Source organism: uncultured Haliea sp., from assembly GCF_963973825.1.
GTDB lineage: Bacteria > Pseudomonadota > Gammaproteobacteria > Pseudomonadales > Halieaceae > Haliea.
In genome coordinates, this window is record NZ_CAXBAE010000001.1 from 1 (window position 1) to 57671 (window position 57671).

Sequence of the window (57671 nt, forward strand, 5' to 3'; positions counted from 1 at the left end):
GGGTCATGCTGACATCCTGTGGTTGGGGCATGGCGTATTATCGCAAAATTCCAGATTTATTCAGAGTATCCTTAAACGAACCAGCGACGTGAATCCAGTCAACGGCGTTAAATCTGCGGTGGTAGTGTTGTATAGATGGAGTTCTCTCAGGTTTGAACCAGGCGTATCAGCGAAAACCTCCAGCCCCTCCAGCGACGCAACCTCACCCTCGAAACACTCGATTACTTGGACTTCATCGACGTATATCCATTCATTTTCGATTGCCGCTTCAACAACACAACTCCGAAGTGCCTGGTCAGCGAACTCAATATCCGAAATCAACAGTCGCCCATCATGGGCGCCATGCTCACTCTCTGAACTGCTTCCATCGCTACACGCTGTCACGAACAGAGCGAAGGCAGCTGCGACCAGCGCGGGATGAATACGTGCGCATTCCATGCCTATACCGAGTCCTCTCATGTGGATGTCCGTTGTCTCCCAGGTCGTATAGGTTGACGACTACAGCAAAGCATATATTCCCATTCAGTTAGACCTCTGAGAATCGGACTGCACTCCACCGGGAACAGAACGGCTGGCAAAGACACTCACATCCTGGCTTGAGCCGATCGTCATGATGTGGCGATTCAGCAAGAGCAACGGGCCCACTGAGGGGTTCCACACCAAGATGGAGATGATGACTCGACGAGCCTACGGGTTCAGAAACTTTGAGAACTATCGACTGAGGGTCTTAACCCACTGTGGATGGGCGGTGCGGCGTTCCGATGGCATCATCAATCGAGTGTAGTGAGAACCGGTCTATCCCCCGTTAATTGGGGAGAGCCGAAAAATGGCGGTGAGGGAGAGATTCGAACTCTCGAACGGTTGCCCGTTACACACTTTCCAGGCGTGCGCCTTCGACCACTCGGCCACCTCACCGTGAGGGCGCGGATCATACCACAACCGCCGCGGCTTGCCAGCGTTTTACCGGGAGTTTTCGCCCGGGTTAACGCCAGCCGCCCAATATGGCGCCCATGGCGGTCAGCGCAACCACCCAGTACCCGCCGTTCACCAGCAAATAGGACCAGGGCCGCTGCTCGAACAGCGTGATGACGCCGGTGGCAAAAAACAGCCAGCCGAAACCGGTCAGGAAGCCGTACAGCGAGCCCGTGGCCAGCGTCACCTCCGGGGCCGCGAGAAAGCGCTCCAGGCACAGCGCCATGACCAGCAGGAACAGAAAGGAAAGTCCAAAGATTTTGGCCTTGTTGCCCGCGTTGACCTGGGCTTCGGTAAGGCCGGCGGCGCGCATCCAGGCGCTGCCAAACAGCAGGGGCGAATACCACAATCCGCCAATGATAAACGCCACAAGCGTGGCCGCGAGCACGGCGAGTACATGAATCGGTATGTCAGCCATAAAGACCTCCGCAGCATTGTTATCGTTCTTGCACCACTTTTGCGGAGCCCGCAGTGGTTGTCAAGGCAGGCGCAATGCGCTACTGACGCGCGAGACGTAACCATGGCGGTTCACCACCGCCACTGCTGCGAAACGGGTTGATATCCAGGCCCCCGCGACGGGTGTAAAACGCCTGAAGGTGCAGGAACTCCGGTTGGCAGGCCTGCTGGAGATCGCGGTAGATGCGCTCCACACACTGTTCGTGAAATTCCTGATGCTCCCGGTAGGCGAGGATATAGCTGAGCAGTGCCGCGTGGTCCAGAGCCGGGCCGCGATAGTGCAACCACAGCGTTGCCCAGTCCGGCTGCCCGGTCACCGGGCACAGGGAGCGCAGGAGGTGGCTGTAGAGCTGCTCCTCGACCACTCTCGCACGGGCACACTGCAGCATTTCGGCCTCGGGCTCCCGCCGCGGCCAGCGCCCGGCAGCCGTGTCAATGCACTGCCCGCTGGGTTGCGCGCCGGCCAGTGACGGATCGTCGGGGGCAAATACCGCCAGCGCCACATCGCCGCCGGCCGCCGCACTGATGTCTCGCACGATACAGGCAAGTGCCGCCGCCTCGTCATCGAACACCGTGTTGTTCAGGGAGTTCAGGTACAGCTTGAAGGACTTGGACTCCACCAGGTGCGGCGTCGTCGCGGGAATGGTGAAGCGCCCTATTCTGGCTTGCGCCTTGTCGGAGCTATCCAGCCAGGACAGTTCGTAGGCGTGCCAGATATCCACACCCTCGAAGGGCACTTCGCCCCCGTAACCCAGCGCATCGCGCGCCTCGCGTCGAGGAATGGGAAACAGCAGCTCCGGAGCGTAACGGGTGGCTGCGGGCACCTGCTTGCCCAGCAGCAATGACTCAGAATCAATCGCCATGGCTTACTGGCGCAAGCGTTTGCCGGTGTTCAAGAGATGCATGCTGTAGCACCAGGCGGCAACCGTGAACACGGCAATCATGCCAAAGGCCACCGTCAGGCTGACATCGGAGACCCCGAGCACCCCATACCGGAACGCATTGACCACGTACACCAGCGGATTGAGCTTGGACACCGTGGCCCAGAAATCCGGCAGCAGGTCCATGGAGTAGAACACGCCGCCCAGGTAAATCAGCGGTGTGAGCACGAAGGTGGGGATGATTGAGATGTCGTCGAAGTTATTCGCATACACGGCATTTATGAAGCCGGCCAGGGCAAACAGGATGGACGTCATCAACACGATCACGACCACCACCGTAAAGCTGTGGATATGCAGATCCGTAAAGAACAGCGACACCAGGGTGACGATCACGGCGACCAACAGGCCGCGGCTTACGCCGCCAATGACATAACCGAGCAGGATGATGTAATTCGGTGTGGGCGATACCAGAAGTTCCTCGACGCTGTGGTTGAATTTGGAGCCGAAGAAAGAGGACACCACGTTGGAGTAGGAGTTGGTCACAATCGCCATCATGATCAGGCCCGGCACCACAAACTGCATGTAGGTGAACCCGCCCATATCGCCGATGCGCGAGCCGATCAGGGACCCGAAAATCACGAAATACAATGACATGGTGATCGCCGACGGCAGCAAGGTCTGGGTCCAGATGCGCAGATAGCGCTTGACCTCCTTGCGCAGAATGGTCACCAGAGCCACCCACTGTTCCTGCAAACTCATTTCGCGCCCTCCACCAGCCGCACAAACATCTCTTCAAGCCGGTTTGCACGATTCCGCATGCTGCTGATGCGAATCCCGGACTGGCTGAGGGCTGCGAAAACCTCGTTGATATGCTGGCCTTTCTCCACCTCGACCTCCAGCGTGCGCTCATCGATGCGACGCACCCCAAACTCCGGGATGGCCACCGCGTCAGGCAGATCGTCCACGGCATCGAAGATGAACACCTCCCGGTGCAGGCGGCGCAGTAAATCGCGCATGGAACTGTTCTCGACAATTTCACCGTGGTTGATGATGGCTATGTTGCGGCACAGGGCCTCGGCCTCTTCGAGATAGTGTGTTGTCAGGATAATCGTTGTGCCTTCGCGATTGAGTTTCTGCAGAAAATCCCACATGGAGCGGCGCATCTCGATATCGACCCCCGCGGTGGGCTCGTCGAGAATCAGCAGGCGCGGGTTGTGCACCAGGGCACGGGCAATCATCAGACGGCGCTTCATACCGCCGGAGAGCATGCGCGATGGCACGTGGCGCTTCTCCCACAGGCCGAGCTCACGCAGGTACTGCTCGGCCCGCTGGCTGGCCAGTGCCTTAGGCATACCGTAGTAACCGGCCTGGTTGACCACAATGTCGAAGGGCTGCTCGAACATGTTGAAGTTGAATTCCTGCGGCACGATGCCGATGTTTTTCTTGGCGCCAGCGAAATCCTCATCAATATCGGTGCCGTAGACAGCCACCTTGCCCGACGTTTTCGACACCAGTGAGCAGATAACCCCGATGGTGGTCGATTTGCCGGCGCCGTTGGGGCCCAGGAGTGCAAAAAAATCGCCGTGCTGCACCTCGAGACTGATGCCTTTCAGGGCCTGGAAGCCCCCGGCATATTGCTTGGTGAGATTTTCGATCGTCAGTGCTGGTATCATGCCGCCTCAGTAAAACCACCGGAGAATTCAAGCGCTGCATTGTACCCGCAATCGGCGCACCGAACGAGCCAATGGACGATACGCAATATTTACAGTACTGCCGCAGCCTCTGGCGCGAGTTCGCCAGTACGCTTGGCAAACGCACTGCCGGGCTGGACGAGGAAAACCCGCTGCGCGAACTGGCCGATGCCTGCAATCGCCTGCCCGATGACGATTTGTACGCCGTGGGCCCCGAGCTGGCCATGCGCCTGTTCAGCCACCAACCCGAATTTGCCCCCACATTTCCCCGCAGCCTGCTGTGGTTTCTCGGCGGCGACTGCCTGCACGTTCTGACCGACCAGGAGATCGCAACCTTCCAGGCGCTGGACGAGGAGCGCCTGGAAGCCGCCGAGCGTGGCGAGCTGTACGATTATCGGGCGCAGGCCACCGCGCGCCTGCAACTCACCTGATGGCGCCACCGGGGCTACAGGACGGCAAAAAGTGCCTACCGAGGTCTTGACGTCCTCCGGCTCTCTACCTACAATGCGCGCCTCTTGACCGAGAGGCTCTGCGTCCCCTTCGTCTAGTGGCCTAGGACACTGCCCTTTCACGGCGGTAACAGGGGTTCGAACCCCCTAGGGGACGCCACTCTCTCTTTTAAGTGCCGCGGGAATAGCTCAGTTGGTAGAGCGCAACCTTGCCAAGGTTGAGGTCGCCGGTTCGAACCCGGTTTCCCGCTCCATCCCCTGCCCGCTACTGCACGTCCCCACCCAACGCCGTTATCCACCTGCGCTGTTCTGCGTTGCCGGCCTGTACGCGGCTGCCCGCCAGTTCACGTCGCATGGGGTAGCCCCTGCGCAGCTCATCGAAGGCCCTGCGGGCTCGATCCGCATCGACCTCAAGGACCGCCTCGCGCAGGGCGCGGTCATCTGCCCGGATGTCGTAGCGCGCCCCACACAGCCAGCGCAGCACAGCAACGCCGCGCAACCCCGCAGGGAGCACCAGGGGATCGGCCACGGCCGCCGTAGCGATGGCATGTTGCACAAGGCCGAAAGCGCTCTGCACCGCCTGTGCCAGCTGCCGCGTGGCGGCCAGTTTGGCATCATGGCTATAGCCGGCGATGTGCGCCGTGCCAAGACTCACCCGCCGCAACAACGCGGCCGAGACCTCGGGCTCGAACTCCCAGACGTCCAGCACGCACTTTGGCGGGTCCGGCGCCTGCAGCCGCGCCAGCAATGCAGCCTGATCCACAACCGCTCCGCGACTCGCGTTTATCAGCAGGTTCTGCGGCCCCAGCCTGGCGAGCTGCGGAGCGCCCAGCAGGTGAAAACTGGGCCAGGGAGCGTCGTGAGTCAGCGACGTGTGCACCGACACCACCTCGCAGGCCAGCGCCGCGTCCAGGGAGGCGGGCTCCGGCACCCGGCCTGGCGCCAGCCACGGGTCATACTGCAGGCTGGCAATCCCCAGGGCCGTCAGGCGCTGCCGCAGCAAGCGTCCGACGTGACCGTAGCCAATAATGCCGACGCGTCCGCCATCAAGCAGCCGCTCCAGCATGTCCGGCTGTGCGGCGATAGCGGCCAGCACGTACTCGACCACCGCATTGGCATTGGCACCGGGCGCTGCGGCAAACCCGACACCCGCTGCTCCAAGCCCGTTGATGTCCACATGGTCCAGCCCTGCCGTCGCGCTCCCCACAAAACGCACCCGGCTGCCCTGAAGCAGGGCGGTATCCACGCGCGTCACCGAGCGCACCAGCAGCACATCGACATCCCGCAGGTCGCGAGCCGCAATGTCCCGTCCTTCCATCACACGCACCTCGCCGAGGTCGTGGAAGTATGCGTCCAGGCCGGGAATATTCTGGTCGGCGAGAATGCGCATCAATCGGGTTGGGCTGCCGTCGCCCTGATCAGGGCCGGCGTGAGTGGTCCACTTCTGCCGAACTCCAACTGCAGGGCCCGGTAAAACACCGCCGCGCGGCGCGGCAGGGGGGCACCAGACAGGCGCAGCGCTTCGCGACGTACAGCAGCACGGAACGCACTGTGGTCGGCGGCGACGCCGCCCTCCGCCGCAAGGTTGTCGGTGCTGACACGAAACGGGTAACCGCAGGCAACGGAAAAACACCACTCCAGAGCCTGCGGGCGAACCTCCACCGCCTCAAAGGCCGCCTGTGCCTCGGGATCGCGCCCTTCAGGCGCGTACCAATAGCCGAAATCTACCTGCTGCCGACGCGCGCTGCCGGCGATACACCAATGCGCGGTCTCGTGCAGCGCACTGGCGAAGAAGTCCTCGCGAAACCAGAGCCGATGCGGCTCACCTGGATGCACGGCAGGCGCGTACAGCGGTTCTTCCGCGCCGCCACAGAGCACGGTATTTTCGCTGTGAAGAAAGCACTCGGCAAAAACGCGCTCTACGCGGCGGGCACAGAACACCGACTCGTGAAATGGCATCGGCTCTCCGGCAGCGGGCATTCAGCTACCTTTACGCAACAGGAAGAGAAACTCTCCGCCCTCCTCCGTTTCGGTAAGCAGCTCGTGGCCAAGAAAGGCGCAGAATTTGGGGATATCGCGCTGCGTGGTCGGGTCCGTGGCCACTACGCACACGGTCTCTCCTACCTGCATATCGCGAATGCGATTGTGCAGCAGCATGACCGGTTCCGGGCAATACAAACCGGTCACATCCAGCGTGTGGTCACTGGCTGGCCGCGTCACGACAGGACGCCACCTGACAGCAACAGGCTCGCACTGTCGCGCGGCAGCAAATCCCAGGTTTCACTGTCACCGTCATACAGCAGCACCAGCGCGCCAGAGTCGAGCTGAGCCCGAAGCTGCTGCACCTTGGCGGCGAGACTGAGCTCCCGGTCACCGTAGTCGGTACCATCCCGGCTGGCAAACTCCTCCAGCAGGGCCGCCAGCACCTCAGCAGAGAGGCGGGCTGGCGGTATTTCCAGCAGGTCTGCCAAGGCTTACGCCGGCTTCACGAAACGCAGCGTCATGCGGTCGCTTTCGCCAATGGCCTCGAACCTGGCGCGGTCCTCATCACCGCCGCGCAGGGCAGGCGGCAACGACCAGACTCCGTTGGCGTGATCCGCGGTATCGCGGGGGTTGGCATTGATCTCGCTGCGCGCATCCAGCTTGAAGCCGGCTTTCTCCGCTGCAGCAATGACATAGGCTTCGGTCACGTAGCCGCTGCGCGCCATTTCGGCAGGATCATCGCCGGAGGGTGCGCGATGTTGCACGATGCCCAGCACGCCACCGGGCTTGAGCGCAGTAAACGCAGCCGCCAGCGTCGCATCGAGGCTGCCCATGCGCATCCAGCTATGGATATTGCGAAACGCCACGATGAGGTCGGCGGAGCCCGCCGGTGCAACCGTGACTTCGTCCGGCGGTGCCAGCTGGGTGACTTTCACCGGGCCGTACAGATCATTGTTGCTGGCAAGCTTCTGCAGGAACCCGCCGAGTGCATTGCGAAAGTAGGCGTTGGAGGACAGGTTCATGCCGAAGTGCGCCGCGTAGAGCTGCCCGTTCGGCGCCACCAGTGGGGCCAGCACCTCGGTATACCAGCCACCGCCGGGCGACAGCTCGACGACCGTCATGCCTTCTTCGATGCCGAAAAACTCCAGTGTCTGCCGAGGGTGGCGTGAGCTGTCACGCGCCTTGTTTTCGGCGCTGCGCTGATCGCCATTCAGTGCGGTCTCCCAGTCGAGGGCCGCCTGTGCCGGAGCCAGTGCCACGGCCAATAACAATGCCAGTACATATTTCATGGTTGCTTCCTTCTGCCACATGGGGTTGCGGGTTAATATACGGGCTGTCGCAGTGAATGTGGAGCCTGATCGTGCAATCTTCTTTTATCGTAACCTTCATTGGCGACGACCGTCCCGGCCTCGTCGAACAATTGTCCAGCGCGATCGAACGCTGTGGCGGCAACTGGCAGGAAAGCCGTCTCTCCCAACTGGGCGGCAAATTTGCCGGGCTGGTACTCGTCTCGCTGCCGGAAGACGCCGGTGACACCCTGGAGCACACACTGAAGGGTCTCGCCAGCAGCGGCATCAGTGTGCGTGTCACCCCGGCCACCACCGGTACCGTACCCGCCGCCGGGCAGCGCATTACACTCGCGGTACTCGGACCGGACCGGCCCGGCATCGTCCGCGAGATTTCCCGGGCACTCGCCGCGGAGCAGGTGAACGTCATCGATATGGAGAGTGAGGTCAGCAGCGCGCCGATGAGCGGTGAACTGCTGTTCCGTGCCGATATTCTTGCTGAAATCCCGCAGGGTGCGTCACGTGAAGCCCTGACCGATGCCCTCGACGGCATTGCGGAGCAGATGACGCTGGAGATCGACCTCGGTGACAGCTCAGTCGCGCGCTGAGAGGCGCCGAACACCTATCCACAGGGCGGCCGTCGCGGCCGCGGCAAGCACCAGTGCGACAACGACCACCAGGGTCATCAGGAACATGTCCCAGATACGCTCGAGCGGAATGTCAAAGCTGTCGACTGCGCCCCAGACCAGCGCCGCCATGGCCAGCAGCCCCAGAATGAGGGTGCGCAGGTAACGCCGCCGGGAGCGCGCCACGGGAAGCGCTAGCGCGCCGGCGCCGACGCCGGCAGTACCGGCGTCGCGCAGGTGACGTCCATGTTCTGCCCGCGGTGGCGCAGCACGTGGTCCATCAGCACGATCGCCAGCATGGCCTCGGCAATGGGGGTGGCCCGAATGCCGACACAGGGGTCGTGGCGGCCGTGGGTGGCCATTTCCATAGCCGCCCCCGAGGTATCGATCGTGGCACCCGGCTGGCGGATGCTGGAGGTCGGCTTCAACGCCAGGCTGACCGTGATGTCCTGCCCGCTGGAGATCCCCCCCAGAACGCCGCCGGCATTGTTGCCGACAAAACCCTCCGGCGTAAGCAGGTCGCGATGTTCACTGCCCTGCTGTTCGACGACCGCGAAGCCAGCACCGATTTCCACGCCCTTCACCGCGTTGATACCCATCATGGCGTGGGCAATATCCGCGTCCAGGCGATCAAACACTGGTTCGCCCAGGCCCGGCATGACACCGCTCGCAACGACGTTGATCCGCGCGCCAATGGAATCACCGCGTTTATTGAGCGCCGCCATATACGCTTCCATGTCAGCCACCTTCGACGGATCCGGGCAGAAAAACGGATTGCTGTCGATACTGTCCCACTGCACGGTGTCGGCGCGGATCGGACCCAGCTGTGCCAGATAGCCGCGAATGAGAATGCCGTAGCGCTCCTGCAGAAACTTGCGGGCAATCGCCCCCGCCGCCACGCGCATCGCGGTTTCCCGGGCTGACGAGCGGCCGCCGCCCCGATAGTCGCGAAACCCGTACTTCTGCTGATAGGTATAATCCGCGTGCGCCGGGCGGAAGGTGTTGGCAATATTCGAGTAGTCTTTCGAGCGCTGATCCGTGTTCGCAATCAACAGGCCGATTGAGGTACCGGTGGTGCGGCCTTCGAACACGCCGGACAGGATCTGTACTTCGTCCGCCTCGCGCCGCTGTGTGGTATATCGGGAGGTACCGGGCTTGCGTCGATCCAGGTCGCGCTGCAGGTCCGCCGTGCTCAGGCTGAGCCCGGGCGGGCAGCCGTCGACGATACAGCCCAGGGCAGGGCCGTGGCTTTCACCGAAGCTGGTCACCGTGAACAGCTTGCCGAGAGTATTGCCAGACATGGTTAAGGGGTCTCCGCCAGAAACGTGCAAGTATACGCTATAAGCCCGCAGCTGGCCGACTTTCACGCAGCTCCGCAGCGGTCAGGACACAGACACCGTGACCGCCGTGAGCAAACTCCACCCAGGTAAAAGGCAGCTGCGGAAACGCCTCCTCCAGCGCCTCCCAGCTGTTGCCCACTTCCAGCACCAGCAGTCCGTGGGGCTGCAGGTGCCCCGCCGCCTGCGCAAGGATCCGTCGCGTCAGATCCAAGCCATCCGCACCGGAGCCGAGTGCCAGTGCCGGCTCATGGGCGTACTCCGCCGGCATGGCTGCCAGGTCTGTCACATCGACATAGGGCGGATTGGTGACGATGATGTCGTAGCGCTCGCCCTGCACTGCCGTAAACAGATCGGACTGTAGAATACGCACGCGGCCCTCCACGCCCAGCTCCCGCGCATTTACTGCCGCCAGCGCAAGGGCATCCGCGTCCAGGTCAATCAGGTCAACCTCGGCATCCGGCAGATACCACGCCGTCGCGAGGCCGATACAACCACCGCCGCAGCAGAGGTCCAGCACCCGCGCAGGCCCGGGTCCCTGATACCAGGGCTGGTAGCCGGCACGCAGCAGCTCTGCAATTGGGGATCGCGGAATAATGGCGCGCGTATCACACCGCCAGCGAAGCCCGGCAAACCACGCCTCGCCGGTCAGGTATGGCAAGGGAACGCGGTCCTGAATCCGTCGCTGCAGCAGCTCGGCAGCCCTGGCCGACTGGGCTGCGGTCAGCGGCAAGCCCAGCACGCGGTCGTCACTGTCAGCGGGCAGCCCGGCACACCACAGCACCAGTTGCACCGCCTCGTCCCAGGGGTTATCCGTGCCGTGGCCAAAATACACGGGGGACGCCTCCAGCGCGGCATTGACCCGCTCCAGCGCTTCGCCGATGGTGGTCGCGGCGGCGACCGAGGTTATGTGTTTGCTTCGCATGCGGCGAGTGTAATGGATCCGCTGCGGCGGCAGTAGCCTCGATCTGCCGGTCGCGCGGAGCCCGGCCAGGTCGCTACAGGTTTGCCTTCATCCGGGGCGGTTGCTACTATCCTCGGCCCGCCACCGGGGTGGTCACCAGGGGAACAATTCATGGAACAAGAGTGGGCGAAAATCATTGCGGCGATCGGCGAGGACCTGTCCCGGCCGGGCCTCGCTGACACGCCGAAGCGCGCCGCGAAGGCTTTCGAATTCCTCACGCGTGGCTACCATCAGTCGGTGGAGGATGTAGTCAACAATGCGCTGTTCCCCTCCGACTCCAGTGAAATGGTGCTGGTGCAGAATGTTGAGCTGTATTCGCTGTGCGAGCATCACGTACTGCCCTTTATCGGCAAATGCCACGTGGCCTACATTCCCACCGGCAAGGTGCTGGGCCTGTCAAAGGTCGCCCGCATCGTCGATGTTTTCGCGCGGCGCCTGCAAATACAGGAATCCCTGACCACGCAGATCGCGCAAACCATTATGGACGTCACCGACGCTGAGGGCGTCGGCGTTATCATCGAGGCACAGCACATGTGCATGATGATGCGCGGCGTGGAGAAGCAGAACTCGGTGATGAAGACCTCGGCAATGCTTGGCTCGTTCCGCACCGAGCAGAAGACGCGCGACGAGTTCCTGTCGCTGCTGCAATTGGGCCGCTAAAGCCGGCCTTCATCGACCTCGGGGTTGACCTCGAGGATATCCAGATGCAGATACTGGCGGTCGGAGGAGCGGGCGCCGCTGTAGAGCAAAACGCGATATTCCGCCCCTGTAGTCTGCACGGCATAAACGCGGTAACTCTGGTCGTCGGCACGGCCGTACAGCAGTCGCTGTCCAAACACCCTGTTGGCCCATTGTGAGCCCGAACCACAGGCCCGGCCATCGCAGCCGAACAGGCGCGTTGCTGACTCCTGCCTCGAGAGGCTCTGCTCCAGTCGCCGCAGCACCTCGCGCGAGGTAAAACCGTCGACAATCTGCCAGGTCAGGCGCTGCAGTTCACCATCCATACGCACGCTATCGCGAAATACCCAGGCGCCCATGGATTTCTGAATGGGTCCAAGACCTATTTCGTGATCCCGCACCACCTCCTGCTTGCGCGCAATCGACAGCGCGTGGGGAAACGCCTCGAGTTCGTCCACCAGCACCTGCGGACTGTAGCCAGACGGGCTTGCGGCACCCGCGCCGGATACGACAGCCCAGGCCAGCAATAAAAACGCTGTCCGGCAATGTTGTACGGAAACCTTCAACCCTCTCTCCTTGCGCTGTGTGTCGGGTGAAAATCACCCACCGCAAACTCCACATCATGCGCCTGCTCGCGAGACATCATATCACTGAAGATCTCCGTGACCGGACGCTGCTCGTACAGAATTCCGTACAAACCATTGACTAGTGGCATGTGCACACCTCGCCGATCCGCCTCCGCTTTCAGCAGCGCCAGCGTGTTGATGCCTTCGGCGACCTGATCCATCGCGTCGAGCACCGCGTCCAGCGGCTCGCCCTTGCCCACTGCAAAACCGATGCGGTAGTTCCGCGACAGCGGCGACGAACAGGTCACAAAGAGATCTCCCACGCCCGCAAGGCCGAGAAAAGTGAGCGGGTTCGCCCCCAGGCGCACCGCAAAACGTGACATTTCCGCCAGGGCACGCGTCAGCAGCATGCCGACGGTATTTTCGCCGAAGGACAAGGCGGCACAGAGACCAGCGAGTATGGCGTAGACATTCTTCAACGCACCGCCCAGTTCCACGCCGAACAGATCCCGTGATGCGTAGACCAGGAAGCGTTCACTGTGCAGCAGGTCGTGCAGTGACCGGTTCAGTGCATCGCTGTCACTGGCGACCACCGAGCCGGTAACCTGCCCCGCCGCGATCTCACTCGCCAGATTGGGCCCACTGAGCACAGCACGCGGGTTGGCTGGCAGCTCTTCCCGCAGGATCTCGCTCATCAGGCGAAAGCCACCGGGCTCTATCCCCTTGGTCAGGCTCACCAGGCAGGTCTGCGGGGCCACCAGGGGGGCCACGTCGCGCACGATCTGGCGGAAGGATGCGCTGGGCACCGCGACAAAGACGATATCGGTGTCGCTGACAGCGTCGGCCAGTGACGTGGTGGCGCGCAAACCGTCGTCCAGCCGATAGCCGGGCAGATACTCCCTGTTTTCACGCAGGGTGTTGATGAGGTCGACACGCTCGGCATTGCGCCCCCAGAGGGCCACGCGATGGCCATTCACCGCGATCAGATTGGCGATAACGGTGCCGAAACTGCCCCCGCCGAGAACGGCGACCCGGTGCGAACGAGGCATGGCGTGCTCCCTGTTGCTGTGACCTGAGCCTGATGGCGCCGTAAAGCGTTCTGCCATCGCGGACGCGTTGCAGCTTGGCACCGTGCTGCGGGCGTGGCAAGCACCAGGCCCGCAGGGCAGAGCTCAGCGCTTGCTCATTTGCAGCAGCAGGCTGTTGAGACGGCTGACAAAAGTAGCCGGATCTTCCAACTGCCCTCCCTCAGCCAGCGTGGCCTGGTCAAGCACCACATGCGCAAGGTCACTGAAGCGCGCCTCATCCTGTTCCGCGTCCAGCATCTGCAGCAGCGGGTGCACGGGATTGATTTCAAGTATGGGTTTGCTGTCCGGCACCGGCTGACCCGCTGCTTCGAGAATACGCTTCATCTGCGCACCCATGTCGAATTCACCCACCACCAGACAGGCTGGTGATTCAGTGAGCCGGGATGAGGCGCGCACTTCGGCCACCGCATCACCCAGTGCGCCGCTGAGGCGTTCCACCAGTGCTTCGCTGTTCTGCTTGAGTTTCTCCTTTTCGGCTTTCGCTTCCTCGGAGTCCTCTTCGAGGTCCAGTGCACCGCGCGCCACGTCCTGGAATTTCTTGCCGTCGAACTCCTGCAGCTGGTTCATCAACCAGTCGTCGACACGGTCACTGAGCAGCAAGACCTCGATACCTTTCTTGCGGAACACTTCAAGGTGCGGGCTCTTGCGTGCCGTGTTGAAGTTCTCGGCCACCACGTAGTAGATCTTGTCCTGCCCGTCCTGCATGCGCCCAACATAGTCTGCCAGCGACTGGTCCTGAGCCGGCTGGTCAGTGTGGGTGGTACTGAAGCGCAGCAGGCCGGCAATTTTCTCCCGGTTGCCAAAGTCTTCGGCTGGCGCCTCTTTCAGCACCTGGCCAAATTCTTTCCAGAAAGTCGCATAGTCATCGCCTTCCTTTTTCGCCAGTTTGCCCAGCATGTCGAGGACACGCTTGGTCAGCGCGCTGCGCATGGCGTCAACAGCGCTGTCCTGCTGCAGAATTTCCCGCGACACGTTCAGGGGCAGATCATTGGAATCGACCACCCCTTTGACAAAGCGCAGGTACAGGGGCAGGAACTGTTCGGCGTCGTCCATGATAAACGTGCGCTGCACGTACAGCTTGAGACCGCGATTCATGTCCCTGTTCCACAGGTCGAAGGGAGCGCGGCGAGGGATGTAGAGCAGGCTGGTATATTCCTGCTTGCCCTCAACCTTGTTGTGACTCCAGCTGAGTGGCTCCTCAAAATCGTGCGACACATGGCGATAGAAGGCCGAGTACTCCTCGTCGCTGATGTCGGTACGCGCACGTGTCCACAGCGCCGTCGCCTCATTGACCGGCTTGTACTGTGGCGCCTCAGCTTCTTCCGCAGCGTCGTCGTCATCTCTGCTGGCAGTTGCCGCTTCCAGCATCATCACCGGTACGGAAATGTGGTCGGAGTACTTCTTGATCACGCTGCGCACCCGCCAGTCATCGGCGAATTCACTGCAGGCGGGCTTCAGGAAAAGCGTGATCGTGGTGCCACGGGTGTCTTTTTCGCGGGGCTCAATGGTGAATTCCGCCTCACCGTGGGACTCCCAGAGCACACCGCTTTGCGCATCGGCACCTGCCTTGCGCGTGTGCACCTCCACACGATCGGCCACGATAAACGCCGAGTAGAAGCCCACACCGAACTGGCCAATCAGTTGCGAATCCTTTTTCTGGTCGCCACTCAGGCTCTCCAGAAAGGCCGCCGTGCCCGATTTGGCGATGGTGCCGAGGTTCTCGACCACCTCATCCCGGTTCATGCCAATGCCGTTGTCGCTGATCGTGATGGTGTTGGCGTCCTTGTCGACGTCGACACGGATCGCGTAATCGCCCTGCCCTTCCAGCAGGCTGTCGTCGGCAAGCGCCGCAAACCGGAGCTTGTCGATTGCGTCCGAGGCATTGGAAATCAGCTCACGCAGGAAAATCTCCTTGTTGCTGTACAGAGAATGAATCATCAGGTGCAGCAGCTGGCGGGCCTCGGTTTGAAAACCAAGCGTTTCTTTTTTCACATCCGCAGTCATGGGTCCCTCGCGAGTAGTGACAGGTGAATAAGTGTATTGCCGTGGGCAACTGCAGAGGTGGGGGCTAACTGCTGGTATTTCAAGGCAGGCTAATGCATATTAGCCTCATAACACTCCGGAGACAGCGCATGAACATGATCACCCACCTTTGGCCGCTTGCACTCGGGCTTTCTATTGTCCTTCTCACCGGCTGCAGCGATGGCAGCGATGGTGTGCCCGCGCCGCCGGAGCCGCCGCCACCCGTAGAACCCGACTACCTGCCCATTGCACAGCCTGAAGTCGCCGACCCGCCGGACGAGGGGGATCTGTTCCTGCTCTCCACGACATTTGACCTCGCCGATGTCGGCTACCGCCAGCGTGAGTATTTCCTCTCTGGCGAGGCAAGCGCCTTCAGCAACCTGAACGAACTCGGCAGTGATGGCGCCTGGGAGGCGGAACCCGCGGGCACCGCCAATTACCGCACACGCGTTGTGGTCTACCGCCCTATCGACGACGGTGACTTCAGTGGGACGGTGCTCGTGGAGTGGCTGAACGTGACCGCCGGCTTCGACACCGGCCCATCCTATGGCTCAGGCCATGTGGAAATGCTGCGCCAGGGTCATGTGTGGGTGGGTGTCTCGGCACAGCGCGTGGGCATCGAAGGCTCCGGAACACCGGTGGCACCGTTGCACCTGAAAGCGGTGAACCCGGCCCGCTACGGCAGCCTGGAGCACCCGGGCGACAGCTACTCCTACGACATGTTCTCGCAGGCGGCACAGGCACTGCGTGAACCTGCAGACGTCGACCTGCTCGAGGGCCTGCAGGTGGAGCAGATGATTGCCCTCGGCGAGTCACAGTCGGCCGGGCGCCTGGCGACCTATATCAACGCCATTCATCCGCTGTACAACACCTTCGATGGTTATATGGTGCACAGCAGGGGCGATGGCAGCTCACCCCTGTCACAGGAGCCTGAAACCGAGATACCGACACCGGAAAGTGTCCTCTTTCGCGAGGATCTGAACGTGCCCGTGTTCAACTTCCAGACGGAAACCGATGTTCTGCTCCTGGGCTCCATCAACGACCGCCAGCCGGACAGCGACCGCTTCCGTCTCTGGGAGGTTGCGGGAACCGCGCACGGCGACTACTACTCCTTCATCATCGGCCGTCAGGACACCGGGGTCGACCCGCGCTTTCTGCTGGTAGAGGAAGCCAATGGCATACCCGGCTTTCTGAACTGCGCGCGGCCCGTGAACGCCGGACCCATGGCCTGGGTCTTCGGCGCAGCCCTGCGCGCGCTGGACACCTGGGTGCGCGACGGCACCGCACCCCCGACGGGAGAACTGCTGAGCGTGGACGATAGCGGCACCGCGTTCCTGAAGGACGCCCAGGGCAATGTGCTGGGTGGTGTGCGCACGCCCTGGGTGGATGCGCCCGTAGCCGTTCTCTCCGGAGAGGGCCAGGAAGGGGACCGTCTCTGCTTCCTGTTCGGCACCACGGTACTGTTCGACGCCGCGCAAATGGCGTCCCTGTACGTGGACCAGGCCGGTTACGAAGCCGCTGTCGCGGACGCATTGGACCGCGCGCTGGAGGGAGGCTTCCTGCTGCCAGAGGATGCGGAGCGCATCCGCGCCGTCGCTCCCCTGCAGTGGCAATCACAGGTGCCCGGCGAATAGGCCGGCAGGTATTCAGCCACAAAAAAAGCCCGCATCAAGCGGGCTTTTTTTGTGGCGGGAACAGGCAGCACGTGCACTGCCTGCCGCGACCCTGACTGCTTACTTCCAGCCAGTGACTTCCGCCAGCGCCTTGCCGATGTCAGCGAGGCTGCGCACGGTTTTCACACCGGCATCTTCCAGCGCAGCAAACTTCTCGTCCGCCGTGCCTTTACCGCCGGAGATGATGGCACCGGCGTGACCCATCCGCTTGCCCTTCGGCGCAGTCACACCGGCGATGTAGGAGACCACGGGCTTGGTGACGTTGGCCTTGATAAAGGCCGCAGCCTCTTCTTCGGCCGTGCCACCAATCTCACCGATCATGACAATGGCTTCGGTCGCCGGATCTTTTTCAAACATCGCCAGGATGTCGATAAAGTTGGACCCCGGAATCGGGTCGCCGCCGATGCCAACACAGGTAGACTGGCCAAAGCCGGCGTCTGTGGTCTGCTTGACCGCTTCGTAGGTCAGGGTACCGGAGCGCGAAACAATACCGACCTTGCCGGGCAGGTGAATATGGCCCGGCATAATGCCGATCTTGCACTCACCGGGCGTGATCACGCCAGGGCAGTTGGGGCCAATCAGACGCACACCGAGCTCATCACACTTGACCTTGCAGTCCAGCATGTCGAGGGTCGGAATACCCTCGGTGATGCAGACGATGAGCTTTACGCCACCGTTGGCCGCTTCGAGGATGGAGTCCTTGCAGAACGGCGCAGGCACGTAGATCACTGACGCATCCGCGCCGGTAGCCGCTACGGCTTCGGCCACAGTATTGAACACGGGCAGGCCAAGATGGGTCTGACCGCCCTTGCCGGGCGTTACGCCACCCACCATCTGGGTGCCATAGGCAATCGCCTGTTCGGAGTGGAAGGTGCCCTGGGAGCCGGTGAAGCCCTGGCAGATCACCTTGGTGTTCTTGTCAATCAAAATACTCATTTCAGGCGGCTCCTTCAGCTGCTTTGACTGCCTGCTGGGCAGCATCGGTGAGGCTGGTTGCGGCAATGATGTTCAGGCCACTGTCGGCCAGGACCTGACGGCCCAGCTCCGCGTTGTTGCCTTCGAGACGCACAACAACCGGCACCTGTACGCCGATTTCCTGCACAGCGCCGATCACGCCTTCTGCAATGAGGTCGCAGCGCACGATACCGCCGAAGATGTTGATCAGCACCGCCTTGACCTTATCGTCGGAGAGGATGATCTTGAACGCTTCGGATACACGCTCCTTGGTCGCGCCGCCGCCGACGTCGAGGAAGTTTGCCGGCGCACCGCCGTGCAGCTTGACGATATCCATGGTGCCCATGGCCAGACCAGCGCCATTGACCATGCAGCCGATATTGCCGTCCAGGGCCACGTAGTTCAGCTCCCACTTGGCGGCGTGCGCCTCACGGGCATCTTCCTGGGAGGGGTCGTGCATCTCACGCAGGGCCGGCTGGCGATACAGCGCGTTACCATCCACACCCAGCTTGGCATCCAGGCAGTGCAGGTTACCCTGGTCGGTAATCACCAGCGGGTTGACTTCAATCAGTGCCAGGTCCTTTTCCTTGAACAGCTGCGCCAGCCCCATGAAGATTTTCACGAACTGCTTGATCTGGTCGCCTTCCAGACCCAGCTGGAACGCCAGCTCACGGCCCTGGTAAGGCTGTGCACCGACCAGCGGGTCGATGACCGCGCGCAGGATTTTCTCCGGGGTTTCCTCGGCGACCTTCTCGATTTCCACACCGCCCTCGGTAGAGGCCATGAAAACAATGCGGCGGGTTGCGCGGTCAACCACGGCGCCGAGGTAAAGCTCCTCGGCGATATCGGTGCAGGTCTCGACCAGAATCTTGCTGACCGGCTGGCCATTTTCGTCGGTCTGGTAGGTCACCAGGTTCTGGCCCAGCCACTTGGCAGCGAAATCGCGTACTTCGTCGGTGGTTTTCACCAGCTTGACGCCACCCGCTTTACCGCGTCCGCCCGCGTGCACCTGAGCCTTGACGACCCACATGTCACCACCGATGGTCTCCGCTGCCTTGACCGCCTCTTCCGGCGAGTCGACAGCATAGCCCTTGGATACGGGCAAGCCGTACTCAGCAAACAGCTGTTTGCCCTGATACTCGTGAAGGTTCATGCTTTGTCCTGTGTGTTGCGTAGTGTCCTGGAATGCGCCCTAACGGCCCATACCCCCCAGTGCCTCGTCTGCGCCAGAATAGGTTTTATGCGCGCGCGACCGGGCAAAGTTCATTTCCGAGGCTTGCGATTGGCAATGTGAATGGCATGGCCATGCACCGCCAGAGCGGCCTCGTGTACTGCTTCCGACAGGGTCGGGTGTCCAAAAACGGTCAGTGCCAGATCTTCCGAGCTGGAACCGAACTCCATTGCGATCACCACCTGCTGCACAAGATCCGCAGCAGACGGGCCCACAATATGACAGCCGAGCACGCGATCGGTCTCCGCGTCGGCAATAATCTTGACCATGCCATCGGTATCGTTCGCCGCCAGAGCGCGGCCGCTGGCCGCGAACGGGAATACGCCCACCTTGTAGTCCACGCCGTCGGACTTCAACTCCTGCTCCGTGCGACCGACCGCAGCAACTTCGGGGTGGGTATAGATCACCGAGGGAATGCAGTCGTAATTCAGCTGCACCTTCTTGCCGGCAATGCGTTCGGCGACCATCACGCCCTCTTCCGAACCCTTGTGCGCGAGCATCGGGCCCCGCACCACGTCACCCACGGCAAAAACATGTGGCGCCTCGGTGGCACAGTGGTCGTTGACGTAGATGAAGCCGCGCTCGTCGAGGTTGACGCCGCAATCGGTGGCCAGCAGGTCCTCGGTGCGTGGGCGTCGCCCCACCGAAACAATCAGCTTGTCAAAGACTTCACGGTGTTCGCCGTCGGCATTGGTGAAGGTCACCTCCACTTTGCCATCCTTCACCACGGCGCCGGTCACCCGGGTACTGAGGCGGATATCCAGGCCCTGCTTGCGGAAAATCTTGCCGGCTTCCTTGGCGATCTGCGTATCCATCATCGGCAGCAGTTCATCCAGCGCCTCCAGCATCACCACCTCGGCGCCCAGACGCGCCCAGACACTGCCGAGTTCCAGGCCGATGACGCCTGCGCCGATGACGCCGAGTCGCTGCGGCACCTCACTGAACTCCAGGGCACCGGTGGAATCGACGATGTATTCGTTGTCTACCGGCGCGGGCGGGATGGCGATGGGGCTGGAGCCTGCGGCAATAATGATGTTGCCGGCTTCGATGACGCTGACCTTGCCATCTTTGTCAGTGACCTCGACCTTGCAGCCCGCCAACACCTTGCCCCGACCCTGGATGCTGGTCACGCCATTGTGCTTGAACAGCCCGGTGATGCCACCGGTCAGCTGGTCGACGATCTTGTTCTTGCGGGCCATCATCGCCGCAATATCCATGCGAGGCGTGTCGATGGCGATGCCGTGCAGGCTGAAGTGGTCTCTCGCCTCGACAAATTTCTGGCTGCTGTCGAGCAGCGCCTTGGACGGGATGCACCCCACGTTGAGGCAGGTACCCCCGAGGCGCGTTTTGCCCTCGGCATCCACCCATTGCTCCACACAGGCCGTGGACAACCCCAGCTGGGCCGCCTTGATCGCAGCCACGTAACCACCGGGGCCCGCGCCAATCACCACTACATCGTATTTGTCAGCCATTGTCTTCCCTATTCCCGTCGAGTGCTTACAACTGCAGCAAGATGCGCGCCGGATCTTCGATCAGGTCTTTTACTGCCACCAGGAACTGCACCGCGGTCTTGCCATCGATAAGGCGGTGATCATAGGACAGCGCAAGGTACATCATGGGCAGGATGACCACTTCGCCATCGACCGCCATGGGGCGTTCCTGGATCTTGTGCATACCGAGGATGCCGGTCTGTGGCGGGTTGAGGATCGGTGTGGACATCAGCGACCCGAAGACGCCGCCGTTAGTCACCGTGAAGGTGCCGCCGGTCATGTCGTCGATAGTCAGCTTGCTGTCGCGTGCGCGCAGGCTGAGATCGCGTATCGCTGCTTCCACATCCGCGAGGCTCATGAAATCGGCGTCGCGCAGCACCGGCACCACCAGGCCACCGGGGGCGGACACGGCAACGCCGATGTCCTGGTAACCGTGATAGACCACATCAGTGCCGTCGATGGAGGCGTTCACCTCGGGGAAGCGCTTCAGCGCCTCGCAGCAGGCTTTGACAAAAAAGCCCATGAAGCCGAGGCGGGTGCCGTTGTGCACCTTCTCGAACTGCTCCTTGTACTTCTCGCGCAGCGCCATCACCGGCGCCATATTGACCTCGTTGAAGGTCGTCAACATGGCCGTGCCATGGGTGGCCTCGAGCAGGCGCTCGGCGATCCGTGCGCGCATACGTGTCATCGGGACCCGTTTTTCAATGCGCTCGCCGGTGGGGCCGGCAGGCACCTGGGGCATCGTGTCTTCGCTGGCGCCGGGCTTGGCCGGGGCCGCCGGAGCGGCAGCAGGTGCTGCCGCGGGCTTGTTCTTGAGGTGTGCGAGCACATCTTCCTTGGTGATACGACCACCCTTGCCGGTCCCGCTGATGCTCGCGGCGTCCAGCTTGTGCTCCTCGACCAGCTGCCGCGCCGCAGGCCCCATGAGGCCTTCCGCATCGTCGGCGTCTTTCCCGCCTGCCGTATCAGCACCCTTGGCAGGTGCCGGCTCGGACGCCGGTTGCGCACTGGCGGCAGCACCGGGCTCGAGCAGCGCGAGCAGTTGCTCGCTCTGGATGGTTTCGCCCTCGGCAGCATGGATCTTGCTGATCACCCCATCCTCGGGCGCTACCACTTCCATTACCACCTTGTCGGTCTCGATTTCAACGATGAGCTCATCGCGAGAGACTGACTCCCCCTCCTGCTTGTGCCAGGTCGCGATTTCCCCGTCGGCAACGGACTCGGGAAAAGATGGGGCCTTGATTTCGATAGCCATTTCGGTTCCTTTGGAAAGTGCTAGTTCTGGCCGAGCCAAGTCGGTTCCAGGGCATCGTTGATAAACGCCTCCAGCTGCGCCAGATGCAGGGCCATGTAGCCCGCGGCAGGCGCGGCAGAAGGTTCCCGACCAGCGTATCGCAGATACACGTCAGGGTTGTGGGCATACATTACGCGCCGCATGTGATGCTGGCTGGAGTACCAGGCGCCCTGGTTCTGGGGCTCCTCCTGACACCAGGCGGCATCGGTGACGTTCGGGTAATTGCCCAGGACCTGCAACAGTTCCGCTTCGGGGAAGGGATACAGCTGTTCGAGGCGGATCAGGGCCACGTTGTTCAGACCGCGCTCACGACGCGCCGCCAGCAGGTCGTAGTATACCTTGCCGCTGCAGAGGATAAGGCGTGTCACCGCCGCTTTATCGAGGTCGTCAGAATCATCCAGCACATTGTGGAAATGCCCATTGGCGAGATCTTCCAGCGATGACACCGCTTCCTTGTGGCGCAGCAGGCTCTTCGGCGACATGACCACCAGCGGCTTGCGCAGGGGGCGGATTGCCTGACGTCGCAGCATGTGGAACACCTGGGCAGGCGTCGTCGGCACGCACACCTGGATGTTGTGCTCTGCACAGAGTTGCAGGAAGCGCTCAAGGCGTGCCGACGAGTGCTCGGGGCCCTGCCCCTCATACCCGTGGGGCAGCAGCATGGTCAGGCCACAGAGCCGCGACCATTTGTGTTCGCCGCTGGTGATGAACTGATCGATAACGACCTGGGCACCGTTGGCGAAATCGCCGAACTGCGCCTCCCAGATCACCAGGCCCGTGGGCGAGGTGGTGGCGTAGCCGTACTCAAAGGCCAGCACCGCCTCTTCCGAGAGCAGGGAATCGTAAATGGCGAAGGGAGCCTGCTCCTCATCGATGTGCTGCAGAGGTATGTAGCGGGAGCCGTCTTTCTGGTTGTGCAACACGGCGTGGCGGTGCGAGAACGTGCCGCGCCCCACATCCTGGCCAGTCAGACGCACCGGATAGCCGGCCTCCAGCAGACTCGCGTAGGCCAGTGTTTCCGCCGCCCCCCAGTTCAGCGGCATGGCCCCGGCTGCCATCTTGCGACGGTCCTCGAGAATCTTGCTGACCTGACGCTGCAGCGGGAAGCTCGGCGGCGGCGTGTTGGTCACCTGCGCGAGATGCTGCAGCGCCTGCATGTCGATACGGGTGTCGCAGTGCAGTGTCCACTCGTGCCCGAGGTAGGGCGTCCAGTCGACGAACAGGCTGGCGTTGGGCTCGGAGACCAGGCCGCTGACCAGTGGCTCGCCGCGGTCGAGGGACTCGCGATACTCATTGACCAGAAACTCGTCTTCCTCTGCGGTCAGAACACCCTGCTCCACCAGCTTTGCCGCGTACAGGTCGCGCGTTGTGGGCTGCTTGCGAATGCGCTCGTACATGCGGGGCTGGGTTACCGAAGGCTCATCGGCTTCGTTGTGGCCGCGACGCCGGTAGCAGACGAGGTCAACAACCACGTCACGCTTGAACGTGTTGCGGAAGTCTACCGCCAGCTGGGTGACAAAGTGCACCGCCTCGGGATCGTCCGCATTGACGTGGAAGATGGGCGCCTGCACCATTTTGGCCACATCGGTGCAGTATTCCGTCGAGCGCGCGTCTTCGCGGTCGCTGGTGGTGAAACCCACCTGGTTGTTCAGCACGATATGCAGCGTACCGCCCGTCTTGTAGGCCCGCGTCTGGGACATCTGGAATGTCTCCATCACAACGCCCTGCCCGGCGAAGGCGGCATCGCCATGAATGACCACCGGCACGACCGTATCCCCGGACGTGTCCTTGCGACGATCCTGCCGCGCGCGCACGGAGCCCTCGACCACCGGTGAAACAATTTCCAGGTGTGAGGGGTTGAACGCCAACGCCAGATGCACCTCGCCCCCTGAGGTCATCAGGTTGGAGGAAAAGCCCTGGTGATACTTCACGTCGCCGGATTTGTCATACACCACCCGGCCTTCGAACTCCGCAAACAGGTCCGAGGGTTTCTTGCCGAAAATGTTGATCAGCACGTTGAGCCGGCCGCGGTGCGCCATGCCGATGACAATTTCCTTGGCCCCGTAAGACCCGATGCGCTGCACCATCTCCGACAGCATGGGGATCAGCGACTCGCCACCTTCGAGGCCAAAGCGCTTGGTACCGGGATACTTGGAGCCCAGCGACTTCTCGAGGCCCTCGGCCTTGATCAGACGGCGCAGAATCTGCTTGCGTACATCATCGGAAAAGGCAGGCGCCGACCGCACCGACTCCATGCGTTTCATGATCCAGTGGCGCTGCTCGGTGTCCACGATGTGCATGAACTCGGCGCCAATGGTGTTGCAGTAGGTGGCCTCGAGGGAGTCGACAATCTCGCCCAGCGTCGCGTCCGCCTTGCCGATGTACATGCTCCCGGTCTGGAACACGGTATCGAGATCTGCCGCAGAGAGCTGGTGGAAGGCCAGGTCCAGGTCCGGCACCGGCTCCCGCACGTGCAGGGCCAGGGGGTCCAGGCTCGCCTTCTGGTGGCCGCGCTGCCGGTAGGCAGACACCAGCTGTACGACCTTGACCTGCTTGCGCTCGTATTCGGTCGCCTGGGAATCATGAGCGACCGTGGCCTCGGTGCGCACCCGCATCTTGCTGATCTGCGCGAACCGGTCGCGAATGGTCGAATGCGGAATGTCGTTCATCTGCACCGCAGACGAGGACACGCGGGGCAGCTTGTCGAAATAATCCCGCCACTGTTCCGGCACCCCGTTGGGATCCCGGAGGTAGGATTCGTACAAATCCTCGACATAGGTGGCGTTGCCGCCGGCAATATGTGAGCTCCTTCTCAGGAGCTCCATCGGACTCTCTTGCATTATGCCCTTCCGGGATTGGATGATGCCGGTGGTGTTCCGGCGGGTAACACCGTTTTCGTAATCAGGTTGCCCGAGTCAACAGCATAGTACGAATGTGGCCAATTGCCCGCGTCGGGTTCAACCCCTTGGGGCACACATTGACACAGTTCTGGATGCCATGACAACGGAAAACGCTGAACGGATCGTCGAGACGGGACAGTCGCTCATCGGTTGCCGTATCCCGGCTGTCAGCCAGGAAACGGTAGGCCTGCAACAGTCCGGCCGGGCCGATAAAGCGATCCGGGTTCCACCAGAAAGAGGGGCAGCTGGTTGAGCAGCACGCGCAGAGAATGCACTCGTAGAGGCCATCCAGCTTGGCGCGGTCCTCGGGTGACTGCAGGCGCTCGATGGCCGGGGCCGGCGTGTTGTTCTGCAGGTAGGGCTGAATCTTCTCGTACTGGGCGTAGAACATGCTCATATCCACCACCAGGTCGCGGATCACCGGCAGACCCGGCAGCGGGCGCACGACCAGCTTGTTGTTCTTCACCGTGGAAGACAGCGGTGTGATGCAGGCGAGTCCATTCTTGCCGTTGATATTGAGGCCATCGGAGCCACAGACGCCCTCGCGGCAGGAGCGCCGATAGGTGACCGAGCTGTCCTGCGCCTTGATCTGCTCCAACACGTCCAGCACCATCAGGTCCTTGCCCTCGGTGTCGAACTGGAACTCCTGCATGTAGGGCTGCTGGTCGGTTTCCGGGTTGTAACGATAAATGCTTACTTGCAGCATGTTTGGTGACCTCTGGGTAGCTACACAGTCTTAATACGTACGGGCTTTCGGCTCGAAGGTGGGCACCGTGCGCGGTTTGAAATTCACCGCACGCTTGCCGACCCGCTTGCCTTCCGGGTAGTACATGGAATGGCACAGCCAGTTCTCGTCGTCGCGCTCCTGGAAATCATCACGGGCATGGGCACCGCGACTCTCCTTGCGCTCCTCGGCAGTGATGGCCGTGGCTTCCGCGACTTCCAGCAGGTTCTGCAATTCCAGCGCCTCAATGCGCGCCGTGTTGAAGGTGTTACTGCGATCCGTCAGCGCCGCGCCCTCGATGCGACCGCGCAGATCCGCCAGCTTGCGGATACCTTCCTGCATAAATTCGCCCTTGCGGAATACGCCGAAGTGGTTCTGCATGACGTTTTGCAGCTCCTTGCGCAGGTCGGGAAATTTCTCCGTGCCCTTGGCCTCATCCAGCCGGCGCAGACGGGACATGCCCTGCTCGATATCGGTCTGTGAGGCATCGCGCATGTCGATGCCCTCGCGCAGCGCGTTCTCGATGAACAGGCCGGAAGCGCGTCCGAACACAACGAGGTCGAGCAGCGAGTTGCCGCCGAGCCGGTTGGCACCGTGCACCGAAACACAGGCAACCTCACCGCAGGCGTAGAGACCGGGGATGATCTGGTCGTTGCCCTGGGCGTCTACGGTCAGCGCCTGGCCATGCACGTTGGTCGGGATTCCGCCCATCATGTAGTGGCAGGTCGGTACAACGGGAATCGGGGCCTTGACCGGATCCACATGGGCGAAGGTCCGCGACAGCTCGCAGATACCCGGCAGGCGTGACTCCAGCACTTCCTCGCCAAGGTGATCCAGCTTCAGGAACACGTGGTCGCCCTCGGGACCGCAGCCGCGGCCTTCAATGATTTCCAGGATCATCGAGCGCGCGACCACGTCGCGGCCAGCGAGGTCCTTGGCGTTGGGCGCGTAGCGCTCCATGAAACGCTCGCCGTCCTTGTTGATGAGGTAGCCACCCTCGCCGCGGCAACCCTCGGTGACCAGCGTACCGGCGCCGTAGATGCCGGTCGGGTGGAACTGCCACATTTCGATGTCCTGCACCGGAAAGCCCGCGCGCAGCGCCATGCCGATACCATCACCGGTGTTGATGTGGGCATTGGTGGTCGAGGCATAGATCCGCCCCGCTCCGCCTGTGGCGAAAACCGTGGCCTTGGACTTCACATAGACGGTTTCACCGGTTTCCATGCAGATCGCGATCACGCCCACCACGGCGCCGTCCTGATTCTTGACCAGATCGGTGGCGTACCACTCGTTGAAGAACACCGTGTTGTTCTTGATGTTGCCCTGGTAAAGCGTGTGCAGCAGGGCGTGCCCCGTGCGGTCCGCCGCCGCACAGGTCCGTGCAGCCTGGGTCGGGTCGTCGGGACCCTTGGACTGGCCGCCGAAGGGACGCTGGTAGATGCGCCCCTCCTCGGTGCGGGAAAACGGCAGGCCCATATGCTCCAGCTCGAACACCGCTTCCGGGCCAACGCTGCACATGTACTCGATGGCGTCCTGGTCACCGATATAATCGGAGCCCTTGACCGTGTCATACATGTGCCAGCGCCAATCGTCATTGGGATCGGCGCTGGCAATGGCGCAGGTGATGCCGCCCTGGGCAGACACCGTGTGTGAACGCGTGGGAAAGACTTTGGAAATTACCGCGGTCTTGTAACCGGACTGCGCCAGCTGCAGCGCTGCGCGCATGCCCGCACCGCCACCGCCGACAATCACGCCATCAAATGAAATCGTTCGCAATGCTGTCATATCTCAATATCCCCAGAGGATCTGCACGCCCCAGACCACATACACAAAAAGCACCAGCGCGATCGCCAGCTGTGACGATATACGCAAGACATTGCCTGTTGTCCCCATCATGCGTTCGGTGAGGTAGTCGGTCACCACCGCCCACAGGCCGATCCAGGCGTGTGCTGCCAGCGACAGCAGCGCCATCAGGCTGAACACGCGTACCCAGGTCTGGGTGAACAGGGCCTTCCAGCTGGCATAGTCGACACCGCTGAGTACGACCCAGCCGATGAACAGGAAGTACGCCAGCAGAATCACACCACTGACGCGCTGGACCAGCCAGTCGGACGTACCTGAGCGACCAAAACTTGTGACTGCAGTTACCATATCAGAACCCCCGCCAGCAGAATCAGGACAACGGACAGGCCAATCACCAGGCGCGCGCCCAGGGTGCCGCCCTCCAGACTTTCACCAATGCCGAAATCCATAATGATGTGTTTGATGCCCGCCAGGGCGTGGTAGATCAGCCCTGCGGCTATCGCCCAGAGGATCAGCTTGGCCAGCGGACCGCTGAGGGCCTCCTGCAGCATGGCGAAGTCCTCGGGGCTGCGCAGGCTCATGTCGAGCGCCCATACCAGGAAGACCATGGCGAAAAAGAGAAAAACACCGGAGGCGCGATGGGTGATCGATGCCCATGCGGTTATGGGGAGCCGCATGCTGCCGATGTCCAGGTTCACGGGACGTTTGTCTTTCACAGTTCAGTTTCCACCGTTAAGGACGCCACAAGGGCGATTAAAGGGGGCCGGCCACACGGCCTGGCACAGTCGCTTTGCGCAAAAATCCTGCGGAGAAAGCGCGCAGAATTATAGGGGGATGCGCCTCTAATTACAAACCTCCACCTACACGGGGGGCGGACGCTCCCGATGTCGCGAACGTCGCCGAACGTCGGCGTTCGCGATGCGGGAGTTTCGCCGCCAAAAGGCTCAGGATGCTGGCAAATAGAGCCAGATCAATTGACAAAAGCTGCCGAGACTTTATAGTTGGGCACCCCACAGAACCACATCGCAGGACCTTTCATGAGCGACAAAAAAGCAACCCTGAAAGTAGACGGGCTGGACGAAACCATCGAACTCCCCGTGTACTCCGGCACACTCGGTCCGGACGTGATCGACGTGGGTGCCCTCACCTCCAGGGACATGTTCACCTACGATCCGGGGTTCGTCTCCACCGCCGCCTGCGAGTCGAAAATCACCTATATCGACGGCGGCAAGGGCATTTTGCTGCACCGCGGCTACCCCATCGACCAGCTGGCCGAGCACAGCGATTACCTGGAAACCTGTTACCTGCTGCTGTACGGCGAGCTGCCCACCGCGGAGCAGAAAGAAACCTTCGTCAGTACGGTCAAGCGCCACACCATGGTCCACGAGCAGATCCGTACGTTCTTCAACGGCTTCCGTCGCGACGCGCATCCAATGGCAGTCATGTGCGGTGTTGTCGGCGCTTTGTCCGCGTTTTATCACGACTCGCTGGACATCTCCGATGAGCACCACCGCCAGGTTGCCGCGTTCCGGCTGATCGCCAAAATGCCTACGCTGGCGGCAATGAGCTACAAATTCTCCATCGGCCAACCCTTCATGTATCCGGACAACAACATGGGTTACGCCGAAAACTTTCTGCACATGATGTTTGGCAACCCCTGCGAACCCAGCAATGTGAGCCCGGTACTGGCCCGCGCCATGGACCGCATATTCCTGCTCCACGCGGACCACGAGCAGAACGCCTCCACCTCGACGGTGCGCCTGGCGGGCTCATCCGGGGCCAACCCGTTTGCCTGCATCGCGGCAGGCATTGCGGCACTCTGGGGGCCGTCACACGGCGGCGCCAATGAAGCCGTGCTGGAAATGCTCGAGGAAATCGGCGATGTATCGCGTATTGACGAGTTCGTGTCCCGCGCCAAGGACAAGGACGACCCCTTCCGCCTGATGGGCTTCGGGCACCGTGTCTACAAGAACTTCGACCCGCGGGCGAAGGTCATGAAAGAGGCCGCCGATGACGTGCTGGCAGAGCTGGGCATCGAAAACGATCCTTTGCTCGCCATTGCCAAGCGTCTGGAGCAGATCGCCCTGGAGGACCCCTACTTTATCGAGCGCAAGCTGTACCCCAACGTAGACTTCTATTCAGGCATCATCCTCAAGGCCATCGGTATCCCCACGAGCATGTTCACGGTGATCTTTGCGGTAGGCCGCACGGTCGGCTGGATTGCCCACTGGCACGAGATGATCAGCGGCAGTTACCGCATCGGACGGCCGCGCCAGCTCTACACCGGCCACACCCAGCGGGACTTTGTCGCACTGGAAAAACGCGGCTAGCCCGACCCGCCGCCCGAAAAAGGCCGCCCTACCGCGGCCTTTTTTGGTTAAACTCCTCTATTCACTCTACGCCATAGGAAATCCGTACGTCATGAGCGAGGTTGTCATCAGCGGCACCGGGTTGTTCACACCCGCACAGTCCATCAGCAACGCAGAACTGGTCGAGTCATTCAACACCTGGGTGGAGCAGTTCAACGCGGAAAATGCCGCCGCGATTGCCGCCGGCGATATCGCCGCCATGCAGCCGTCATCCGCCGAGTTTGTCGAGAAGGCGTCAGGCATCAAGTCTCGCTATGTTATCGACAAGACCGGCATCCTCGACCCACAGCGCATGGTGCCACGGATTCCCGAACGCCCCGACAGCAGCCCCTCCATACAGTGTGAAATTGCCGTCGCGGCGGCCCGTGAAGCCATGGCGCAGGCCGGCAAGCAGGCATCCGACATCGACGCCGTGATCGTCGCCTGCTCCAACCTGCAGCGCGCCTACCCGGCCATTGCGGTGGAAGTACAGGATGCATTGGGGATCGAGGGTTTTGGTTTTGACATGAACGTTGCCTGCTCGTCAGCCACCTTCGGCATACAGCAGGCGCGGGACAGCATTCGCTCGGGCAGCGCGCGCTGCGTGCTGATACTCAATCCGGAAATCTGCAGTGGGCACCTGAACTTTCGCGACCGCGACTCACACTTCATTTTCGGCGATGTCTGTACCGCAATCATCGTCGAGCGGGCCGAGGACGCCACTGCCAGCGAAACCTACAGGATCGTGGACAGCAGGCTGCAAACCCTGTTTTCCAACAACATCCGCAATAACTTCGGTTTCCTCAACAGGGCCGCCGAGGAAGGTATCGGCAAGCCCGACAAACTGTTTGTGCAGGAGGGTCGCAAGGTCTTCAAGGAAGTCTGTCCCGCTGTTGCCAAGCAGATCAGCGATCAGTTGCAGGGACTGGACATTGCATCCGGGCAGCTCAAACGCCTGTGGCTGCACCAGGCAAACCTGAGCATGAACCAGCTGATCTCACGCAAGGTCCTGGGCCGCGATGCCACCGCCGATGAGGCACCGACCATTCTGGACGAGTACGCCAACACGAGCTCCGCCGGTTCCATCATCGCCTTTCACAAGCACCGCGCCGATTTTGCCAGCGGCGACCTCGGCGTGCTCTGCTCCTTCGGTGCCGGCTACAGTATCGGCAGCGTCATTCTGCAGCGGCGCTGACACCGCAGCACGCGCCGCCGGACCGCCCGGCGCCGCACCCGCCTCAGCCCGCGCCGGCCGCCATCAGGTCCGACAGCGCGGCCAGCAATGCCTCGCACTGCTCATCGGTACCCACGCTGATTCGCAGGAAATCGGCGATACGCGGTTTGTTGAAGTGCCGCACGATGATGCCACGCTCGCGCAGGGCCAGAAACAACGCCCGGGCGTCGTGTTCCGCCCCGGGTGAGGCAAACACAAAATTCGCGCTGGACGGCAATACGGTGAAACCGAGCGTCTGCAAGCCCTGTGTGAGCCGCGACCGGCTGGCAATCACCTTGGTGCAGGATGCCTCAAACCAGGCCTCATCCTCCAGTGACGCAAGCACCGCGTGCTGGGCCACGGCATCCAGCGGATAGGAGTTAAAGGAGTTTTTCACGCGCTGCAGGCCGTCAATCAGATCGACGTGGCCGTAGGCCACGCCCACGCGAAGCCCCGCCAGGGCACGGGATTTTGACAGGGTTTGCACCACCAGCAGGTTGTCATAGGTGTTCACCAGGGTAACCGCGGATGCTCCACCGAAATCGATATAGGCCTCATCAATCACCACCACGCTATCCCGATTCGCCTCGAGCAGACGGCGAATATCCTCAAGGGCCAGCAGCATCCCCGTAGGCGCGTTGGGATTGGGCAGGATAATGCCGCCATTGGGGCGCGCATAGTCGGCCACCTCAATGCTGAAGTTCTCGCGCAGCGCCACCGGCTCGCCAACAATGCCGTAAAGATCACACCAGACCGGATAAAAACTGTAACTGATGTCCGGGAAAAGTAGCGGTGCGGCCTGCCGCAGCAGCCCCATGAACACGTGCGCCAGCACCTCATCAGAGCCGTTGCCGAGGAAAACCTGTTCGGGCAGCAGCCCCGCCCTTTCCGCAAATGCCGCGCGCAGCGCAGTGGACTCGGGATCCGGATAGCGCCGCAGGTCGTCGCCGTCGATACGGTGAATAGCGTCCAGCACGCGCGGTGACGGCGGATAGGGGCTTTCGTTGGTGTTGAGCTTGACCAGACGGGGGTGCCGCGGTTGTTCACCGGGCACATAGGGCGTGAGACGCCGCACCACGTCACTCCAGTAACGACTCATGAGCAGTTCCGATAAATGGCGTCCCCTAGGGGGTTCGAACCCCTGTTCCCGCCGTGAAAGGGCGGTGTCCTGGACCACTAGACGAAGGGGACACAGACGCATCGGCCGAGTTGCCGAGGCGCATATTGTACTCAAGCCGAGCCGCACAACGCAACGCGGTGGGGTACAGATGGCGGGCTACAGGCGGAAAGCGACTCGCGTGGCGTTACGCGCGACAGGCATCCGGGCAGGACCCGCCGGGAAGCGGGCTACCCCACCCTCGCAGTCAGCCTCAGTACTTGAAGGAGGTATCGAAGATCACCCGGTCATAATCAATCGGGTCGTCGAATCGGCTGCCCAGCGTCTCGTTGTCGATAAACAGCGTCAAACCAACCTGCCACTGCTTGTCGACAGCAAACACGGCGCCCAGTTTGTGGCCACGCACGTCTGTGCCGCCACCACCGATGTTGGAATCGCTGAGCAGGGCCAGCAGCGAGTCGGCCTCGATAGAGGCAAATTCATAGCTGACCTGCCAGCTTCCCGCACCGCTGGCCTTGCCGAGCCGGGCACCGGCCGACCAGGCAGTGTCCTCGTCATCGGCATCCAGGTTTTGTGCGTAGTGGCCGTATACCGCCGCCGGCAGCCCCAGACCGTCAATATCCAGCGTGGCGAAGAGCTCGAGCTCCTCGTAGTTGTTGTCGTAGGTGCAGAACGTCAACAGGATGGTGTCACAGCTGAAGCTGTTCCCGAAGAAGACGTCGAAGGCGCCGAAATAAGTATTCTTGCCCTTCACCGGCATATCGATATAGCCGCCGCCGGCGGTCAGCCCCAGGTTGTCATTAAGAGCCAGCGTGAAGCCCGACTGTACACCGTAGTAAAAGGCGCTGTTGGCACGGGCGCTGTCGCTCTCCAATGCGTGCGCCACCGCGTTCACGAACAGGTGCTCGTTGGCCCAGCCGAGGGCGATACCCTCAGGGGTGTAATCCGAGTCCCAGAGCAGACCGGAACCCTCGGGGCGGTACATCGGGTTCTTCATCTTGCCGATGGTGGCGTAGGCGCCATCGAAGGGCTGCCAGGTAGCCCAGGCCTGGTCGAGATACAGTTCCTTGCTGGTGCCGCCGCCGCCCAGCGTGGCATTGCCGGAGACCGGTGAATCGTTACCGGCCGCCACTTTCAACCCCACCTGCACGTCCCGGGGCAGTTGGGCAACAAAACCGGCACGAGCACGCACGCGATGCCGCGTTCGCACTACGCGCTGGCCGATGTCAATTTCTTCGTACCGGTAGCGGAAATCTCCGGAGAATTTAAAGGTGTCCGAGTTCAACCCTGCTGCTGCGTGCGACGGCGCAGCGGCGACTGCCTCACGGGTGAGGCGTATTTCCGACACGGCGTTGGCGGTGTTCTCGCGCAGTGTGGCATTCTCTTCTTCCAGCGCCGCAACGCGCGCCATCAGGCCGGCCATCTGCGCCTGCAGCTGCGCAAACTCGGCTTCGCTGACGGCCGCCAGCGCAGCGACGGGTGAATATAGGGTGAGAGATGCGGCGGCGACCGCCACCCCCAGGGAGAGTCTGTTCATGGATTTTCCTCGTCTGCCTGTGCACACGCCGCCGCGCATGACACTAAAATGTCAATTTTATGCTAATTTCATGACACTTTCATGACAGAGGGAACGTGAAGCGCCGGCTAAGGATGCTCCTCCACCTGGGCGACCAGGTCATCCGGCTCTACGTGACGCACATCCAGCCCCCGTACGAGGTATATGACGTGCTCCGCGATGTTACTCGCGTGATCGCCCACCCGCTCCAGACTGCGCAATGACCACATCTGGCCCAGCACCGGCCCGATGGTCCGGGGGTCTTCCATCATGAAGGTGACCAGGCTGCGCATGGCACTCGCGTACTCGGAGTCGACTTCCCGGTCGGCGATGACAGTCTGTACCGCCATATCCACATCCAGGCGCGCAAACGCATCCAGTGAGCGGCGCAGCATATCGCTCACGTGATTGCCGATATGGCGTATTTCAACAAAGCTACTACCCGCAGAACTGCCCTCTTCCACCGCCTTCACGGCCTGACGGGCAATCTTGCTGGCCTCGTCACCGATACGCTCGAGATCGGTGGTGACCTTGGATATTGCCAACACCAGCCGCAGATCGCTGGCCGCGGGCTGCCGCCGCGCGAGAATGCGAGAACACTCCTCATCGATGTTGATCTCCAGCTCGTTGACCTGCTCATCGCCCGCGATCACTTCCTCCGCGAGCCCGCTATCGCGGCTGAGCAGCGATTCAACGGCCTTGCCGATCTGCTGCTCGACCAGACCACCCATTTCCAGCAGGTGATTCTTGACCGATTCCAACTCGGCGTTGAACTGGGCAGAAATATGTTGTTTGTAGCTGTCCTTGTGGAGCATGGCGTTGTCCTCAGCCGTAGCGGCCGGTGATGTAATCCTCGGTCTGCTTCTGTTCCGGATTGGTAAACAGAGTATCCGTATCGTCGTACTCAATCAATTTGCCCATGTACATAAAGGCAGTCATGTCCGACACGCGGGCGGCCTGCTGCATGTTGTGCGTGACGATGACGATGGTGTAGCGCGACTTGAGCTCGTAGATCAGCTCCTCGATTTTCAGAGTCGAGATGGGGTCGAGCGCCGACGCGGGTTCGTCCAGCAGCAGAACCTCAGGCTCAACGGCAATGGTGCGCGCAATGACCAGACGCTGCTGCTGCCCGCCGGACATACCGAGGGCGCTCTCGTGGAGACGGTCCTTCACTTCGTCCCAGAGCGCCGCGGCGCGCAGGGATTTCTCCACCACCTCGTCCAGCACGCGCTTCTTGTTGATACCCTGAATACGCAGACCGTAGGCGACATTCTCATAGATGCTTTTCGGAAACGGGTTGGGCTTCTGGAACACCATGCCCACCCGGCGCCTGAGGGCCGCGACATCCACCCGTCGGTCGTAGACATCCTCGTTGTCCAGCAACAGACGTCCCTGCACCCGACAGCCGTCTACAAGGTCATTCATGCGATTGATACAGCGCAGCAGACTGGACTTGCCACAGCCGCTCGGGCCGATGAATGCCGTGACCCGCTGCTTAGGAATCTCGAGATTGATATCAAACAGCGCCTGCGCATTCTGGTTATAGAACAGGTTCAGGTTTTCCATGCGCAGGCTGGTTTCTACAGGTCCTGCCGGGCTGACGGCGGGTACCTTGTCGCGTTTCAGTGCCTGGATATCCAATGCGTGGCTTTGCATGACAGGGTCCTGTTTAGTGTTCGAGTGACTTATAACGTTCGCGCAGCCGGTTACGCAGGCTGACGGCAGCGAGGTTGAGCAGCGCGATAATCAGTACCAGCAACAGCGCGGTGGCGTAGACCAGCGGCCGCGCTGCCTCGACGTTCGGGCTCTGGAAGCCGACGTCATAGATATGGAATCCGAGGTGCATGAACTTCTGGTCCAGGTGCAGGTAGGGATAGTTGCCATCCAGCGGCAGCGTGGGCGCGAGCTTCACCACCCCGACCAGCATCAACGGGGCCACTTCCCCTGCCGCCCTGGCCACGGCAAGGATCAGGCCGGTCATCATCGCCGGGCTGGCCATGGGCAGAACCACCCGCCAGAGTGTTTCCGCTCGCGTGGCGCCCAGCGCGAGCGAACCTTCGCGCACAGCCGATGGTATACGCGCCAGGCCTTCCTCGGTCGCAACAATCACCACCGGCAGGGTCAGCAGCGCCAGCGTGAGCGATGCCCACATCAGCCCCGGCGTGCCAAAGGTGGGCCGCGGTAGCGAAGCGGGGAAGAACAGCTGATCCAGCTCCCCTCCCACGAAATAGACAAAAAACCCGAGGCCAAAGACACCGTAGACGATAGAGGGCACGCCGGCGAGGTTGTTCACTGCGACGCGTATGGTGCGCGTGACAAAGCCCTGGCTGGCGTACTCCCGCAGGTAGACCGCAGCAACCACGCCAAAGGGCGTGACGATGATCGACATGAGGATCACCATCAGTACCGTGCCGAACATGGCCGGGAATACGCCGCCTTCCGTGTTCGCCTCGCGTGGCGGCTCCGAGAGGAACTCCCACAGGCGCTCGACGTACATCTGCATCTTCGCGAACACACCCATGGCATTGGGCTGGTACGCCCGCACCACCTTGGCGATGGGCAGGGTAACCACACGCCCGTCGGCGAGCTCCGCGCTGTAGCTGTGATCCTTTATGCTGTCGTACAGCACATACAGCTGCTCCTGCAGGGCGCGGAACAGCGCTTCCTGCTCGGCACGCTGACTGGCCAGGTCGGCCTGCGCTGACGCGTCCAGGCGACCTTCCAGCTCCAGTTCCCGCTCGCGCAGCCGCAGACGCTCCAGCTCGTAGTTGATGGCACCGATGTCCCCCTGCTCGATGCGGTGGATCTCCCTGCGTACAGCGACAGTATCGACTATCAGCGCCTGCAGGGCCTCCAGCGCCGCTGCCTCTCCGTGGTCGGCAACCGTTACCGGGTCGGCACCAAAGCGGTTCACCGCACGCAGGTAGCCGTAGAAGTTGCCCCATTCAAGGCGCTCCACCACCAACAGGTCCAGCGGATAGCGCCGCTCTCCGAACTGCTCATCGATCAGCCAGGTAAAGTCTGTACCCAGAAAATCGCGGTTGCCCTGCTTCAGCAGCGTCCGCTGGTAAAACGGGCCAGGACCCTGCAGCTCGAACCCCGCCTCACGTAACTGGGCACCGGGCACCTCAACCTGCTCCACCACTTCGCCCAGCAGCTCACGCGTCTGCCCCTGGTAGGTTACCGAGACCGACAGCACATCCGAGGGCCAGAAATGGCTCAGGCCACGCACCGCGAGCAGCAGCAGCAAACCGACCACGGCAATCACGCTCACGCTCACGGCAGCGCCGTTGAGCCAGATCAGCGGGTCGCCACTGCGTATCCAGGCACCCACCGCAGGTGCCCGTTCGTTGTGCAGATCCTGTTCGTTGATCATCTTGTTCATCACAGTGACCCGTACTTGATGCGCAACCGCTGCCGCACCAGTTCGGCGACGGTGTTGACCATGAAGGTAAACATGAAGAGCACAAAGGCAGCGAGGAAAAGCACACGATAATGTGTACTGTCGACTTCCGCTTCGGGCACTTCAACCGCGATATTGGCCGACAGCGTACGCATGCCCTCAAAGATATTGACGTCCATGATCGGTGTATTGCCCGTTGCCATCAGCACGATCATGGTCTCGCCCACCGCCCGGCCCAGCCCGATCATCAATCCGGAGAAGATGCCCGGACTTGCCGTGGGAATCACCACACCCACCAGCGTCTGCCACGGGGTTGCACCCAGCGCCAGACTGCCGTAGCTCAAGTGTTTGGGCACAGAGAAAATGGCGTCCTCGGCTATGGAGAAAATGGTGGGGATGACCGCCATGCCCATGGCGATGCCCACCACCAGCGCATTGCGCTGATCAAAGGAGATGCCCAGTTCAGTGGTGATCCAGCCGCGCATATCGCCCGAGAAGAACAGCAGCTCCAGCGTGTCGCTGCTGGCAAAGCTGGCGTAGCCGATGAACAACACCACCGGAATCAGCACGGCCGCGTGCCAGCCCTCGGGCAGGCGGGCGCGAATGGCGAGTGGCAGGCGCGACCAGAGAAAGGCAAACAGGATGACGCCGATGGGCAGCGTCAGCATCAAGGTGACGACCGCGGTCAACTTGTCCTCGATCAGCGGCGCCAGCCAGAGTCCCGCAAGAAAACCGAGAATCACCGTGGGCAGGGCCTCCATCAGCTCGATCATCGGCTTGACCTTGCGTCGCAGCGCTGGCGCCATGAAATAGGCGGTGTAGATGGCACCGCAGATCGCCAGCGGCGCGGCGATCATCATGGTGTAGAACGCGGCCTTCAAGGTGCCGAAAGCGAGCGGCGCAAAACTGTATTTGGGCTCGAAATCGTTGTCGGATGCGGACGATTGCCAGACGTGCTCGGGTTCATCGTAGCTTTCGTACCAGACTTCACTCCACAGCGCCGACCAGGATACATCCGGGTGTTCGTTATCGATGTGCCAACTGCGCAGACCGCCGTCCGCGTCCACCAGCAACAAGGCATCGGCGCGCGGCGATATGGCGGCCGCTCCGGCTCCCAGGGGCAAGGCGGCCTCGCTCAACAGCCGCCGGTGCGAGGTTGTGTGGTAGATCTGCACCTCACCCTGGCGGCCCAGGGCGACAAACCCCTTGCGACGATGCTCCGGCAACAGCGTGGTGACGTTGATACCATCGGTGTCAAATTCGCGGATCCGCTGCAGGCGATGACCACCTTCGCCGTCGCGCACCATGAAATACTGCACCAGCTCGCCGCGATCGGACGCCGCCAGCAGCGAGATGCCACCCAGCAGCATCGCGCTTTCAGTCAACTGGCCGCCCCGGGTAAACAGTTCACCCCGGCTCGCCACCTGCAATTTGCCCGCCGCATCGCGCTGCCGCAGATTGATCACCGCGTAACCGCCTTTGCTGTCGATGTGGTACAGCCACTGCAGATTTTCATCGATGTGGAAATCCGCGGTCTCCCCCGCCAGCGCCGGCAGTGACAGCGATTCCCGGTCAAAAATGACCTCGCCGGTGAGGAAGTTTTCTGACCGGTTGTAGCGCTGGGCACGCAGCGTGCCCCCGGCATCCAGGGCAACAATCACCGTGCCATCGTCGTTATCGCCCAGTGCCAGCTTCTGCACGGGACCGTCAGCAACGCGAATGTCGAGTTCCGGGTGGCGTCGCTCAACGCGCGGTGTTATCACGCGGTTACCGTCGGGATAGCTCAGACGATATTCGTGGCTGTGCAGGGACACGGCACCGGACTCATGAGCCAGCGCCAGCAGGCGCTTGCCCGCGCTCTCCTCGGCGACCGCGGAGACCGGGCCCAGATCGGCGGCAAGCTCGGACTCGAGCACGATGGCACCGCTGTCCAGCTGAAAAAAGCTGCCCCGGGCATCGGCAAAGACCGCGAAGCCAATTTCCGTCTGTTCCTCCACCGCCAGATAGAGCGGAGCCGCTGCAAAGGGCGAAGCGACCTCGGCGCGGGTCTCGATTGAAGCATTGCCAAACAGCGGCAGGACCTCATAGAGCAGGTAGAAAAAAATCAGCAGGATGGCGACCAGTACGCCGGCGCCGCCGGCGGTGACGGACACCGTGGCAGCGCGGTCCTTGAAGTGCCTCCACCTGGGTGTAAAGGGAGACACGTGTTCACTCATTTTCGTCAAGACAGGATCACTCGGTCAGCGATTGCCGGCACCGGGCAGGCCGCAAGGGACCGGCCCGGCGGTTCTCATCAGACCCTACAGGCCGAGTTGGCGACTGTAGCGCTCCACCACCGCGGCGGGAAGGGGAATGTAGCCATCCTTGAGCACAACATCCTGGCCCTGGCGGGAAAATACCAGCTTGAAGAATTCCCGCTCCAGCGGCGACAACGGCTTGTTCGGGTCCTTGTTCACGTAGACGTAGAGGAAGCGAGCCAGCGGGTAGCGCCCGTTGATGGAGTTTTCAGCGTCCGCTTCCACGTAGGGAAGGCCTTCACCCTTGCTGATCGGCACGGTGCGCACGCTGGAGGTGCGATAGCCAATCCCCGAGTAGCCAATGCCATTGATGGACGTGGAGACCGACTGCACTACCGAGGCGGACCCGGGTTGCTCATTGACGCTGTTCTTGAAGTCTCCCTTGCACAGGCCAACGGTCTTGAAGAAGCCGTAGGTACCGGACACCGAGTTGCGCCCGAACAGCTGCATGTCGCGGCCCTCCCAGGCGCCGGTGAGGCCAAGCTGTCCCCACTGGCTGATGTCCTGCGGTGCGCCACACTTGCGCGTTGAGGAGAAAATGGCATCCAGCTCGGCAATGGACATGCCCTCGATGGGGTTGTCCTTGTGCACATACACCGCTAGGGCGTCGATCGCCACCGGCACAGCGGTGGGCTTGTAGCCGTAGCGTGTTTCGAAGGCCTCGATCTCCTTGTCCCGCATATCCCGGCTCATCGGGCCGATATTGGCGGTGCCTTCAGTCAGTGCAGGTGGCGCCGTGGAGGAACCCGCCGCCTGGATCTGGATGTTGACATTGGGGTAGGCACGCTTGAAATCCTCAGCCCACAGGGTCATCAGGTTGGCCAGCGTATCGGAGCCGATGCTGGAGAGGTTCCCCGAGACGCCGCTGGCGACTTCGTAATCCTTGAGCCCGGGGTCCAACTCCGCCCAGGACATCGGCGCCATGCCCACCGCAACCGCGCCTGCACCCGCAACCGCTACCGTTTTTCTCAACCATTGCTTGATCGACATAAAGCACTCCTGTTTCCAGCGGATATCACAAACGCGCCTACACTAACGCCATTATGTGACAGTATTATGACAAGCCTGTGTCGCCTCCGGATCTCAGCCCCTGAACGCCAGGGTAAACGTACTGCCTTTACCCGGCAGGCTCGCTATCCGCAGCTCTGCGCGGTGGCCCGCCGCCACATGCTTGACGATGGCGAGGCCCAGGCCGGTCCCCCCCGTGGCCGAGGAGCGGCTGTCGTCCACGCGGTAAAACCGCTCCGTCAGGCGGGGTATATGCACCGCATCGATACCGATGCCCTGGTCCTGTACCGACAGCAACAGCTCGCCCCCCTGCTGCCGCCACGAAACTGTCACCAAACTGTCATCTTTACTGTATTTGAATGCATTCAGGATCAGGTTGGACACCGCGCTGTGCAACTCACGGTAGTCGCCGGGTATCTTTACCCGGGTGTCTGACTGCAGGGTCAGCGCGCGCTCGGGGTACAGCGTGCGCAGTTCGTCGACAAGTTCCTCGAGCAATGCCGCGATATCGACCTGCTCGCGTCGGGTCTGGGTGCGAACACTTTCCAGGCGCGAGAGCCAGAGCAGGTCCTTCAGCAGATTCTCCATGCGGTCGGTCTGCTGGGACATCTGCTCCAGCGGCCGTTGAAAGCGCGGCTCCAACTGCTGCGCATTGGCCAGAATCATCTCCAGGTAGCCCTTGATCACCGTCAGCGGTGTGCGCAATTCATGGGACACGTTGCCCACAAAGTCACGTCGCATCTGCTCGAGGTGGGCCTCCTTGGTAATATCACGCACAAACACCAGACGATCACCGTTGCCAAACAGGGTGATGGCAAACTGCAGCGTCTGCTCGCGATCGCCCTGCATGCGCAGCTGCAGGGGGTCTTCAAAGGCGCCTGCGATGTAGTAGCGATGGAAGGCGGGCAGGCGCACCAGATTGAGCAACGCCTGGCCACGGTCGGCAGGATAGCGCAGTCCCAGCAGCCGCTGTGCCGCCTCATTGCTCCATTCGATGGCGCCCCCGGCGCTGACCATGACGGCGCCGTCGTGCATGGAGGAAAGGGAGTCCTGCAGGTAGTCCAGTCGCGAGCGCAGCTCCGTCTCGCGCGCACTGGCCTTGCGCTGTAGCTGGTACAGGCGGTCATACAATGCGCCCCAGAAGCCAAGGGCTTCCGGTGGCTCCTGGGAGGGGTCCTGAAGCCAGCGCAGAAGGCGGCGCATCTGCCACGCCCAGCGCACCGTCAGCGCCAGCAGCGCCGCCGACAGCAACAGCCAGGGCCAGCCGATGAGCCAACCCACGGTGAGCGCTACCGCAACCAGTGCCAGCAGCCGGCGCAGTTCCGCCAGCCAAGCGGCCTGTGGACTCACCGCGCGGGAACTCCGCGGGCGGAGAAGCGGTATCCGGTACCGCGCACCGTCTGTACAAGGTCGCTGTAGTCGGCCTGCGGGGTCTGCAGTGCTTTACGCAAGCGCCGGATATGTACGTCCACCGTGCGCTCTTCCACGTACACGTTGGCCCCCCAGACCTGGTCCAGTAGCTGGCTGCGTGTGTAGGCGCGCTCGGGGTGGGACATGAAAAAATGCAGCAGGTTGAATTCGGTAGGCCCCATTTCAACCGGCTCGTCGCAGAGGAAGATGCGCCGGCTCTCGCCATCCAGGACCAGCTGGGCAACCTGTATACGGTCCTGTTCATCCCCGCCAGCGGAGCGTCGCAGCAGCGCCTTGATGCGGGCGATCAGCTCGCGCGGTGCAAACGGTTTGGTGATGTAGTCGTCAGCACCCACATCCAGCCCCTGGATCACATTGTCCTCCGCGGTCTTCGCTGTGAGCATGATGACGGGCACGTCACGGGTGGTGTCAGTGCGCTTGAGCCGGCGCAGCAGCTCCAGGCCACTGCCCCCGGGCAGCATCCAGTCCAACAGAACCATGTCCGGACGCTCGTCAACGATCAGAGTAAAGGCATCCTGGATGTTCTCCGCCTCAAGGCAACGGAAGCCCGCAATCTCCAGCGCCATGCGCAACATATCGCGGATGGCAAACTCATCATCAACAATCAATACCTGACGTTCATTCATTGGTCACATTGTCCTCTTTTTCGCGCTGTATCCGCGTATTAGATGAGGAAATTGTGACAATTAAATGACAGCTCACCCTGCGCTGCCGCATTTCTGCCGCGGCGGCGGGGTGTGACCGCATGAAACAGGCGCTCCGGACCTAACGCAGACTGGCGTTGATGTTGGCCAACACCTTGTCGCCGGGACACAGATCTTCCTCGACCAGGCTGTTCAGCGGGCGACGCGACGTCTCCATGATGTCATGCAGATCCCGGGAGTCCTTGTCCATGTAGATGAGTCCGGTCAGGATCTGACCCTCCGCGCTGTGCCTCTGCAGTGCCACCATGGCAGAAACCCTGTCGAAGGGGTCCAGGTCGGGCGCCAGTTTTTCAAGGTGCAACACGGAGCCGTCGTGCAGGGTCACTTCCTGGCTGCGGCCCGCCGGGTAGCTGGCGGTGATCTCCTCACGCATGGGCACGAAGTCCACGGTCCCGGTGGCCTCTGCATGTTCGCGCACGAAATCATAGCTCTTGGTGGACCCCGGGTTGTTGTTGAAGGTGACGCAGGGCGAGATAACGTCAATCAGCGCAAATCCACGATGGGAAATGGCCGCCTTGATCAAAGGCACCAGTTGGCCCTTGTCACCGGAAAAGCTGCGTGCCACAAAGGTTGCACCGAGCTGCAGGGCCAGGCCGGGAAGATCAATCGCCGAGAAGGGATTGGGATCGCCCTTCTTGCTCGCCGAACCGGCATCCGCCGTCGCCGAGTCCTGCCCTTTGGTGAGACCATAGCAGCCATTGTTCATGACGATATAGACCATATTGAGGTTGCGCCGCACCGCGTGGGCAAACTGCCCCATGCCGATGGACGCCGTATCACCATCACCGGAGACGCCGAGGTATAACAGGTCTCGGTTGGCCATATTGGCGCCGCTGACGACCGAGGGCATGCGCCCGTGCACCGAGTTGAAACCGTGCGATTTGCCCAGGAAATAGGTCGGCGACTTCGAGGAACAGCCGATCCCTGACAGCTTGGCGATCTTGTGTGGCTCCAGGGCCAACTCATGGCAGGCGCGAACAATGGCACCGGAAATGGAGTCGTGACCGCAACCCGCACACAGCGTGGAGATCGAACCTTCGTAGTCGGCACGGGTGTAGCCCAGCGCGTTGACCGGGAGGTCGGGGTGGCGGAATTTGGGAAGCTGATAACTCATGACCTGTTCTCCGCGCCGGCGACCATACGTTCGCGACGCAAGGGGGTGACGTTGTAGCCCGGCATCTGCTGCAGAATCTGTTTGCGGATGTTTCGGGCACTGATCGGGGTACCATCAAAACAGAGTACCGACTTCAGTTTATCGGGGCCCAGTTCGAATTCAGCCATGAGCAGCGTGCGCAACTGGGCATCGCGGTTCTGCTCGATCACAAACACCCGCTCGTGCCGGGCGATAAAATCCGCCACCTCCTGATTGAACGGAAAGGCGCGAACGCGCATGGCATTCAGCGGTACACCGTCCTCCGCGAGGTAGTCGCGGGCCTCCATGGAGGACTCTTCGCTGGTGCCATAAAAGAGGATTGCCGTATCTGTTTCCTGCTCGCTCTGCGTTTCCAGCGGCCGCGGCACCCACTCCTTGATGGTTTCCCATTTGGCCATCAGGCGGTGCATGTTCTTTTCGTACTCCTCGCCCTTTTCCGTGTATACAGCGTACTCGTCACGCGAGGTCCCACGTGTGAAGAACGCCCCTTTTTCCGGGTGCGTGCCGGGTATGGTGCGGTAGCAGATGCCGTCCCCATCGACGTCGAGGTAACGCCCGTAGCGCTCCATCTGTTCCAGCTGCTCAGCGCTGAGAACCTTGCCGCGGTCGTAGCGGCGCGCGTCATCCCAGGTCAATGGCGGCGACATGTTGTCGTTCATCCCCAGGTCGAGGTCGGTCATCAGGATAATGGGGGTCTGCAGGCGTTCCGCCAGATCAAAGGACAGTGCGCCGAAGTCAAAGCACTCCTTCGGCGTGGACGGGAACAGCAGCACCTGCTTGGTGTCTCCGTGGGAGGCGTAGGCCGCCGACAGCACATCGGACTGCTGGGTGCGGGTGGGCATGCCCGTGGACGGGCCAGCACGCTGCACATCGAACAGCACCGTGGGTATTTCAGCGAAGTAGGCCAGGCCGAGAAACTCACTCATCAACGACAGGCCCGGACCGCTGGTCGCGGTGAATGCCCGGGCGCCGTTCCAGCTCGCGCCGACCACCATGCCGATGGCCGCAAGCTCGTCTTCCGCCTGCAGGATCGCGTAGTTCTTGCGCCCCGTACCCGGGTCAATACGCAGCCGCTTGGCATAACGCTCGAAGGCATCGACGACAGAAGTAGACGGGGTGATGGGGTACCAGGCCGCCACCGTGGCGCCGCCGTAAATCGCGCCAAGCCCCAGCGCCGTGTTGCCATCCAGCAGGATATTGTCACCGACCTTGTCGGAAGCGCGAACGCGAATGCCAATGGGGCACTCGAAGTGTTCCTGGGCGTACTGGTAGCCGAGTTCCAGCGCATGAATATTGGGCAGGATGAGCTTGTCCTTGCCCTTGAACTGGTCTTCGACCAGCCCGGTGAGCACGGCGAAATCGATGTCCAGCAGCGCCGCCAGCGCGCCCACATAAATCACATTGCGGAATAGCTGGCGCTGCCTCGGGTCCTCGTATTCCTCGTTGCAAATGCGCGTCAGTGGAATACCAAAGATATTGACGTCGTTGCGCATCAGGCGCAGGTCCAGCGGCTTGGTATTGTCATAAATGAAGTAGCCGCCCGGCTCCACTTCCTTGATGTCCTGCGGCATGCTCTGTGGATTGACCGAGAGCATGATATCCACGCCGCCGCGACGGCCCAGGTAACCGCGCTCGCTGACGCGCACCTCGTACCAGGTGGGCAGCCCCTGGATATTGGACGGGAATATGTTTTTCGGGCACACGGGCAGTCCCATGCGGAAGATTGCCTTGGCGAACAGGTTGTTGGCACTGGCGCTGCCGGTGCCGTTCACGTTGGCGAACTTGATAACGAACTCATTGACGGATTGCAGCGCTTGCATGGTTTATTGCCCCGCTTTGGTAACGCTGTAGAGAAATTTCTGCATGTCCCAGGCTGATGTGGGGCAGCGCTCGGCACAGAGCCCGCAGTGCAGGCAGACGTTCTCGTCCTTGACCATCACGCGCTGCGTGGGCAGCTCCGTAGAGACGTAGAGGTCCTGTGCCAGATTGCCCGCCGCTGCGCTGAGGCGCGTGCGCAGTTCCGATTCCTCCGCGTTCTCGACAAAGGAAATACAGTCCGTCGGACAGATATCGACGCAGGCATCACATTCGATGCAGCGCGGGGTGTCGAACACGGTTTGCACGTCGCAATTGAGACAGCGCTCGGCCTCCTTGAACCCCGTGCTCAGGTCGAAGCCGAGTTCCACCTCGAGCTTGCGGTTGCGCAGCGTTTCCTCAAGCGGTGCCATGGGCACCACGAACCGCTTGTCGTTCTCCACCTGGTTGTCGTAGCTCCACTCGTGGATGCCCATTTTCTGGCTGACCAGGTTGGTCATCGGCGCCGGGCGGTTGGTGACCGGCTCGGCACGGCAGAACAGATCGATACTGATAGCGGCCTGGTGGCCGTGGGCCACCGCGGTGATGACGTTCTCTGGCCCGAATGCGGCGTCACCGCCAAAGAACACCCGCGGGTTGGTCGACTGGAAAGTGGCCTTGTCGACGACCGGCATGTCCCAGTTGTCAAACTCAATGCCGAGATCGCGCTCCACCCAGGGGAAGGCATTGTCCTGGCCGATGGCCATCAGCACATCGTCGGCTTCCATGAACACGAGGTCCTCACCCGTGGGCACGAGGCTGCGCTTGCCATTCTCGTCGTACTGCGCCTCGACTTTCTCGAAGAGCATTCCTTTCAGCTCGCCATTCTCGACCACGAATTCCTTGGGCACATGGTTGTCGTGGATTGGAATGCCCTCGTGCATGGCATCCTCTTTTTCCCAGGGCGACGCCTTCATGTCGGCAAACGGGCTGCGCACCACAACCCGCACATCTTCACCGCCGAGACGGCGCGAGGTGCGGCAGCAGTCCATTGCGGTATTGCCGCCACCCAGCACCAGTACGCGCTTGCCGATACTGCTGGTGTGCTCGAACGCAACACTGGCCAGCCAGTCGATGCCGATGTGCACGTGCTTTCCGGCGTCCTCGAGACCGGGCAGGTTCAGGCCGCGTCCGCGGGGCGCACCGGTGCCCACAAACACGGCATCGTAGTCCTTCTCGAGTACGCTCTTCAGGCTGGTGACTTCGGTATTGAAGTGCGTCACCACACCCATGTCGAGGATGTACCCGACCTCCTCATCCAGCACCGAAGCCGGCAGCCGGAAGGAGGGAATCTGGCTGCGCATCATGCCACCACCGGCAAACTGGTTGTCGTAGATGTCGATGTCGTACCCCAGTGGCATGAGGTCACGCGCTACCGTCAGCGATGCCGGCCCCGCGCCAATGAGTGCGATGCGCTTGCCGTTCTTCTGCTCCGGAATGCGCGGCAGCCGCGCGCTGATATCGGTCTTGTTGTCGGCCGCAACACGCTTCAGGCGACAGATGGCCACCGGCTCCTCGCCCTTGGCGATGCGGCCGCGCCGGCAGGCGGGTTCGCAGGGCCGGTCGCAGGTGCGACCGAGAATGCCGGGGAACACGTTGGATTCCCAGTTCACCATGTAGGCATCGTCATAGCGGCCTGCGGCAATCAGCCGAATGTATTCCGGGACCGGTGTATGCGCCGGACAGGCATACTGGCAATCCACGACTTTGTGGAAGTATTCGGGGTTCTTGATATCAGTTGGGTTCACAGCGAAGACCTGTTTTGAACGTTATGTAGCGGGCTCGCGACCATGACGGCACACCCGGAAAGTGTGTCACAAAGCGCAATGGTTTGCATCTACACGCCCTGCCAATTCGCACTCCCCGCGCGCACCGGGCGCAGTTTACTGCGGTGCTGGCAGGATTATTGAACCACCCTAGAACCAGCCGAACAGTCCGCCGCCACGCGGCAGGGAGTCCGCGCAGCCGCCAAGTTGCACCGTGTAAAGCGCAGCGCGATCGCGCACTTTGGCGGCAACGTTGAGCAGCCACGCCTTGTTGCGATAGCTGCCACGGTTATAGCCGCCATGTCCCTCGTGATAGGCGAGGTAAAGGCGGTAGGCGTCGTTCTTTGCAATGCCGCTGCGGTGCAGTGACTCGTTGTTGTACCAGCCGATAAAATCCATCGAGTCGCCAAAGTCATCGCGATCCGCCCCGTAGTTCCCTGTGCTGCGCTGATAGGCTTTCCAGGTGGATTTGATTGCCTGGCTGTAGCCGTAGGAGTTTGAGGGTCGCATGCCGGGTATGATGCCAAAGATACGTGTACGCGGCGGTTTCGCCTGCGCCACAAAGCGCGACTCCTGGTGCATGATCGCCAGCATGACCGGCACCGGGCTACCCCAGGCTTTCTCTGCATCCAGCGCATCATCGTACCAGCCGTCTTTCTCGCGGAAGATATTGCAGGCGTTGTCCACATTACTCGGTGGCGTCGTCGCACAGGCAGACAGCAAGAGGACCAGCAACGCCGGCAACAAGCCCCTCACGGCATTGCACCGTGCCTGCGCAGCAGGGTCAGCAGTGCCGCCTCATCGATAACGGGGATATTCAGTTCCGTTGCCTTGCCCAGTTTGGAGCCGGCACCCGGCCCCGCGACCACCATCGCGGTTTTTGCCGAGACGCTGCCCGCCACACGTGCACCGAGAGACTCCAGCAGGGTTTTGGCCTCGCTGCGCCCGAGGGACTCCAGCTTGCCTGTAACCACCCAGGTTTCGCCCGCCAGCGGCAACGCCTCTGCCGGACGCACTTCCAGGTCCGGCCAATGCACGCCGGCGTTGCGCAGCGCCTGCACCACCGACAGGCTGTCGGCAGAATCCAGGAACTGCCGCAGGTGGTCGGCTACGACGGGGCCCACATCGGGGACCGCCAGCAGGGCCTCTTCACTGGCTGCGGCAAGCGCCTCCCAGGAGCCGAAATGGCGCGCGAGATTGCCCGCCGTGGATTCGCCCACTTCGCGAATACCCAGCGCGTAGATGAACCGCTGCAGCGTCGTCGCCTTGCTTTGCTCCAGCGCTGCGAGCACATTGTCGACCGACTTCGCCCCCATGCGCTCCAGCCCCAACCAGGCCTCGCGCGGCAGGGTGTAGAGGTCGGCGACGGTACGCACCAGCCCCTGGTCGACCAGCTGGTCGACCAGCTTGTCACCCAGACCGTCCACGTCCATTGCCCGGCGCGAGACAAAATGGCGAATCGCCGCTTTCTGCTGTGCCTGACACACCAGTCCTCCCATGCAGCGCAACACCGCCTCGTCCGCGGCACGCTCCACAACGGAACCGCAGACCGGGCAGCTGTCGGGAAAACGCACCGGCTGCGCGTTGTCCGGACGCTGTTCCGGCACAACAGCCACCACCTGCGGAATCACATCGCCTGCGCGACGCACGATCACCGTGTCCCCGATGCGCACATCCAGTCGCTCCACCTCATCGGCGTTGTGCAGTGTCGCATTGCTGACCGTCACCCCGCCGACAAACACGGGCTCCAGACGCGCCACCGGGGTAATGGCTCCGGTGCGCCCCACCTGGAATTCCACCGCCAACAGTCGCGTCATCTCCTCCTGCGCCGGAAACTTGCGCGCGATGGCCCAGCGCGGTGCGCGGGAGACAAACCCGAGGCGCTGCTGCAGCTGCAAATCGTTGACCTTGTACACAATGCCATCGATATCATAGGGAAGCGTTGCCCGGCGCTGTGCCAGCGCCTCGTAGTAATCCTCACAGGCAGCAATACCTTTGACCACCCGGGATTCGGCATTGATCCTCAAACCCCAGGTATGCAAACGCTGCAGGATGTCCGAGTGGCGGGCGGGCATCTCTCCGCCCTGGTACAGACCAACGCTATAGCAGCACATCTGCAGCGGACGCCGTGCAGTGATGCGCGCATCCAGCTGACGCAGGCTGCCGGCCGCGGCATTGCGCGGGTTGACAAAGGTTTTCTCGCCGCGCTCCCGCGCCTCCTCATTCAACTGCTCAAAGCCCGCCCGCGGCAGGTAGATTTCGCCGCGCACTTCCAGCAGGGCGGGAAAGCCACTGCCTCGCAGTCGCAGCGGCACGGAAGCCACAGTGCGCACATTGTGCGTGATGTCTTCACCGGTTGTGCCGTCACCGCGGGTCGCACCCCGCTGCAGCTGCCCATCGCGATACAACAGGCTGACCGCTATACCGTCGAGTTTCGGCTCACAGGCGTATTCCAGCGCCTCATCGGGTGCCCAGCCCAGCCGGTCCAGCAGGCGCCGGTTGAAGTCGCGCAAATCCTCGGCACTGAAGGCATTGTCCAGCGACAGCATGGGCATTTCATGCTGCACCTGGGCAAACTGGGACAGGGGCGTTGCGCCCACGCGCTGGGTGGGTGAATCCGGCGTACACAAGGCGGGGTACTGCGCCTCGAGCGCACGCAGCTGCTGCATGCAGCGGTCGTATTCAGCGTCCGGCACGCTGGGCTGGTCCAGCACGTGGTACTGATAATTCCAGCTGTCGAGTTGCTCGCGCAAGCGAGCCGCCTCATCCGCCGCTGCCTGGGCGTTCGCCATGTGTCTACGCCCTAATGCGACCGGGCGAGCATGCGCCGCTCGAGATCACGGATCTGCTGCCGCGAGTGCTCCAGGGTCTGGCGGGTCAGCGCGCTGCGGGTCTCGTCAAGGACGTCGCCCTTCAGATTGCGCGCCACGGTCTGCGCTGTTTCCAGCATGTAGTCGAAAGCCTGCATCATGTCGGCGGGCCCCGGCAGCGTGACAAAAAAGACCAGCCCCGGCGTACTGAAATCGGACATGTTGTCGATGTCGAACACACCGGGCTGCATCATGTTGGCTACGCTGAACTGTATCGGGCCGCGCCCGGCTTCCTGCTCGTGACGGTGAAAGAAACTCATGTCGCCAAAGCGGAGATCGCAGGCGAGCAGGATGTGCAGGATGTCGTCCCCGCGGAAGCCCTCGGGGTCGCGCGCTACCACGTTCAGCATGAAGACCTCCGGCTCTACATCGCGAGGCAGGAGGCCGGGCTCATCCGCATCCGGCAGCTGCCGTTCTTCGGCTTCCAGCGCGTCCAGCCAGTCGAGGTTCTCGGGTTCGTCACGGGTGCTCAAGCCACTCATGAGATCATCATCTGCGGCGCCGGTTCTCGCGGCGCGTTTGCGGGAAACGCGGCTTTTGCCGGCAGGCGCAACATCGCTGTCGTCGTGTTGCGCCGCGGTCGCCGCGGGGCGTCCCGGTGCCTTGCCCTCGCGCTCTTCCGCCGCAGCAGCCTCGGCGCCCTCGGCCCGGTGCTGGGCACGGGCGTCAAGCAGGTCGCCGCGATGCACCACGCGAGCACCCCCATTGGGCAGCTCCCGGTACACGGCGATGTCGAGGTCGCCGCCGTCACTGCCCTCCTCGCCCACCAGTTTGATGCGCACGGCAGCGCGCCGATCGTTACGTACCCGGCGCCAGGCATCCAGCAAGACCGCCAGGATCAGCAGTACACCGGCAATTACCATCCAATCGCGTATCGTCAAGTCCATCACAGCTGCGCCCGCTTCCTCCGCTTGTCCTAACTCGCCGCCAGTTCCGCTGCCTCTTCGACATCCACCGTCACCAGACGGGATACACCGGGTTCGTGCATGGTGACACCCATCAACTGATCCGCCAACTCCATGGAGATCTTGTTGTGGGTAATGTAGATGAACTGCACTTTTTCGGACATTTCCTTGACCATGCGTGCGTACCTGCCCACGTTGGCATCGTCCAGCGGCGCGTCCACTTCGTCAAGCATACAGAACGGCGCGGGATTAAGCTGGAAAATCGAAAACACCAGGGCAATCGCGGTCAGTGCCTTCTCGCCACCCGACAGCAGGTGGATGGTGCTGTTCTTCTTGCCAGGGGGGCGGGCCATGATAGTGATACCCGTATCCAGGAGGTCGTCGCCGGTCATCTCCAGGTACGCGTTGCCGCCGCCGAACACCCGCGGAAACAGATCCTGCAGCCCTGCGTTCACCTTGTCGAAAGTGTCGCGGAACCGGCTGCGCGTCTCCTTGTCGATCTTGCGGATCGCCGAGGCGAGGGTCTCCAGCGCTGTTTCCAGATCCTCGTTCTGGGCGTCCAGGTACTGCTTGCGCTCGGACTGCAGGGCATATTCGTCTATCGCCGCGAGGTTGATGGGCCCGAGCCTGGCCACACGGGCCGCCACCCGCTCGAGAGCACTCTGCCACTCCGCCTCGTTGGCGCCCTCGGGCATCCCGGCCAGCACGCTGTCGACCTCCTGGTCCAGCTCCCGCAGCTGGCGCAGCACGTTCTCCCGCTGCACCTGCAGGCCCTGCTGTTGCAAACGCTGTTGCTCCAGGTCGGCGCGCACGGACTGGGCGCGCTGCTCAATCGCCGCGCGCTGCTGTTCTGCCTGGCGCAGCGCGTGTTCCACTTCGGCCACCGCCTGCCGCGCCTGGGTCAGTTCGGCTTCGGAGGCGAGCCGCAGCGCCAGCTGCTCCTCGAGTTCCTGCTGCAAAGCGACCACCGGATCATCGCTCTCCATCAGGCTGCCCTGCAGGGACTCACGCCGCTCTTCCAGCTGGGCCACCTGGGAGCGCGCACGCTCCATGGTTTCCGTGACGCCGCGCAGCTGCGTTTGCAGCGACTGGTGACGCATGGCGGACTGGTGCGCCGCATCCTTGTCGTGACGCGCCTTCTGCCGCACGCTGTCGAGCTGATTGCGCGCGGCGTCCCGACGTGCCAGCAGCTCCTCGCGCTGGCGCGAGTCTGTTTCCATGCGTTCGATGGCTTCTGCAAGCAGCAGCCGGGCTTCCGCAACCGACTCCTGCTCCTGCGTGAACTGACCGCGGGTGTCGGCGATATCCGAGGCCAGCCGCTCGCGGCGAGCACTTATCTGCTCCATACGCGCCTGCTGGGCCGACAGGGCAGCGCGCAGCTCTGCATGCTGCCGCGCCAGCTGTTGCTGTTCACGCTGGCTGTCCTGGCGCTGACTCTCCAGGCCCTGTTGCCGTTCGCGAAGCTCGGCCAGGGATTCCTCGAGCCCGGAAACCTGCTGCGCAGTGACATCGACTTCCTGCACCAGCCGTTCCAGTTCCTGCTGGCGCTGGATGACACCGCCCCCCTGCTGGCCGGGGCGGGCAACCCGCAGCCAGTCGCGACCCAGCCAGATACCGTCCGCGGTGATCACCGATTCACCGGCCGCCAGCTGGTTGCGCAGCTGCAGCGCGGCGGGCAGGTCGGGGGCCACACGGACACCCGCCAGCAGGCTTGCCACCGCCGCAGGCCCCTTGACGCGGGAGGCGAGATAGTCGGGACTCGACGGCGCCTCTGCCGCGCCGCGCTGGACCAGGCTGACCTGCCCCTGCTCCAGCGCCTGCAGGGAATCTGCCAGGTCTCCCAGTTGCTCTACGCACACCGCCTGCAGATAATCACCCAGCGCCGTTTCAACCGCCTGTTGCCAGCCATCATCAACCTGCAGCTGCTCCAGCAGGCGCGGCTGCGCTTGCAGGCCCTGCGCCGCCAGCCACTGGCTGACACCCTGGTCACGATCTTCCGTGGCCGCCTGCTGCAATGCCTCTAGCGAGGCCTGTCGGCCGCGCAGCTGCTGCAGGCGTGAGCGACTCTCGTTCAGCTGTGCTGACAGGTGGGTCTCTTCCTCGCGCGCTGCCGACAGCGCCTCGACCCGCTCATCGCTGCGCAGCTCGGCGGCAGCCATCTGCTCCTCGAGCAGGGCGATGTCTTCGGCAACCGCCTCCAGATCGGCGTCATCGTCACCGACCACCAGGCCAGAGCGTTCCTCCTCCAGCTGCTGGATCCGTCGCTGTAAACGCTGCTGGGCCTGCTCCAAGTGCTGGATGCGCGATTGCTGCACCTCCGCCTGCTGTCGCGGCGCCGCTGCCTGGTGATTGAATTCATCCCACTGCTGCTGCCAGTGCAGCATGGCCTCTTCCGCCTCCTGCAGCGCGTTGGCGGACTCTTCTTCCGCCGCCTGCAGCAGTTCCAACTCGGGCGCCAGCGTCTCCAGCTCCTGCTCCCAGGCAGTCAGCTTGTCCTGATCCTGCTGCAAATGCGCCTGCGCCTCGTCGAGACTGCTCAGCGCCTGGCGGAGATCGGCGTGCAGTTGCTGCGCGCGCTCCTTCTGGAACTTGATCGCCTGCTCCAGCCGCGCCACCTCGGCACCCAGCGAGTAGTAGGTCGCCTGCACCGCATTGAAGCTGTCCGTACGCTCGGTGTAATCCTGACGATGCTGCTCTATGCCGGTGTCCACCTGCTGGTGCTCGGCGTTCACCGCCTCCAGCCGCACCTCCAGTTCACCGATCGCCTGGCCGCAGTGGCGCGCCTGACCGTCCAGCTGCTGCCACTGCAGCGCGTAAAGCTGGGCTTTCAGGGTGCGCTCTTCGGCCTTGAGTTCGCTGTATTTTTCGGCCGCCTGGGCCTGCCGCTGCAGGTGCTGCAACTGGCGCTGCAACTCGTCGCGCAGGTCGGTAAGACGCTCCAGGTTTTCCATGGTGCGACGCATGCGGTTCTCGGTTTCCTTGCGCCGCTCCTTGTATTTGGAGATACCCGCCGCCTCCTCGATGAACACGCGCAGGTCTTCGGGACGCGATTCGATGAGTCGCGAGATCATGCCCTGCTCGATGATCGCGTAGCTGCGCGGGCCGAGCCCGGTACCCAGAAAGATGTCGGTAATGTCGCGACGTCGACAACGCGCGCCATTCAGGAAGTATTCGGACTGCGCCTCCCGAGTGACCAGGCGCTTGATGGAGATTTCCGCGTAACTGGCGTACTCACCGCCGACACCGCCGTCGCTGTTGTCGAATACAAGCTCGATAGAGGCCTGTCCCACCGGCTGGCGATTGATCGAGCCATTGAAAATGACATCGGTCATCGATTCCCCGCGCAGGTTCTTGGCGGAGCTCTCACCCATCACCCAGCGCACGGCATCGATAACGTTGGATTTGCCGCAGCCATTGGGGCCTACCACGGCACACATGTTACTGGGGAAGTTGACAGTGGTGGGATCGACAAACGACTTGAAGCCGGCCAGCTTGATGGATTTTAGTCGCATATCACTTTAAGTTTGTTTTGTAACTTTCTGTTTTATATAGCATTTAAACCCAAAAAGCCGGCTTCTCTGCCACCCCGCGAATACTAGATGTAGTGTACCCAACTTCCTCCGGCAACACTATGCCTGAGGGGGGCGAATGTGACATCACCCCTGCCGGGGTGCGAGCGTGATCAGACGGGGCTCATCTGACAATGAAGGCTGCAAGGGGCCGATGCGCCCCAGCCAAGTGGCGTTTTCCTCGCCGGGGGTGCCCGCGGGCGACACCTGCACCAGCACCAGAATCTCGCCCGCCTCCGACAGCTTCTGGCCGGCCATGGAGCTGCTGTCGTCCAGACGCAGGGTCGCCGGGAGCTGGCTGGCCGCCAGCCGCTGCACCGCGATCGGCATCCGGCTTTCGCTGGCGGCGGCGCGGGCCAGCACGAATACCGTGTCGGACTCGGCCAGCTCAGCGCCTTCAGGCAAGGCGACCCGCACCGTGACGCCGGGACTGATGTCCGTGGGCGACTCGACCGGTTCCTCGCCCAGACGCTGGCGTGCCTCGGCGATTACGCCGGCGATCAGCTGCTGCCCCTCACTACCGGGGGCTTCCATCACGATCAGGCGCTCCCAGTACTGAATGGCGGCGCGGAACTGCCCTCGCTCGAACGCTGCCATACCCAGCAAACCCAATGCTGTGCGCTGCTGCGGGTCGATAGCCAGGGCCTGCTCGGCACGCGCCTGTGCGGTGGCGTTCAGGGTGCGACCGTCTGCCAGATAGCGCGCCTGTGCGGCGTAGGCCAGCCCCTGGGGGTCTTCCGGTGCCGCCTGTACCAGCCTGTCGTAGGTTTCCGCGGCGAGCGCAAATTCCCCCTGCCCCATCTGGTAACGCCCCAGCAGCGCAAGGTAATGCAGATTGTCCGGACGCTGCACGGCGCGCTCCTCGATCGCGTCCATCAGCTCCAGCAGCTGCGCCTCACTGGGCGCCTCACCCAGGGCGCCGAGCTGGCGGGCGATCTGGACATCGGTGACGGCGCCCAGTTCATGGTAGAGCCACGCTGACATCAACCCGACAAGCGGCAGCAGCGCCCACAGTGGAAAGGCATGGCGCGCAGACTGCGCTGGCGACGCTACCGCCTGACCCTGCTGGTCTTCCAGCAGGCGCAATTGCGTGTCGGTTTCCAGGTCGGTCTCGCCCGCCTCGGCCAGTTCGGCACGGCGCAGGCGGTACCAGTCGAGATTGGCCTGTGCGCCATCATCGATCGGTCGCTTCGCCGCCCAACCGGGGAACAGCAGAAACAAGCCACTGAGAACAACCAGGCCCGCGCAGGCGAACAGAAATGTGGTCAAGCGTCTTTCTCCGGTGTCTGCAGCAGGGTTGCCAGCTGTGCCTGGTCATCCTCGGTCAGCGCGGCCGCGCCGTCGCGGCGACCGCGCAGAATCAACAGTAGGCCAGCCACCCCCGCGAGCAGCAGAATCAGCGGTGCCAGCCACAGCACCGCGGTCGCGGCATTGAAGGCGGGCCGGTAACGCACGAATTCACCGTAGCGCGCGACCATGAACTCAAGGATTTCCTCATCGCTGGCGCCGGCCTCCAGTTGCTGGTGCAGCAGACGCCGCAAGTCCTGGGAAATTGGCGCATTGGAGTCGGCAATATTCTGGTTCTGGCATTTGGGACAACGCAGTTCTTCACTGAGCAGCTGGTAGCGCGCTTCCAGCGCCGGCGTGCTGAACTCGTAAGTCTCGATGACCGCGCCCGCGTGAATGCTCAGCAGCATCAGGGCGCCCAGTGCGAGCAGCCTCGCCTTCACGGCTGTTCTCCCATGGCCTGTACCTCGCGCCAGATCGGTTCGAGGGTGTCACGCCAGACCCGATCATCCACTACGCCCACATGGCGGTAGCGAATCACGCCCGCGGCATCGACCAGGTAGGTCTCCGGCGCGCCGTAGACGCCAAGATCCACGCCCAGCGTGCCCTCGCGATCGACGATATTCGCCCGGTAGGGGTCGCCCAGCTCACGCAGCCAGCGGCGAGCGGCCTCGTCCTCGTCCTTGTAGTTGATACCGTATATCGGCACGCCACGGTCCGCCAGCTGCTGCAAATAAGGGTGCTCGGCGCGGCAGGAAATACACCAGGTCGCCCAGACGTTGAACAGTGCTGGCTCGCCAATCACGTCCTCACGCGAGAGCTCGCGACCGTCGGCCAGGGCGGTCAGGGTGAACGCGGGCAGAGGCTTGTCGATGAGCGCTGAGGGCAGCGCCATCGGATCCAGCGACAGCCCGCGGTACAGGAAGCCTGCGAGTACGACAAAAATGAACAGGGGCAGGAACAGCTTAAGCCTGGGCGCCACGCACACCCCCTTGCCGCAGAATGTCACGCGCCGCACTGCGCTGGCGACGATAGCGCTTGTCGGCAACCGTCAGGAACCCGCCCACCGCCATCAGCAGGGCCCCGGCCCACATCCAGCGCACAAAGGGCTTGTAGTGCAGGCGGATCGCCCACGCTCCCGCCGTGCCCACCGGTTCACCCATGGCGACAAACAGGTCGCGGAATATGCCGGCGTCAATGGAGGCCTCGGTCATGACGCTGCCACTGGCCAGGTAGCGACGTTTCTGCGGGGCCAGGCGAACCACCTCGCGGCCGTCCCGATACACCACAAAGCGCGCCTCATCAGCGACGAAGTTTGGCCCCTGCACCGTGCGCACATCGATAAAGCGGAATTCGTAACCCGCCAGTGTATCGCTGTCGCCCGGGCTCATCTTGAGGTCGTGTTCGATGTTGTACTGGCTGGTGAGTACGACACCGATAATCGTGGCGGCGAAGCCAACGTGCGCCACCACCATGCCCCAGTAACTGGGCGTAAGACGGGCCAGACCTGCCCCGATGGAGGCACTGTGGCGCACCCGGTTGGCGATATCGCGGAGCAGCCCCACCACCAGCCAGCCGGCAAACAGCACCGCCAGCGCCACCCAGAGGTTGTAGTCACCTTCGTGGAACAGCGGGAGTGTGAGCGCACACCCGAGAGTCACCAGCGCGGGCACCAGCAGCTCAGCCTTCCAGCGACGGGTGCTGTCACGCTTCCAGCGCGACAACGGTCCAACCGTCATGAAGGGTACCAGCAGGGCCATCAGTGGGATGAACACGGCATTGAAATAGGGCGGCCCGACGGAGTACTTGCCCTGGCCCAGGGCGTCCATGAGTAGCGGAAACAGCGTGCCGAAGAGCACGGTCAGCGTGGCCACCAGAAACACCACATTGTTAACCAGCAGCAGGGATTCACGGGAAATCCAGGCGAAACTCACCCGGCTCGCCACTGCCGGAGCACGCAGGGCGTAGAGCACCAGCGAACCGCCAGTGACGATGCCCAGGAAGACCAGAATGAACATGCCACGTGCCGGATCCGTGGCGAAGGCGTGCACCGAGGTCAACACGCCGGAACGCACCAGGAAGGTGCCCAGCAGGCTCAGTGAGAAGGCAAAAATGGCGAGCAG

At 62.3% G+C, this 57671-nt stretch carries 51 protein-coding genes, 4 tRNA genes and 1 pseudogene (1 of these 56 running past the window's edge); 9 read left to right on the forward strand and 47 right to left on the reverse strand.

Features of this window, described 5'->3' with window-relative positions:
- Positions 1–60: 60 nt before the first annotated feature.
- Positions 61–459 (reverse strand): hypothetical protein, encoded by a 399-nt coding sequence (locus tag AACZ17_RS00005; RefSeq protein WP_290743442.1) that lies wholly within the window; start codon positions 457–459, stop codon positions 61–63.
- A gap of 106 nt (positions 460–565) precedes the next feature.
- Here AACZ17_RS00005 and AACZ17_RS00010 point away from each other — a divergent pair.
- Positions 566–784, forward strand: a pseudogene (locus tag AACZ17_RS00010) (transposase); the annotation flags it as partial.
- Positions 785–827: 43 nt separating this feature from the next.
- On the opposite strand, the gene AACZ17_RS00015 reads toward AACZ17_RS00010, so the two are convergent.
- From AACZ17_RS00015 to AACZ17_RS00035, 5 genes are all read right to left on the reverse strand, one after another.
- A tRNA-Ser gene (locus AACZ17_RS00015) sits at positions 828–915 on the reverse strand.
- 67 nt (positions 916–982) lie between these two features.
- Entirely contained in the window at positions 983–1390 is a 408-nt protein-coding gene (locus AACZ17_RS00020; RefSeq protein ID WP_290743449.1) for a DUF1761 domain-containing protein, read from the reverse strand.
- A gap of 79 nt (positions 1391–1469) precedes the next feature.
- Positions 1470–2291 (reverse strand): NADPH-dependent 7-cyano-7-deazaguanine reductase QueF, encoded by an 822-nt coding sequence (queF, locus tag AACZ17_RS00025; protein WP_290743465.1) that lies wholly within the window; start codon positions 2289–2291, stop codon positions 1470–1472.
- Between the two features lie 3 nt (positions 2292–2294).
- Positions 2295–3068 (reverse strand): ABC transporter permease, encoded by a 774-nt coding sequence (locus AACZ17_RS00030; protein WP_290743482.1) that lies wholly within the window; start codon positions 3066–3068, stop codon positions 2295–2297.
- A complete protein-coding gene (locus AACZ17_RS00035; protein ID WP_290743488.1) occupies positions 3065–3982 on the reverse strand; it encodes an ABC transporter ATP-binding protein in 918 nt (305 codons plus the stop codon). The genes AACZ17_RS00030 and AACZ17_RS00035 overlap by 4 nt, the downstream gene beginning before the upstream one ends.
- Positions 3983–4053: 71 nt before the next feature.
- Here AACZ17_RS00035 and AACZ17_RS00040 point away from each other — a divergent pair, with 71 nt between their 5' ends.
- From AACZ17_RS00040 to AACZ17_RS00050, 3 genes are all read left to right on the forward strand, one after another.
- On the forward strand, positions 4054–4431 hold the full coding sequence (locus AACZ17_RS00040; protein WP_290743495.1) for a PA2817 family protein: 378 nt from the start codon (positions 4054–4056) through the stop codon (positions 4429–4431).
- Positions 4432–4533: 102 nt separating this feature from the next.
- Positions 4534–4609, forward strand: a tRNA-Glu gene (locus AACZ17_RS00045).
- 18 nt (positions 4610–4627) lie between these two features.
- Positions 4628–4703: transfer RNA gene (locus AACZ17_RS00050), tRNA-Gly, on the forward strand.
- Between the two features lie 11 nt (positions 4704–4714).
- Here the strand turns inward: AACZ17_RS00050 and AACZ17_RS00055 are convergent.
- Genes AACZ17_RS00055 through AACZ17_RS00075 form a run of 5 tightly spaced genes read right to left on the reverse strand, consistent with a single transcriptional unit; the run spans position 4715 to position 7721 of the window.
- Positions 4715–5839, reverse strand: a complete 1125-nt coding sequence (locus AACZ17_RS00055) for a 4-phosphoerythronate dehydrogenase (RefSeq protein WP_290743502.1) — start codon at positions 5837–5839, stop codon at positions 4715–4717.
- Entirely contained in the window at positions 5839–6408 is a 570-nt protein-coding gene (locus tag AACZ17_RS00060; protein WP_290743518.1) for an elongation factor P hydroxylase, read from the reverse strand. The genes AACZ17_RS00055 and AACZ17_RS00060 overlap by 1 nt, the downstream gene beginning before the upstream one ends.
- A gap of 21 nt (positions 6409–6429) precedes the next feature.
- The gene (tusA, locus tag AACZ17_RS00065; RefSeq protein WP_290743525.1) at positions 6430–6669 is read right to left on the reverse strand and encodes a sulfurtransferase TusA; all 240 of its coding nucleotides are present in this window, start codon (positions 6667–6669) and stop codon (positions 6430–6432) included.
- Positions 6666–6920, reverse strand: a complete 255-nt coding sequence (locus AACZ17_RS00070; protein WP_290743533.1) for a YheU family protein — start codon at positions 6918–6920, stop codon at positions 6666–6668. Before AACZ17_RS00070 ends, tusA begins: the two co-directional genes overlap by 4 nt.
- A 3-nt stretch (positions 6921–6923) precedes the next feature.
- Positions 6924–7721, reverse strand: coding sequence for a methyltransferase (locus tag AACZ17_RS00075; protein WP_290743540.1), 798 nt, complete (start codon positions 7719–7721; stop codon positions 6924–6926).
- A 71-nt stretch (positions 7722–7792) separates the two neighbouring features.
- Here AACZ17_RS00075 and AACZ17_RS00080 point away from each other — a divergent pair, with 71 nt between their 5' ends.
- A complete protein-coding gene (locus tag AACZ17_RS00080) occupies positions 7793–8326 on the forward strand; it encodes an ACT domain-containing protein (protein ID WP_290743546.1) in 534 nt (177 codons plus the stop codon).
- Here AACZ17_RS00080 and AACZ17_RS00085 read toward each other — a convergent pair.
- The 3 genes from AACZ17_RS00085 to prmB are packed head-to-tail and all read right to left on the reverse strand — an operon-like array spanning position 8312 to position 10606.
- Complete coding sequence (locus tag AACZ17_RS00085; protein WP_290743552.1) at positions 8312–8530, reverse strand: hypothetical protein; 219 nt, start codon at positions 8528–8530, stop codon at positions 8312–8314. The genes AACZ17_RS00080 and AACZ17_RS00085 overlap by 15 nt on opposite strands.
- An 8-nt stretch (positions 8531–8538) precedes the next feature.
- A complete protein-coding gene (aroC, locus tag AACZ17_RS00090; RefSeq protein ID WP_290743558.1) occupies positions 8539–9645 on the reverse strand; it encodes a chorismate synthase in 1107 nt (368 codons plus the stop codon).
- 37 nt (positions 9646–9682) lie between these two features.
- A complete protein-coding gene (gene prmB, locus AACZ17_RS00095) occupies positions 9683–10606 on the reverse strand; it encodes a 50S ribosomal protein L3 N(5)-glutamine methyltransferase (RefSeq protein ID WP_290743564.1) in 924 nt (307 codons plus the stop codon).
- 150 nt (positions 10607–10756) lie between these two features.
- Here prmB and folE point away from each other — a divergent pair, with 150 nt between their 5' ends.
- Positions 10757–11305: a GTP cyclohydrolase I FolE gene (gene folE, locus AACZ17_RS00100; RefSeq protein WP_290743570.1), complete on the forward strand. Its 549-nt coding sequence runs from the start codon at positions 10757–10759 to the stop codon at positions 11303–11305.
- Here folE and AACZ17_RS00105 read toward each other — a convergent pair.
- The 3 genes from AACZ17_RS00105 to htpG all read right to left on the reverse strand — a co-directional run bounded on the left by AACZ17_RS00105 (position 11302) and on the right by htpG (position 14981).
- Positions 11302–11889, reverse strand: a complete 588-nt coding sequence (locus AACZ17_RS00105; RefSeq protein WP_290743573.1) for a DUF4892 domain-containing protein — start codon at positions 11887–11889, stop codon at positions 11302–11304. The two genes, folE and AACZ17_RS00105, sit on opposite strands and share 4 nt — an antisense overlap.
- Complete coding sequence (locus tag AACZ17_RS00110) at positions 11886–12938, reverse strand: NAD(P)H-dependent glycerol-3-phosphate dehydrogenase (protein ID WP_290743575.1); 1053 nt, start codon at positions 12936–12938, stop codon at positions 11886–11888. The genes AACZ17_RS00105 and AACZ17_RS00110 overlap by 4 nt, the downstream gene beginning before the upstream one ends.
- 123 nt (positions 12939–13061) lie before the next feature.
- Positions 13062–14981, reverse strand: a complete 1920-nt coding sequence (htpG, locus tag AACZ17_RS00115; protein ID WP_290743577.1) for a molecular chaperone HtpG — start codon at positions 14979–14981, stop codon at positions 13062–13064.
- A gap of 128 nt (positions 14982–15109) precedes the next feature.
- Between htpG and AACZ17_RS00120 the strand changes: the two genes are divergently transcribed.
- A complete protein-coding gene (locus AACZ17_RS00120) occupies positions 15110–16633 on the forward strand; it encodes an alpha/beta hydrolase domain-containing protein (protein WP_290743579.1) in 1524 nt (507 codons plus the stop codon).
- A 99-nt stretch (positions 16634–16732) separates the two neighbouring features.
- Here the strand turns inward: AACZ17_RS00120 and sucD are convergent, their stop codons facing one another.
- From sucD to sdhC, 9 genes are all read right to left on the reverse strand, one after another.
- Positions 16733–17608, reverse strand: a complete 876-nt coding sequence (gene sucD / locus AACZ17_RS00125; protein ID WP_290743581.1) for a succinate--CoA ligase subunit alpha — start codon at positions 17606–17608, stop codon at positions 16733–16735.
- A 1-nt stretch (position 17609) separates the two neighbouring features.
- The gene (gene sucC, locus AACZ17_RS00130; RefSeq protein ID WP_290743583.1) at positions 17610–18779 is read right to left on the reverse strand and encodes an ADP-forming succinate--CoA ligase subunit beta; all 1170 of its coding nucleotides are present in this window, start codon (positions 18777–18779) and stop codon (positions 17610–17612) included.
- Positions 18780–18889: 110 nt separating this feature from the next.
- On the reverse strand, positions 18890–20329 hold the full coding sequence (gene lpdA, locus AACZ17_RS00135; protein WP_290743590.1) for a dihydrolipoyl dehydrogenase: 1440 nt from the start codon (positions 20327–20329) through the stop codon (positions 18890–18892).
- Between the two features lie 25 nt (positions 20330–20354).
- Complete coding sequence (gene odhB, locus AACZ17_RS00140; RefSeq protein ID WP_290743596.1) at positions 20355–21602, reverse strand: 2-oxoglutarate dehydrogenase complex dihydrolipoyllysine-residue succinyltransferase; 1248 nt, start codon at positions 21600–21602, stop codon at positions 20355–20357.
- A gap of 20 nt (positions 21603–21622) precedes the next feature.
- Positions 21623–24481, reverse strand: coding sequence for a 2-oxoglutarate dehydrogenase E1 component (locus AACZ17_RS00145; protein WP_290743603.1), 2859 nt, complete (start codon positions 24479–24481; stop codon positions 21623–21625).
- A gap of 61 nt (positions 24482–24542) precedes the next feature.
- On the reverse strand, positions 24543–25247 hold the full coding sequence (locus AACZ17_RS00150; RefSeq protein WP_290743609.1) for a succinate dehydrogenase iron-sulfur subunit: 705 nt from the start codon (positions 25245–25247) through the stop codon (positions 24543–24545).
- Between the two features lie 30 nt (positions 25248–25277).
- Positions 25278–27050, reverse strand: a complete 1773-nt coding sequence (gene sdhA, locus AACZ17_RS00155) for a succinate dehydrogenase flavoprotein subunit (RefSeq protein ID WP_290743626.1) — start codon at positions 27048–27050, stop codon at positions 25278–25280.
- Between the two features lie 3 nt (positions 27051–27053).
- Complete coding sequence (sdhD, locus tag AACZ17_RS00160; protein ID WP_290743631.1) at positions 27054–27416, reverse strand: succinate dehydrogenase, hydrophobic membrane anchor protein; 363 nt, start codon at positions 27414–27416, stop codon at positions 27054–27056.
- Positions 27410–27784: a succinate dehydrogenase, cytochrome b556 subunit gene (gene sdhC / locus AACZ17_RS00165; protein WP_290743637.1), complete on the reverse strand. Its 375-nt coding sequence runs from the start codon at positions 27782–27784 to the stop codon at positions 27410–27412. Before sdhC ends, sdhD begins: the two co-directional genes overlap by 7 nt.
- Positions 27785–28105: 321 nt before the next feature.
- On the opposite strand from sdhC, the gene gltA reads away from it, so the two are divergent.
- Positions 28106–29398 (forward strand): citrate synthase, encoded by a 1293-nt coding sequence (gene gltA / locus AACZ17_RS00170; RefSeq protein WP_290743643.1) that lies wholly within the window; start codon positions 28106–28108, stop codon positions 29396–29398.
- A gap of 91 nt (positions 29399–29489) precedes the next feature.
- Positions 29490–30611 carry a beta-ketoacyl-ACP synthase III gene (locus AACZ17_RS00175; RefSeq protein WP_290743645.1) on the forward strand — a complete coding sequence of 374 codons (1122 nt, stop codon included), beginning with the start codon at positions 29490–29492 and terminating at the stop codon, positions 30609–30611.
- 43 nt (positions 30612–30654) lie between these two features.
- Here AACZ17_RS00175 and hisC read toward each other — a convergent pair whose 3' ends face one another.
- The 21 genes from hisC to AACZ17_RS00280 all read right to left on the reverse strand — a co-directional run.
- Positions 30655–31728 carry a histidinol-phosphate transaminase gene (gene hisC, locus AACZ17_RS00180; protein ID WP_290743647.1) on the reverse strand — a complete coding sequence of 358 codons (1074 nt, stop codon included), beginning with the start codon at positions 31726–31728 and terminating at the stop codon, positions 30655–30657.
- Between the two features lie 16 nt (positions 31729–31744).
- A tRNA-Glu gene (locus AACZ17_RS00185) sits at positions 31745–31820 on the reverse strand.
- Positions 31821–31999: 179 nt separating this feature from the next.
- Positions 32000–33283 carry a putative porin gene (locus AACZ17_RS00190; protein ID WP_290743649.1) on the reverse strand — a complete coding sequence of 428 codons (1284 nt, stop codon included), beginning with the start codon at positions 33281–33283 and terminating at the stop codon, positions 32000–32002.
- A 107-nt stretch (positions 33284–33390) separates the two neighbouring features.
- The gene (gene phoU / locus AACZ17_RS00195; RefSeq protein ID WP_290743651.1) at positions 33391–34116 is read right to left on the reverse strand and encodes a phosphate signaling complex protein PhoU; all 726 of its coding nucleotides are present in this window, start codon (positions 34114–34116) and stop codon (positions 33391–33393) included.
- 10 nt (positions 34117–34126) lie between these two features.
- Complete coding sequence (gene pstB, locus AACZ17_RS00200; protein ID WP_290744821.1) at positions 34127–34867, reverse strand: phosphate ABC transporter ATP-binding protein PstB; 741 nt, start codon at positions 34865–34867, stop codon at positions 34127–34129.
- Between the two features lie 103 nt (positions 34868–34970).
- A complete protein-coding gene (gene pstA, locus AACZ17_RS00205; protein ID WP_290743653.1) occupies positions 34971–36686 on the reverse strand; it encodes a phosphate ABC transporter permease PstA in 1716 nt (571 codons plus the stop codon).
- The gene (locus AACZ17_RS00210) at positions 36686–38857 is read right to left on the reverse strand and encodes an ABC transporter permease subunit (protein WP_339637480.1); all 2172 of its coding nucleotides are present in this window, start codon (positions 38855–38857) and stop codon (positions 36686–36688) included. Before AACZ17_RS00210 ends, pstA begins: the two co-directional genes overlap by 1 nt.
- A 147-nt stretch (positions 38858–39004) precedes the next feature.
- Positions 39005–39991 (reverse strand): phosphate ABC transporter substrate-binding protein PstS family protein, encoded by a 987-nt coding sequence (locus tag AACZ17_RS00215; protein ID WP_290743660.1) that lies wholly within the window; start codon positions 39989–39991, stop codon positions 39005–39007.
- A gap of 93 nt (positions 39992–40084) precedes the next feature.
- Positions 40085–41359 (reverse strand): phosphate regulon sensor histidine kinase PhoR, encoded by a 1275-nt coding sequence (gene phoR, locus AACZ17_RS00220; RefSeq protein WP_290743666.1) that lies wholly within the window; start codon positions 41357–41359, stop codon positions 40085–40087.
- Complete coding sequence (gene phoB, locus AACZ17_RS00225; protein WP_290743680.1) at positions 41356–42066, reverse strand: phosphate regulon transcriptional regulator PhoB; 711 nt, start codon at positions 42064–42066, stop codon at positions 41356–41358. The genes phoR and phoB overlap by 4 nt, the downstream gene beginning before the upstream one ends.
- Positions 42067–42205: 139 nt before the next feature.
- Positions 42206–43258 (reverse strand): 2-oxoacid:ferredoxin oxidoreductase subunit beta, encoded by a 1053-nt coding sequence (locus AACZ17_RS00230; protein WP_290743682.1) that lies wholly within the window; start codon positions 43256–43258, stop codon positions 42206–42208.
- The gene (locus tag AACZ17_RS00235; protein ID WP_290743684.1) at positions 43255–45117 is read right to left on the reverse strand and encodes a 2-oxoacid:acceptor oxidoreductase subunit alpha; all 1863 of its coding nucleotides are present in this window, start codon (positions 45115–45117) and stop codon (positions 43255–43257) included. Before AACZ17_RS00235 ends, AACZ17_RS00230 begins: the two co-directional genes overlap by 4 nt.
- Positions 45118–45120: 3 nt before the next feature.
- Complete coding sequence (locus tag AACZ17_RS00240; protein WP_339637485.1) at positions 45121–46899, reverse strand: FAD-dependent oxidoreductase; 1779 nt, start codon at positions 46897–46899, stop codon at positions 45121–45123.
- A 168-nt stretch (positions 46900–47067) separates the two neighbouring features.
- A complete protein-coding gene (locus tag AACZ17_RS00245; RefSeq protein ID WP_290744823.1) occupies positions 47068–47664 on the reverse strand; it encodes a transglycosylase SLT domain-containing protein in 597 nt (198 codons plus the stop codon).
- 5 nt (positions 47665–47669) lie between these two features.
- Complete coding sequence (gene ligA / locus AACZ17_RS00250) at positions 47670–49709, reverse strand: NAD-dependent DNA ligase LigA (RefSeq protein WP_290743688.1); 2040 nt, start codon at positions 49707–49709, stop codon at positions 47670–47672.
- A gap of 11 nt (positions 49710–49720) precedes the next feature.
- Positions 49721–50674, reverse strand: a complete 954-nt coding sequence (zipA, locus tag AACZ17_RS00255; protein WP_290743690.1) for a cell division protein ZipA — start codon at positions 50672–50674, stop codon at positions 49721–49723.
- Positions 50675–50703: 29 nt separating this feature from the next.
- On the reverse strand, positions 50704–54204 hold the full coding sequence (gene smc / locus AACZ17_RS00260; protein ID WP_290743696.1) for a chromosome segregation protein SMC: 3501 nt from the start codon (positions 54202–54204) through the stop codon (positions 50704–50706).
- A gap of 144 nt (positions 54205–54348) precedes the next feature.
- Positions 54349–55530 (reverse strand): c-type cytochrome biogenesis protein CcmI, encoded by a 1182-nt coding sequence (ccmI, locus tag AACZ17_RS00265; protein WP_290743702.1) that lies wholly within the window; start codon positions 55528–55530, stop codon positions 54349–54351.
- Complete coding sequence (locus AACZ17_RS00270; RefSeq protein WP_290744825.1) at positions 55527–55958, reverse strand: cytochrome c-type biogenesis protein; 432 nt, start codon at positions 55956–55958, stop codon at positions 55527–55529. The genes ccmI and AACZ17_RS00270 overlap by 4 nt, the downstream gene beginning before the upstream one ends.
- Positions 55959–55987: 29 nt before the next feature.
- Positions 55988–56530 carry a DsbE family thiol:disulfide interchange protein gene (locus AACZ17_RS00275; RefSeq protein WP_290743709.1) on the reverse strand — a complete coding sequence of 181 codons (543 nt, stop codon included), beginning with the start codon at positions 56528–56530 and terminating at the stop codon, positions 55988–55990.
- Positions 56514–57671 carry the 3' portion of a heme lyase CcmF/NrfE family subunit gene (locus AACZ17_RS00280; RefSeq protein WP_290743717.1) on the reverse strand. 831 nt of this gene lie beyond the right edge of the window, so the window shows 1158 of its 1989 coding nt (coding positions 832–1989); the start codon falls outside the window, past its right edge — the gene reads right to left on this strand; it ends in the stop codon at positions 56514–56516. The genes AACZ17_RS00275 and AACZ17_RS00280 overlap by 17 nt, the downstream gene beginning before the upstream one ends.

Bases quoted from the DNA above. Each gene is read 5' to 3' on its own strand.
- AACZ17_RS00270 (WP_290744825.1), bottom strand. From the start codon at position 55,958: ATGCTGCTGAGCATTCACGCGGGCGCGGTCATCGAGACTTACGAGTTC.
- odhB (WP_290743596.1), bottom strand. From the start codon at position 21,602: ATGGCTATCGAAATCAAGGCCCCATCTTTTCCCGAGTCCGTTGCCGAC.
- sdhD (WP_290743631.1), bottom strand. From the start codon at position 27,416: ATGGTAACTGCAGTCACAAGTTTTGGTCGCTCAGGTACGTCCGACTGG.
- sucD (WP_290743581.1), bottom strand. From the start codon at position 17,608: ATGAGTATTTTGATTGACAAGAACACCAAGGTGATCTGCCAGGGCTTC.
- AACZ17_RS00235 (WP_290743684.1), bottom strand. From the start codon at position 45,117: ATGCAAGCGCTGCAATCCGTCAATGAGTTCGTTATCAAGTTCGCCAAC.
- folE (WP_290743570.1), top strand. From the start codon at position 10,757: ATGGAACAAGAGTGGGCGAAAATCATTGCGGCGATCGGCGAGGACCTG.
- AACZ17_RS00020 (WP_290743449.1), bottom strand. From the start codon at position 1,390: ATGGCTGACATACCGATTCATGTACTCGCCGTGCTCGCGGCCACGCTT.
- AACZ17_RS00005 (WP_290743442.1), bottom strand. From the start codon at position 459: ATGAGAGGACTCGGTATAGGCATGGAATGCGCACGTATTCATCCCGCG.
- gltA (WP_290743643.1), top strand. From the start codon at position 28,106: ATGAGCGACAAAAAAGCAACCCTGAAAGTAGACGGGCTGGACGAAACC.
- lpdA (WP_290743590.1), bottom strand. From the start codon at position 20,329: ATGGCTGACAAATACGATGTAGTGGTGATTGGCGCGGGCCCCGGTGGT.
- pstA (WP_290743653.1), bottom strand. From the start codon at position 36,686: ATGAACAAGATGATCAACGAACAGGATCTGCACAACGAACGGGCACCT.
- ligA (WP_290743688.1), bottom strand. From the start codon at position 49,709: ATGGCGAACGCCCAGGCAGCGGCGGATGAGGCGGCTCGCTTGCGCGAG.
- AACZ17_RS00055 (WP_290743502.1), bottom strand. From the start codon at position 5,839: ATGCGCATTCTCGCCGACCAGAATATTCCCGGCCTGGACGCATACTTC.
- phoB (WP_290743680.1), bottom strand. From the start codon at position 42,066: ATGAATGAACGTCAGGTATTGATTGTTGATGATGAGTTTGCCATCCGC.
- aroC (WP_290743558.1), bottom strand. From the start codon at position 9,645: ATGTCTGGCAATACTCTCGGCAAGCTGTTCACGGTGACCAGCTTCGGT.
- queF (WP_290743465.1), bottom strand. From the start codon at position 2,291: ATGGCGATTGATTCTGAGTCATTGCTGCTGGGCAAGCAGGTGCCCGCA.
- htpG (WP_290743577.1), bottom strand. From the start codon at position 14,981: ATGACTGCGGATGTGAAAAAAGAAACGCTTGGTTTTCAAACCGAGGCC.
- AACZ17_RS00060 (WP_290743518.1), bottom strand. From the start codon at position 6,408: ATGCCATTTCACGAGTCGGTGTTCTGTGCCCGCCGCGTAGAGCGCGTT.
- prmB (WP_290743564.1), bottom strand. From the start codon at position 10,606: ATGCGAAGCAAACACATAACCTCGGTCGCCGCCGCGACCACCATCGGC.
- AACZ17_RS00040 (WP_290743495.1), top strand. From the start codon at position 4,054: ATGGACGATACGCAATATTTACAGTACTGCCGCAGCCTCTGGCGCGAG.
- hisC (WP_290743647.1), bottom strand. From the start codon at position 31,728: ATGAGTCGTTACTGGAGTGACGTGGTGCGGCGTCTCACGCCCTATGTG.
- AACZ17_RS00030 (WP_290743482.1), bottom strand. From the start codon at position 3,068: ATGAGTTTGCAGGAACAGTGGGTGGCTCTGGTGACCATTCTGCGCAAG.
- pstB (WP_290744821.1), bottom strand. From the start codon at position 34,867: ATGGAAAACCTGAACCTGTTCTATAACCAGAATGCGCAGGCGCTGTTT.
- AACZ17_RS00120 (WP_290743579.1), top strand. From the start codon at position 15,110: ATGAACATGATCACCCACCTTTGGCCGCTTGCACTCGGGCTTTCTATT.
- AACZ17_RS00145 (WP_290743603.1), bottom strand. From the start codon at position 24,481: ATGCAAGAGAGTCCGATGGAGCTCCTGAGAAGGAGCTCACATATTGCC.
- AACZ17_RS00190 (WP_290743649.1), bottom strand. From the start codon at position 33,283: ATGAACAGACTCTCCCTGGGGGTGGCGGTCGCCGCCGCATCTCTCACC.
- AACZ17_RS00110 (WP_290743575.1), bottom strand. From the start codon at position 12,938: ATGCCTCGTTCGCACCGGGTCGCCGTTCTCGGCGGGGGCAGTTTCGGC.
- AACZ17_RS00150 (WP_290743609.1), bottom strand. From the start codon at position 25,247: ATGCTGCAAGTAAGCATTTATCGTTACAACCCGGAAACCGACCAGCAG.
- phoU (WP_290743651.1), bottom strand. From the start codon at position 34,116: ATGCTCCACAAGGACAGCTACAAACAACATATTTCTGCCCAGTTCAAC.
- sucC (WP_290743583.1), bottom strand. From the start codon at position 18,779: ATGAACCTTCACGAGTATCAGGGCAAACAGCTGTTTGCTGAGTACGGC.
- AACZ17_RS00035 (WP_290743488.1), bottom strand. From the start codon at position 3,982: ATGATACCAGCACTGACGATCGAAAATCTCACCAAGCAATATGCCGGG.
- AACZ17_RS00215 (WP_290743660.1), bottom strand. From the start codon at position 39,991: ATGTCGATCAAGCAATGGTTGAGAAAAACGGTAGCGGTTGCGGGTGCA.
- AACZ17_RS00230 (WP_290743682.1), bottom strand. From the start codon at position 43,258: ATGAGTTATCAGCTTCCCAAATTCCGCCACCCCGACCTCCCGGTCAAC.
- zipA (WP_290743690.1), bottom strand. From the start codon at position 50,674: ATGGACTTGACGATACGCGATTGGATGGTAATTGCCGGTGTACTGCTG.
- AACZ17_RS00175 (WP_290743645.1), top strand. From the start codon at position 29,490: ATGAGCGAGGTTGTCATCAGCGGCACCGGGTTGTTCACACCCGCACAG.
- smc (WP_290743696.1), bottom strand. From the start codon at position 54,204: ATGCGACTAAAATCCATCAAGCTGGCCGGCTTCAAGTCGTTTGTCGAT.
- sdhA (WP_290743626.1), bottom strand. From the start codon at position 27,050: ATGACAGCATTGCGAACGATTTCATTTGATGGCGTGATTGTCGGCGGT.
- AACZ17_RS00075 (WP_290743540.1), bottom strand. From the start codon at position 7,721: ATGAAATATGTACTGGCATTGTTATTGGCCGTGGCACTGGCTCCGGCA.